Annotated in this window: 47 protein-coding genes (1 of these 47 running past the window's edge); 13 read left to right on the forward strand and 34 right to left on the reverse strand. The window is 38.0% G+C overall.

Going from position 1 to position 57671, the window contains the following annotated elements; genetic code table 11:
* The first annotated feature begins 754 nt into the window (after positions 1-754).
* Positions 755-1669: a carbohydrate kinase family protein gene (locus tag AAKU52_RS09650; RefSeq protein WP_354332767.1), complete on the forward strand. Its 915-nt coding sequence runs from the start codon at positions 755-757 to the stop codon at positions 1667-1669.
* Positions 1670-1819: 150 nt separating this feature from the next.
* Here the strand turns inward: AAKU52_RS09650 and AAKU52_RS09655 are convergent, their stop codons facing one another.
* A complete protein-coding gene (locus AAKU52_RS09655; RefSeq protein WP_354332769.1) occupies positions 1820-3745 on the reverse strand; it encodes an OmpA family protein in 1926 nt (641 codons plus the stop codon).
* Positions 3746-3797: 52 nt separating this feature from the next.
* Positions 3798-5396 carry an ice-binding family protein gene (locus AAKU52_RS09660; protein ID WP_354332771.1) on the reverse strand — a complete coding sequence of 533 codons (1599 nt, stop codon included), beginning with the start codon at positions 5394-5396 and terminating at the stop codon, positions 3798-3800.
* 563 nt (positions 5397-5959) lie between these two features.
* Between AAKU52_RS09660 and AAKU52_RS09665 the strand changes: the two genes are divergently transcribed.
* On the forward strand, positions 5960-7870 hold the full coding sequence (locus AAKU52_RS09665) for a heavy metal translocating P-type ATPase (protein ID WP_354332774.1): 1911 nt from the start codon (positions 5960-5962) through the stop codon (positions 7868-7870).
* Positions 7871-7916: 46 nt separating this feature from the next.
* On the opposite strand, the gene AAKU52_RS09670 is transcribed toward AAKU52_RS09665, so the two are convergent.
* The 4 genes from AAKU52_RS09670 to recJ form a co-directional block, all read right to left on the reverse strand.
* Positions 7917-10874 (reverse strand): TonB-dependent receptor, encoded by a 2958-nt coding sequence (locus AAKU52_RS09670; RefSeq protein WP_354332775.1) that lies wholly within the window; start codon positions 10872-10874, stop codon positions 7917-7919.
* 90 nt (positions 10875-10964) lie between these two features.
* Entirely contained in the window at positions 10965-12497 is a 1533-nt protein-coding gene (locus tag AAKU52_RS09675) for a GH3 auxin-responsive promoter family protein (RefSeq protein ID WP_354332777.1), read from the reverse strand.
* Between the two features lie 17 nt (positions 12498-12514).
* Positions 12515-13249 (reverse strand): LPS export ABC transporter ATP-binding protein, encoded by a 735-nt coding sequence (gene lptB / locus AAKU52_RS09680; protein ID WP_354332779.1) that lies wholly within the window; start codon positions 13247-13249, stop codon positions 12515-12517.
* Positions 13250-13258: 9 nt separating this feature from the next.
* A complete protein-coding gene (gene recJ / locus AAKU52_RS09685; protein ID WP_354332782.1) occupies positions 13259-14962 on the reverse strand; it encodes a single-stranded-DNA-specific exonuclease RecJ in 1704 nt (567 codons plus the stop codon).
* A gap of 59 nt (positions 14963-15021) precedes the next feature.
* On the opposite strand from recJ, the gene AAKU52_RS09690 reads away from it, so the two are divergent.
* Complete coding sequence (locus AAKU52_RS09690; protein ID WP_502931024.1) at positions 15022-15786, forward strand: MBL fold metallo-hydrolase; 765 nt, start codon at positions 15022-15024, stop codon at positions 15784-15786.
* Between the two features lie 2 nt (positions 15787-15788).
* Here the strand turns inward: AAKU52_RS09690 and AAKU52_RS09695 are convergent, their stop codons facing one another.
* The 5 genes from AAKU52_RS09695 to AAKU52_RS09715 all read right to left on the reverse strand — a co-directional run bounded on the left by AAKU52_RS09695 (position 15789) and on the right by AAKU52_RS09715 (position 23074).
* Positions 15789-16187: a response regulator gene (locus tag AAKU52_RS09695; RefSeq protein WP_354332786.1), complete on the reverse strand. Its 399-nt coding sequence runs from the start codon at positions 16185-16187 to the stop codon at positions 15789-15791.
* Positions 16188-16327: 140 nt separating this feature from the next.
* The gene (gene gcvP / locus AAKU52_RS09700; RefSeq protein WP_354332788.1) at positions 16328-19207 is read right to left on the reverse strand and encodes an aminomethyl-transferring glycine dehydrogenase; all 2880 of its coding nucleotides are present in this window, start codon (positions 19205-19207) and stop codon (positions 16328-16330) included.
* 45 nt (positions 19208-19252) lie between these two features.
* Positions 19253-19972, reverse strand: a complete 720-nt coding sequence (locus tag AAKU52_RS09705; RefSeq protein WP_354332790.1) for a pyridoxine 5'-phosphate synthase — start codon at positions 19970-19972, stop codon at positions 19253-19255.
* 267 nt (positions 19973-20239) lie between these two features.
* Entirely contained in the window at positions 20240-21556 is a 1317-nt protein-coding gene (ahcY, locus tag AAKU52_RS09710; protein WP_354332793.1) for an adenosylhomocysteinase, read from the reverse strand.
* A gap of 498 nt (positions 21557-22054) precedes the next feature.
* Complete coding sequence (locus AAKU52_RS09715; protein ID WP_354332795.1) at positions 22055-23074, reverse strand: PDDEXK nuclease domain-containing protein; 1020 nt, start codon at positions 23072-23074, stop codon at positions 22055-22057.
* Between the two features lie 807 nt (positions 23075-23881).
* Here AAKU52_RS09715 and AAKU52_RS09720 point away from each other — a divergent pair.
* The 3 genes from AAKU52_RS09720 (at position 23882) to AAKU52_RS09730 (ending at position 29226) form a co-directional block, all read left to right on the forward strand.
* Positions 23882-27328, forward strand: a complete 3447-nt coding sequence (locus AAKU52_RS09720; protein WP_354332797.1) for a ThuA domain-containing protein — start codon at positions 23882-23884, stop codon at positions 27326-27328.
* Positions 27329-27623: 295 nt separating this feature from the next.
* A complete protein-coding gene (locus AAKU52_RS09725; RefSeq protein ID WP_354332799.1) occupies positions 27624-28679 on the forward strand; it encodes an FG-GAP repeat domain-containing protein in 1056 nt (351 codons plus the stop codon).
* A gap of 136 nt (positions 28680-28815) precedes the next feature.
* Positions 28816-29226: a BrxA/BrxB family bacilliredoxin gene (locus AAKU52_RS09730; protein WP_354332801.1), complete on the forward strand. Its 411-nt coding sequence runs from the start codon at positions 28816-28818 to the stop codon at positions 29224-29226.
* Positions 29227-29326: 100 nt separating this feature from the next.
* Here AAKU52_RS09730 and AAKU52_RS09735 read toward each other — a convergent pair whose 3' ends face one another.
* Complete coding sequence (locus AAKU52_RS09735; RefSeq protein ID WP_354332803.1) at positions 29327-29878, reverse strand: SRPBCC family protein; 552 nt, start codon at positions 29876-29878, stop codon at positions 29327-29329.
* A 209-nt stretch (positions 29879-30087) separates the two neighbouring features.
* Between AAKU52_RS09735 and AAKU52_RS09740 the strand changes: the two genes are divergently transcribed.
* On the forward strand, positions 30088-30297 hold the full coding sequence (locus AAKU52_RS09740; protein ID WP_354332805.1) for a hypothetical protein: 210 nt from the start codon (positions 30088-30090) through the stop codon (positions 30295-30297).
* On the opposite strand, the gene cdaA is transcribed toward AAKU52_RS09740, so the two are convergent.
* Complete coding sequence (gene cdaA, locus AAKU52_RS09745) at positions 30294-31085, reverse strand: diadenylate cyclase CdaA (RefSeq protein WP_354332807.1); 792 nt, start codon at positions 31083-31085, stop codon at positions 30294-30296. The two genes, AAKU52_RS09740 and cdaA, sit on opposite strands and share 4 nt — an antisense overlap.
* Before the next feature lie 28 nt (positions 31086-31113).
* Positions 31114-31971: a dihydropteroate synthase gene (gene folP, locus AAKU52_RS09750; protein ID WP_354332809.1), complete on the reverse strand. Its 858-nt coding sequence runs from the start codon at positions 31969-31971 to the stop codon at positions 31114-31116.
* A 54-nt stretch (positions 31972-32025) separates the two neighbouring features.
* Between folP and AAKU52_RS09755 the strand changes: the two genes are divergently transcribed.
* Genes AAKU52_RS09755 through AAKU52_RS09770 form a run of 4 tightly spaced genes read left to right on the forward strand, consistent with a single transcriptional unit; the run spans position 32026 to position 35287 of the window.
* On the forward strand, positions 32026-32568 hold the full coding sequence (locus tag AAKU52_RS09755) for a DUF1599 domain-containing protein (RefSeq protein WP_354332811.1): 543 nt from the start codon (positions 32026-32028) through the stop codon (positions 32566-32568).
* Between the two features lie 2 nt (positions 32569-32570).
* Entirely contained in the window at positions 32571-33722 is a 1152-nt protein-coding gene (locus tag AAKU52_RS09760) for a BT_3928 family protein (RefSeq protein WP_354332814.1), read from the forward strand.
* A gap of 1 nt (position 33723) precedes the next feature.
* Positions 33724-34779 carry an ABC transporter permease gene (locus tag AAKU52_RS09765; protein WP_354332816.1) on the forward strand — a complete coding sequence of 352 codons (1056 nt, stop codon included), beginning with the start codon at positions 33724-33726 and terminating at the stop codon, positions 34777-34779.
* Between the two features lies 1 nt (position 34780).
* Positions 34781-35287 carry a shikimate kinase gene (locus AAKU52_RS09770; protein ID WP_354332817.1) on the forward strand — a complete coding sequence of 169 codons (507 nt, stop codon included), beginning with the start codon at positions 34781-34783 and terminating at the stop codon, positions 35285-35287.
* On the opposite strand, the gene AAKU52_RS09775 is transcribed toward AAKU52_RS09770, so the two are convergent.
* The 16 genes from AAKU52_RS09775 to AAKU52_RS09850 form a co-directional block, all read right to left on the reverse strand.
* The gene (locus AAKU52_RS09775) at positions 35284-35682 is read right to left on the reverse strand and encodes an acyl-CoA thioesterase (protein WP_354332819.1); all 399 of its coding nucleotides are present in this window, start codon (positions 35680-35682) and stop codon (positions 35284-35286) included. The two genes, AAKU52_RS09770 and AAKU52_RS09775, sit on opposite strands and share 4 nt — an antisense overlap.
* Before the next feature lie 93 nt (positions 35683-35775).
* Entirely contained in the window at positions 35776-36066 is a 291-nt protein-coding gene (locus AAKU52_RS09780) for a DoxX family protein (protein ID WP_354332821.1), read from the reverse strand.
* A 133-nt stretch (positions 36067-36199) separates the two neighbouring features.
* Positions 36200-37009 carry a tRNA pseudouridine synthase A gene (locus AAKU52_RS09785; protein WP_354332823.1) on the reverse strand — a complete coding sequence of 270 codons (810 nt, stop codon included), beginning with the start codon at positions 37007-37009 and terminating at the stop codon, positions 36200-36202.
* Between the two features lie 6 nt (positions 37010-37015).
* Positions 37016-38974 (reverse strand): beta-N-acetylhexosaminidase, encoded by a 1959-nt coding sequence (locus AAKU52_RS09790; protein ID WP_354332826.1) that lies wholly within the window; start codon positions 38972-38974, stop codon positions 37016-37018.
* A 67-nt stretch (positions 38975-39041) separates the two neighbouring features.
* Entirely contained in the window at positions 39042-40454 is a 1413-nt protein-coding gene (dacB, locus tag AAKU52_RS09795; RefSeq protein ID WP_354332828.1) for a D-alanyl-D-alanine carboxypeptidase/D-alanyl-D-alanine endopeptidase, read from the reverse strand.
* An 83-nt stretch (positions 40455-40537) separates the two neighbouring features.
* A complete protein-coding gene (locus tag AAKU52_RS09800) occupies positions 40538-41527 on the reverse strand; it encodes an aspartate-semialdehyde dehydrogenase (RefSeq protein WP_354332831.1) in 990 nt (329 codons plus the stop codon).
* A 70-nt stretch (positions 41528-41597) separates the two neighbouring features.
* Positions 41598-42470, reverse strand: a complete 873-nt coding sequence (locus AAKU52_RS09805) for a sugar phosphate isomerase/epimerase family protein (RefSeq protein WP_354332833.1) — start codon at positions 42468-42470, stop codon at positions 41598-41600.
* 10 nt (positions 42471-42480) lie between these two features.
* On the reverse strand, positions 42481-43368 hold the full coding sequence (locus AAKU52_RS09810; RefSeq protein WP_354332835.1) for a hydroxypyruvate isomerase family protein: 888 nt from the start codon (positions 43366-43368) through the stop codon (positions 42481-42483).
* A gap of 5 nt (positions 43369-43373) precedes the next feature.
* Positions 43374-44609, reverse strand: a complete 1236-nt coding sequence (locus AAKU52_RS09815; RefSeq protein ID WP_354332837.1) for a nucleoside permease — start codon at positions 44607-44609, stop codon at positions 43374-43376.
* Positions 44610-44636: 27 nt separating this feature from the next.
* The gene (locus tag AAKU52_RS09820) at positions 44637-45332 is read right to left on the reverse strand and encodes a 3-keto-disaccharide hydrolase (RefSeq protein ID WP_354332839.1); all 696 of its coding nucleotides are present in this window, start codon (positions 45330-45332) and stop codon (positions 44637-44639) included.
* A 12-nt stretch (positions 45333-45344) separates the two neighbouring features.
* Entirely contained in the window at positions 45345-46802 is a 1458-nt protein-coding gene (locus AAKU52_RS09825; RefSeq protein WP_354332841.1) for a Gfo/Idh/MocA family protein, read from the reverse strand.
* 36 nt (positions 46803-46838) lie between these two features.
* Positions 46839-47237 carry a c-type cytochrome gene (locus tag AAKU52_RS09830; protein ID WP_354332843.1) on the reverse strand — a complete coding sequence of 133 codons (399 nt, stop codon included), beginning with the start codon at positions 47235-47237 and terminating at the stop codon, positions 46839-46841.
* A 97-nt stretch (positions 47238-47334) separates the two neighbouring features.
* A complete protein-coding gene (locus tag AAKU52_RS09835) occupies positions 47335-48387 on the reverse strand; it encodes a sugar phosphate isomerase/epimerase family protein (RefSeq protein ID WP_354332846.1) in 1053 nt (350 codons plus the stop codon).
* Positions 48388-48390: 3 nt separating this feature from the next.
* On the reverse strand, positions 48391-49551 hold the full coding sequence (locus AAKU52_RS09840) for a Gfo/Idh/MocA family protein (RefSeq protein WP_354332848.1): 1161 nt from the start codon (positions 49549-49551) through the stop codon (positions 48391-48393).
* Positions 49551-51254 (reverse strand): GMC oxidoreductase, encoded by a 1704-nt coding sequence (locus AAKU52_RS09845; protein ID WP_354332850.1) that lies wholly within the window; start codon positions 51252-51254, stop codon positions 49551-49553. The genes AAKU52_RS09840 and AAKU52_RS09845 overlap by 1 nt, the downstream gene beginning before the upstream one ends.
* Before the next feature lie 12 nt (positions 51255-51266).
* Complete coding sequence (locus tag AAKU52_RS09850; protein WP_354332852.1) at positions 51267-51938, reverse strand: gluconate 2-dehydrogenase subunit 3 family protein; 672 nt, start codon at positions 51936-51938, stop codon at positions 51267-51269.
* A gap of 168 nt (positions 51939-52106) precedes the next feature.
* Between AAKU52_RS09850 and AAKU52_RS09855 the strand changes: the two genes are divergently transcribed.
* Together AAKU52_RS09855 and AAKU52_RS09860 are read left to right on the forward strand one after the other, a co-directional pair.
* Entirely contained in the window at positions 52107-53057 is a 951-nt protein-coding gene (locus AAKU52_RS09855; RefSeq protein ID WP_354332855.1) for an NAD-dependent epimerase/dehydratase family protein, read from the forward strand.
* Positions 53058-53075: 18 nt separating this feature from the next.
* Complete coding sequence (locus AAKU52_RS09860; RefSeq protein WP_354332857.1) at positions 53076-53801, forward strand: YebC/PmpR family DNA-binding transcriptional regulator; 726 nt, start codon at positions 53076-53078, stop codon at positions 53799-53801.
* Position 53802: 1 nt separating this feature from the next.
* Here AAKU52_RS09860 and AAKU52_RS09865 read toward each other — a convergent pair whose 3' ends face one another.
* From AAKU52_RS09865 to AAKU52_RS09880, 4 genes are all read right to left on the reverse strand, one after another.
* Entirely contained in the window at positions 53803-54588 is a 786-nt protein-coding gene (locus tag AAKU52_RS09865; RefSeq protein ID WP_354332859.1) for a carboxylesterase family protein, read from the reverse strand.
* A gap of 188 nt (positions 54589-54776) precedes the next feature.
* Positions 54777-55409 carry a GDSL-type esterase/lipase family protein gene (locus AAKU52_RS09870; protein ID WP_354332861.1) on the reverse strand — a complete coding sequence of 211 codons (633 nt, stop codon included), beginning with the start codon at positions 55407-55409 and terminating at the stop codon, positions 54777-54779.
* Positions 55410-55574: 165 nt separating this feature from the next.
* Positions 55575-56504, reverse strand: a complete 930-nt coding sequence (trhO, locus tag AAKU52_RS09875; RefSeq protein ID WP_354332921.1) for an oxygen-dependent tRNA uridine(34) hydroxylase TrhO — start codon at positions 56502-56504, stop codon at positions 55575-55577.
* Between the two features lie 293 nt (positions 56505-56797).
* Positions 56798-57671: the final stretch of a DUF5686 and carboxypeptidase regulatory-like domain-containing protein gene (locus AAKU52_RS09880; protein WP_354332864.1), read on the reverse strand. It continues 1577 nt past the right edge of the window; the window shows 874 of its 2451 coding nt (coding positions 1578-2451); its start codon lies off the right edge, out of view; its stop codon occupies positions 56798-56800.

The raw sequence follows: 57671 nt of genomic DNA on the forward strand, positions 1-57671 counted from the left end.
GATAGCGGTGACTGGAAAAAAGATACCATCAACGAAGAGGAGTTCAGGAAACTATTTAGCGAAAAGATCGAAAGTATTAAAATGGACTTTGTGAAGCTGACATCTCTAGATTTATAAAAGATCCAAAAGTACTTGAAATATGGTCCCCAAGTTATTTCCATGATCTAAGTGCAAAACTAAAAATTAATACATCAAGTTAAGGTCTTGGCGCTAACCAAAAGGACGTTCAATGTTGTTTGTATAAATACATGTCATCAAATTATTGTTTTGCCTTCCCAATTTGTCTAGCATTCCTATTGGTTTTGAAAAAATTAAAACCAATAGCCATGCATTAAAAAGAATGTACTAAATTCGTTAATAATTAAAAACCGTTACAACTATTTAACGGAATTTCTTTGAGTGTTTGTAATCAATTGACTAAGATATAGTTAGAGATGGGCGGTGCCTGACTGTTAATCAGAGGGTCACTGGTTCGAGCCCAGTCTCGGGAGCTAAAAAGGCAAGCACGGTAAAACGGTCGCTTGCCTTTTTTTGTGCCAAATAACTTCCGCTCAACACTTATAATTTAAAGAATTTATTATTGACTCCTTTTTTTTATTAAAAATGGTAATATTAAGTAGCCAGTAGTTTAAGTAAACCAGAAACAAAAATCCCTGATGATCAAATAAATAAATTGTATTTATTTACAAATTTGTTTATTTAAATTGTCGTTCTGCTAACTAGACAATTAGACAATGCTTAAGCGTTTAAAATAATGAAGGAGTTATATAATAAGTCAGTAGTTTGTTTTGGGGAAATTCTTTGGGACAATCTTCCAACGGGAAAAAGACCGGGTGGTGCACCAATGAATGTTGCCTACCATTTACATCAACTGGGTATTAACAGCCACTTAATCAGTCGCATTGGCAATGATCAGCCAGGAGAGGAGCTGTTGGGTTTCTTAAAAGAAATTGGATTAGAAACTGATCTTGTTCAGATTGATGTTGAACAGGCGACCAGCCAGGTACAGGCAACAATTAATGAAAGTAACCACGAAGTGAGTTACGAAATTCTTTCTCCGGTAGCCTGGGATTTCATTAGCCTGCAGCCAAATTTTGAAGCCCTGGTAAGGGAGTCGAAGGCTTTTGTTTTTGGTACATTGAGTGCCAGAAACACAGTTACCAGAGCCACGCTCTATCAAATGTTAGCTTACAGTTCTTATCGTGTTTTTGATGTCAATCTTCGTGCACCGCATTATTCACCAGAAGTTATTGATGCCTTGCTTCGCCAGTCAAACCTGGTTAAGCTTAATAGCAGCGAGTTGCTGCTGATTGCCCAATGGTATGATCCTATTTGTGTCAAAGAGGCCGATGGGGTAGAGTTACTTTTTGATCGCTTTAACGTGGAGGAGGTTTTGATTACCAAAGGTAGTCAGGGGGTCAGTTATTATACCATTGCTTTTCGCTATGATTATCCCGCTTATACTATAAACGTGGCAGATACTGTAGGCAGTGGGGACTCGTTTCTGGCTGCTTTTTTAGCGATGAAACTGGCAGATGAGGCTGTAGAAACTACTTTGGATTACGCTGTTGCGATGGGCGCTTTTATAACTTCGCAGGCAGGTGCTTGCCCCAAATACGCCCGGTTTGATTTGGATAGGTTTATCTGGAAAAAGAAATTGAATATTTAATGGCCTAGTTTTATCGCTTCATTAATTTAGAAAAAATAATTATATACCAATAAAAAAACGGCTGTCTCCTTGTGCAATGCCGCCTAAAGTTAGAGACTTTATGGGGGGCATTGCACAAGGAGACAGCCGCTTTTATTTAATAAAACCTGATTATTTTACAGGAATAATATCAATGATTACCGTTCTGTTATAGAAACGTTCTTCTGGAAGGTTATTGTCAAATAAAGATTCCTCTTCACCAAAACCATTGGTTTGAAATTTAACATTACTAATTCCTGCATTGCGTAAAACACGTTCTAAAATAGATTGTGCTTCTTGCGCTCTGCTTTGCGATAACTTAGCATTGTATGCTTCTGAACCAATTATATCAGTATGGCCATGGATAACCACTGTTGATCCATTTGTAATCAAAGGTGCAACAGTTTTAGTCAGGAAGTCTTCATAAGAAGCTATAGTGGTTGCTTTATTAAAGTTAAACAAAATGCTATAACGTGAACCTGTTTGGGTTACTGCCTGTTGACTAACCAACTGTACAGTACTTTCTTTTCTAACTGGTAGTCCGTTTTTAGTTGTTCCCAGCATCACTATTTTATAGTCTCCTGCGGGTTGATCGCCTAATATTGCTTGCGCAGGTATTCTTTCCTCATCTTTTTTGAAAGGACCGTAGATTTTACTTTTTCCGTTAGCGTCCGTGATCTCAATCGTATAAGAGGTGAACATCTTTTCAGCTCCCGGTGTGTTAAATACAACCTGACCAGCTAATGGATCAGTTTGCGTTGCATTCATCTGAACAGGTTTCATCATTCCGCCACCTACTTCCATCAACAATTCAGAAGAATTGCTTTGTATGTCAACCCTGCGGTCTCCAGCACGAAGTAAGTCAAGTTCCTTTGTTCCACCCGGTTGTTCCGATGGTATAAGTGGTTTGGTACGTCCCTGGGTTATAATTCTTGATTCATTTATACCAAATGCGCCAACTATATATTTTTTGATGTTTTCTGCAAAAACTTTACCTTCTTTAGGTCCATTTGCTGAAGCACCACTCAAATTGATTGAAGTGCCTGAATTTGTTCTAAGTCGGTCGCCAAGAATGTTTAATATATTGTGGTATACATTTAGTTGGCTCGCAGAACGGCCAGTAGCACTTGTCGACTCTTCCTTCTGTAATTGTTCTTCTTTAAAGTTGCTTGCGGCTGCCTCAGAAAGCAATACATACCTAGAAGGTATGGCATTAGAACCTTCATCAAAGAAGACGTAATTTAACAATGGCAAAGTTTCACTCAGCTGTAGTTTAACAGGAACGTCCTGTGGTGCCCTCACGAAGAATTGAACTTCATCAACAGGAACTGCAATTGGCAATTCAGCCATTTCTTTTTTCGCTTTACCGAATTTTAATGCTACACCAGTTCTTACGGTAGTCATCGACCAGCTTTCTATGCTACGAGGATCCTGACCGAAATAGGGATGGAAAGACACAAAAGGTGATATTACATATTTTGTTGTGCTGTTTGGCGAAGAAAGTGAGATGTCATAACCAACGCCCACCTGACCAGAAATAACGGTTTTCCGCATTTCGCTTAATTCTGCATCTGTATTAGGTTGTCTGAGCTGGGTATAAGAAAAATCTTTCTGAAGGTTAATCCCAACTCTTGGACCAGCGAAAAGATAAAAATTTCCACCACCCGGGCTAAAGCGTAAGCTTGGTTCAATGGTTAGGTAGCTGGTGTTTGTTTCTAAGTTAGCCGGACAATCACATGGTGCCATCACCTCATCAAATTTACCTCCGCGACCATCATAACCTAGGTTTAATAAACCACCCCATACACGACTTGGGCGATATTCAATTAATAAGGATCCAAATGGACGTATGCCATTTCCTTTATGAAATGCTGCCGGAACAATCAGATCGTTATTTAATCTTTGTGTAGTGCCATCGTAAAAGTTTGTATTTGCCGCTCCAGATAGACCGAACCACCAGGTAGGTTGTTCTGTTTGAGCCTGAACAGTGCTTTGGGCCACTAACAACATTAAGGTGCAGATTGCACCACGTTTTATCATCTTATATTTTGTAATCATCTGAGGTTTTTTTAAATCCGCTCCGAAGAGCGGATATTTTTTGGAATGAAAATTATTGAGGTTGAGTTACAGTACTTGCATTTAGAGTAACCGCTGTTTGAGCCAATAATCTACCGGTAACTTTAGCACCTGTATTTAAGGAGATCAACGTTTTGCTTAAAATGATTCCACTAAAATCTGTGTCTGATCCAAGTGTTGCTTGACCAGATACTACCCAAAATATGTTTTTGGCTTGTGCACCACCTAATAAAGTGATTTTAGCGCTGTTGTTTACGGTCAGGTTTTGTGAAATCTGGAATACCCAAACATCATTTGGTCCACCTGTAAGTGTAACACCTGCATTAGTGATGAGTACACCTGTGCTCCATTTGTATAATCCTGCAGTTAAAGTTCTGCCACTGATATCTCCACTATACAAGCCCACAATTGGTGCAGGAGTTGTCAACCCATTTGCAGTCGTAAATGCAGTTTCCATATCGCTCACTGCGGTTGTCATTTTTGCTGGGGTTGGTGCTGCATAGTTTGCTGCATATACTTTACCTATTACGATTGGGGTATGTGATGATTGACCATTGGTATCCATGATTAATCCAAAGCCTGTAATAGCCGTTGCTGCAGCAGGACTAACACCTATGTTACCGGTGATTAAAGTAGTCCCTGTTGTAGAAATGCCTGATTTAGTTAATGTTACAAAATCAGCTGCACTACCTAAATTAATAGCAATTGGACCTAATCCAATTTCTGCTCCTTTAAAGTTAGCCACCAAATTTCTACTAGCTAAAATTGTAAATTGGAAACTTGTATTTGTGGAGATGATGTTTCCGTTTTCTGTCCAGTTTACAAAAGAATATCCTGAATTCGCCGTTGCACTGATTGTTACAGGTGTTCCTGGTTGGTAAGATCCACTGCCAAGAGTTGTACCGCCTGCTGCAGGACTTGAAGTTAAGTTAAGAGCTACACTACCAAATGGTATAGCAGTGAAATGTGCTACCAGCGCTTTATTTCCTGCCATGGTTAACGAGTAATTGGAGCTTGTCGATACTACAGTTCCGTTATCGGTCCAATTTGTAAAAGTAAAACCTGTATTTGGCACTGCGGTAATTGTATTAACAGAACCTTGTGCAAATTCGCCGCCGCCACTAACGGTTCCACTTAATGCTGGTGTGAATGAAAGAACTACCTGAGGTATTGTTATAAATGTCCAGGTGTAATCACTAACCATTGCTGTTTTCAGGTTGTCTTTTGCGCCTGTCGTTACCACACCAGTATATGTGGTGAATGGTGAAAGTGGCGCATCTGGTGTAAATGTAAATGTTTTAGCAACGGCAGTAGGGGCAATCTTTCCACTAATTGTTTTAGTGCCTTGTTTAACAATAAAGGTAGAATTATTAATCGTTGTTGCATCCATGTCCGTATTGAAGGTTATGGAGATTACCTTGTTAAGTGGTACGTCAACGGCTTTGTCTTTTGGATCAGTTGTTACTACCACGGGGCAGTCGCCTGAAATTTCACCTTCAAAATCATCTTTTCTACAGCCTGTCATGATAACAGCAAAAAGAACAACCGTAGCATAAAGTGTTGTTTTTATTCTGGAAAAGGAAGTGCGTGAGCACGAAGGAGAGTTGTACTTTAAAGTAGGTTTTTTGTTCATATTGTTATTATTGATTATTAATGAGGTAGTTTACTGTTTATGAAATGTTATTTTCACTCTATTTGCAAAAGATGTGCCTGTATTTTAATTTATTTTGAGGTTGTAACAATATTTTCAGTTTTTTAACGGGAGACCGGCGTTTAAATATGCCTTTTTAGCTATTGGTTAGCCTATTAAAATAAAATTACCTTAAATAAATATAAAATATCTTTACTATTAGTTAGGGATTTTAAGGTAGGATAATTATAGCTTTTTGCTCTGTTTAACAGAATTAGTGTACTCCTTGAACTAAATTTCTAAATTTTATATAACTAGAGAGAGGGTGTTAATTCGTCTTTTTCTCCTGGTTGAGCGATTGATGAGGTGTTTTCATATTGCTGCTGTTATGGGTTCTGTTGTAACGCTACTAAAGATTGTTTCTAATTCAGGTTTCAAAAGTGTTTTTATTTGTTAGATAGGAAAGAAAATAAACAGTGCTAATTAAATTTCATAAATTAACACTGTTGAATGTTTTTAACTGCAAGATTACTGTTGCATTAGGAAACAATTTCAGAAAATCAATTATGAAAGTAGAAAAAAAAGATCACGACCACAACCATGAAAATGACGAAAATAGAGACTGGATAAGTCACTGGCCCTTGTTAATGGCTTTATTGATACTCGTTGTCATGCTTACCCTTACGTATGGCTTTAATTTCAAATTAAATTACCTGTTGGAGTTGGTTGTTTTTGTAATCGCTTATTTGCTTGCAGGTTATAATGTGATCAAGCTGGCCGTTAGAAAAGCACTTCATCTTGACTTTTTTAATGAGTTCTTCTTGATGACTGTAGCCACGGTAGGTGCCTTCGCTATTGGATCTTACAGTGAAGGTGTTGCCGTAATGGTATTTTATTCTATCGGAGAATGGTTTCAAGATGCCGCAGTCGCTAATGCCAAACGGAATATTAAAGCATTGCTGGATATCAGGCCAGATATAGTAACTGTTGTAAGGGATGGGAAAACTTTAAGTACCCATCCATCTCAAGTGAAAATAAATGAAATTATACAAATTAAGCCTGGCGAAAAAGTAGCGCTGGATGGCATGTTAATTTCAGCGAAAGGAACTTTTAATACTGCGGCTATTACTGGAGAAAGTATACCCGATACGAAATTAAAAGGTAGTATGATACTGGCAGGGATGATTAACTTGAATTCCTTAACTGAAGTAAAGGTACAATCGCTATTTCAGGATAGTAAGTTGAGTAAAATTCTGGAAATGGTACAGGATGCCACTGCCAGAAAATCTCAAACGCAATTGTTTATCTCCCGCTTTGCTAAAGTTTATACGCCTATTGTTTTCTTGCTGGCCTTAATGCTGGTTATTCTCCCATTTTTCTTTAGTGCTAATTATAGTTTCCAGGATTGGTTTTACCGGTCGCTGGTCTTTTTAGTAATCAGTTGTCCTTGTGCTTTAGTGGTTTCTATCCCGCTGGGTTATTTTGGTGGTATAGGTCTGGCTTCGAATAATGGAATTTTGTTTAAAGGGGCCAACTTTATGGATGTGATGACACAGGTAGATATGGTGGTGATGGATAAAACCGGTACCTTAACAAAAGGAGTTTTTAATGTTCAAAAGGTTGTGCCGCATCTTCTTCCTGAAGAGGAATTTTTGCTTTTGGTTGCTGCGCTGGAAAGTAAATCCACACATCCCATCGCTATTGCAATTACAAAATATGCAGGAAAGTTTCTTCCTGACGTGAAAATATTAGCGGTGGAAGAGGAAGCGGGACATGGATTGAAAGGTATCATTAATGGAAAATCAGTTTTAGTTGGAAATGCCAGCTTGTTTCACAAACTAAACATTGCGTATGATCCTATTGTTGATGATGAGGTGGATACCGTAGTATTGGTTTCTGTAGATCAGCAATATGCCGGTTACCTTACCATTGCTGATGAAGTTAAAACTGATGCAGCGAAAACAATAGCTGCCTTGCACAAAATGAATATATCCACCATGATGCTGAGTGGCGATAAGGAAATTGTGGTAGCAAAAGTGGCCCGGCTATTGGGTATTGGAGAGGCATTTGGTGCTTTGTTGCCAGAAGATAAAGTGCGAAAAGTTACTGATTTGAAAGCAATGGGCAGGCGAATTGCCTTTGTAGGAGATGGTGTAAACGATGCGCCTGTGATTGCGTTGGCCGATGTTGGAATTGCAATGGGCGGTATGGGGAGTGATACTACTATTGAAACGGCTGATGTGGTTATCCAAAATGACCAGCCTTTTAAATTGGTGACCGCTATTAGGGTTGCCCGGCTGACTAAAAAAGTTGTCTGGCAGAATATTGCCCTTGCAATGGGTGTTAAAGTTTTGGTGCTGTTACTTGGTGCTGGGGGTTTGGCAACGCTGTGGGAAGCTGTTATTGCCGATGTTGGCGTTGCCTTATTGGCTATTTTAAATGCAGTGCGGATACAGAAAATGAAGCTGCCTGAATAATTTATAATTAAGCAGCTTCATTTTTGAATGATCATAAATCCCAAGGCTACTTGTTTAGTAAACCTTCAAAAGTAATCGCCGCATAATAAAGGGCACCTAAAGTTGGACCGCCCGCATATTGTAAATATGGGGTATTGAAAATATTCGTTCCACCTATTTTTATGGTTGATTTGGCTTCAGCAATTCTATAAGTCACCTGAGCATCGAATGTATTAATAGCGGCAATTTTACCGCTTACTAAAGGACTTTCCCATAAAAAGGAGTCCTGCCATTTGTAAATCATACTAAAACCAAGGTTCTTAACAATCTCCCTATTGCCAATAGTTAAATTTGTTACCCACTGAGGGGTGTTAAATCCAGTAACGAAAAGATCTGAACTCACATTTGTCTTGATCTTGTTGTAACTTACATTTCCTGCCACAGTGAATTTTTTATAGAAATTATAGGTTAAACCCAATGCAGAGCCATAATTCCGGTATTTATTTTTCGCATTGGTATATACACGATAACGATCTTGCCCCGAATCACGATTGGCATCGAGCATATTTAAAACTGCTCCATCAGTACCAATTGTTGCGCCTTTGGGAACGTCAACTTGTACTTGTCCCAAAAAACCATCATAAGTATTCGTATAAGCATCAATGTCGAATATTAAGCGGTTATCCAGAAACACACTTTTATAGCCTACCTCAAGAGAATTGATCCGTTCTGGTCTTGCTTTGGGGAGGTCTGCTTTTACCAATAAGGTTTTATTGGCCAGCGCAGCAGTGTTCCGGTCTTCCCCTGCGGCTACCGCAGTGTTAACGGCTGCGTTAAACACTACGCCAGAAGCGCGGGTATAGCTATTGTCTAAGTAGCCTAAACCCTCATTGATGTAAGCTAAACTTCCTACACGTTTAACTCTTCCGTTATTGACATAGGACAAGGCTTCAAATAAACCCGGGAAACGATAACCTTGTTGGTAGGTGATCCTGAAATTGTTGTGTGCATCTGGTGAATAAACGGCTGCTACCCTTGGGGTAAGTTTAGGGTCGAATTCAGGATTGTAATCAAGGCGTAAGGAGCTGAAAATCTTAAGTTTCTCTTCAAAGAAGGTTTTTGTAACCTGTGTAAAAGCGCCTATTTTTTTGTAATAGCTATTTTTTCCATAACTGCCATCAGGTAGCTGTTTGCCTCTGTCGGCTATCGAACGACTAAAATCAACAAAGTTGTTTCCATCTGGAATAATTTCATAAGCTCTTGCATCGCCACCTATTAATAGATCGAAATATTTTACTTGTTTAGAAAGATCCCACTGTCCTTCAATGTGGTATAGGTGACTTTGTTGAATTAATGCTGCACCACCGGTAACGGGGGCATCAGGGATATTGGAAGATTTTATGTCCCAGTTGTTTACCGATATGATGGCGTTTTTTAAGTCCTCAAATGCATGTGTACCTGGTTCTACACGACCAGCATCTGCTTGTTGTCTTGCGTATTTTGTTGCTGCGGCAAGGTTCGCATCAGTTAAAGAGCCATTGGCTGTAGCAAATGCATTTAAAGCATTTTTATATTTTGCACTCCATGCCGAGCCACTGCCTCCACTTGCTAAATCCAGGTTATCTGCCAACGGTTTTACATTGTAAGAATCCCCGGAGTTTTCTAAGGATACATAGGTCCTGATTAAGAAATTACTTCCTTTAAGTTCTAATTTATGGTTTTGGATGACCACATTATCCAGTTGGATTTTATTGCCCCGTTGAAAAACACCATCCATTTTTCCTATGCGGTAATCGTATGCCAATTCCAAAAAGTCGTTGAAGCGGTAGTGTAATCCAGCATCAAACTTCAGGTTGTCTACATTAGGGTTAACCAGGTCTTTTTCCCAGTAGCCGGTCCTGGCAACATTTAAAGTCTGATTGTTTTTACTATTGATAGTTAAGCCACTTAGCGAAACCGTGTTACTTCCTGCTAATACATCATCGCCATATTTGTTCCAGCCATCAAAAGCGATGTTATTTTCGCCATCTAAAGCATTGAAGCCTGGGTTTGCACTTTTTAAGTTATTAGGATTTTGATTTGTTCGCGTATCTGAAAGCCAGTCTGTTCCCCTCAAATAGCTGAGGTTAATTTTAAATGCAAGCTTATTGTTGAATGCTTTTGCATAACGAATGGCGGTTTCCGTAAGGTTACTGACCTCCCTACCAGTGCCACCAAGATGATTTAAGCCCGTCTTTTGATAAAAACTAAGTCCTTGATAATAAAAAGGATTTTTGGTAAACAGGTTGCTCATCCCATTGATCGCATTCATGCCATAAAGTGCAGAAGCTGCACCGGGTGTGATCTCTACACTGGCAATATCCAGTTCTGTTGGGCCAATTGCATTTCCTAATGGAACACCTAAGGTTGCTGCCTGCATGTCTATGCCATCTACCAATTGCATAAACCGGTAATTACTTGGGATATTAAAACCACGGGTATTGGGGATTTTAAAAGTCAAGCTGGAGGTAGTCATCTGGACTCCTTTCACATTTTCCAGGGCATCATAAAAACTTGGTGCCGGCGATTCCCGAATAGCCCGGATGTCTAATTTTTCAATCGCTACAGGTGATTTTAAAATGCTTTCCGCTACTCTGGAAGCTGTAATGACAACCTCGTTTCCTAAAATCGTTTGTGTAACTAAATTAATAGTTAGCAAGTCGCCGGCTGATACGACTTTAAATTCTTGTGGTTCAAAACCAATGCTGGTGAAATTAAGTTTTATTGGGAATTTTAATCGGCTCCGAAGTTTAAATTTGCCGTTTTGGTCTGTGGTTGTTCCTGCAATAGTACCATTAATATTCACCCCTACGCCCGCTAGTGGTTCTTTTGTTTCCTGACTATTTACTACTCCACTGATTTCGATTAATTGGTTTTCTTGGGCCTTTAGTGTTTGTTGGGTTAAAAAGAAGATAAAGAATAGAATGAAGTACTGGTACTTTTTAAAAGTAGCTTCAGGGGTAAAATAGGGTAGTTTTCTGGCCATAATACAAAGTCTATAGATTTAGTAGTCAAAACTATATCTTGTAGACGAGATTACCAAATTATTTATATAATATAAATTCGATTTGTATTTTTAGGCTGAATATTTGAGTGGTTCCTTCAGTGTTTTAAGAATTTCTTCCACGTATTTTCTGTCGTTAGCCAAACGTGGAACTTTATGTTGTCCCCCTAATTTGCCTTTTGATTTTAACCAATTATAGAACGTGCTTTTTGGTGCATTATGAACCTTAGGTCTTAATATTGCCATGTCATTGAAACGCTTGGCATCATAATCTGAATTGATATCACGCAGGGTTTGGTCTAATACATCCACAAACAATTCAAAATCATTAGGCTGTTTCTCAAATTCGATGATCCACTCATGTCCCCCTGCGTTGGTGCCTTCGAAATAAATAGGGCAAGCAGTGTAGTCAATAAAAATAGCTCCAGTAGCACAGCAGGCTGCACTGATGGCATGCTCTGCATTTTCAATAATGACTTCTTCGCCAAAAGCATTGATGAAGTGTTTGGTACGTCCTGTAATTTTAATACGGAAAGGAAGGAGGGACGTAAATTGGATGGTATCTCCAATCATATAACGCCATAATCCTCCATTGGTAGAAATAATGATGGCGTAGTTTTTATGTAATTCCACCTGATCCAGTGATAACGTTTGGGGGTTTTCTTCTGCCAGAAGCTCCATTGGGAGAAACTCATAATAAATGCCATAGTCGAGCATTAACAATAACTCTTCTGAATTTTCCTGGTCTTGTATACCAAAAAAACCTTCTGAGGCATTGTAAGTCTCCAGGTAATACATGTCGGCACTAGGAATCAAGGCCTTAAACTGTTCTCTATAAGGCTTAAAATTTACGGCTCCGTGGAAATATAATTCCAGGTTTGGCCAAACTTCCAGCAGGTCGTTTTTGCCGGTCATTTCCAAAACTTTCTTAGCAAGCACAAGCGTCCAGGTGGGTACACCAGAAATGTTGGTGACGTTTTCGTTAATGGTGGCCTCGGCCATTTTTTCCATTTTATGCTCATAATTATCCATTAAGGCAATGGATATATCTGGTGTTCGGTAATATTCGGCCCACATCGGCAGGTTCTTTATCAGTACCGCAGAAAGGTCACCATAATAGGAATCTTCATTTAATTGGTTAATCTGGTGACTTCCGCCAAGTACTAAGCCTTTACCCGTTAATATTTGGTTATCCGGGCGGTTATTGCAATAGATGGAAAGCATATCCTTACCCCCTTTGAAATGGCACTCCTGTAAAGATTCTTCTGATACAGGTATAAATTTACTCCTGTCGCTGGTTGTTCCAGAAGATTTAGCAAACCATTTAATTTCAGAAGGCCAAAGGATATTTTGTTCTCCTTTAAGCATTCGTTCAATGTAAGGTTTAATGGTATCGTAATTTTGTAAGGGTACTCTTTCTTTGAATTCTTTCTGAGAAGCTATTGATTTGTAATCATATTTCTTACCCCACTCGGTGTTTTGGGCACTTGAGATTAAAGTATGAAACCATTCATCTTGTACATCAAGGGGGTATTTCATGAAAAGTTCTATCTGATGAACCCTTTTCTTCATGTACCAGGTAAAAATTGAATTAACAAACGCCATTTTTTTATAGATATGAATTATAAGTTTTTGCTGCGGAGCACAAAATTAGAGCCAAGGTATACTTTTCTCACCATTTCATTTGCTGCCAGTACCTCCGGGGTTCCAGATTCAAGAATTTTACCTTCAAATAAGAGGTAAGCTCTGTCTGTAATAGACAGGGTTTCCTGCACATTATGATCCGTAATTAAAATACCTATGTTCTTGTTTTTAAGTTTGGCTACAATTGTTTGTATTTCTTCCACTGCAATAGGGTCTACACCTGCAAAAGGTTCATCCAAAAGAATGAAATTTGGACTGGCAGCAAGGGCACGGGCAATTTCTGTTCTTCTTCTTTCACCTCCAGAGAGTAAGTCGCCCCTATTTTTACGCACTTTATGCAAACTAAATTCTGTAATCAGTTCTTCAAGTTTCTCGTATCTTTCTTCTTTTCCCATTTTAGTCATTTCCAAAATAGCCAAAATATTATCTTCCACCGTTAGCTTTCTAAATACGGAGGCTTCCTGCGCAAGGTAACCGATACCTTTTTGCGCCCGCCTGTACATGGCATCGCTGGTAATATCCTCGTCATCTAAGAAAATTGTTCCTTCATTGGGCTTAATCAAGCCCACGATCATGTAAAAAGAGGTTGTCTTTCCTGCGCCGTTAGGGCCAAGTAAACCAACAATTTCCCCTTGGCTCACATTAAATGAAACATCATTAACAACGGTGCGTTGTTTATATTTTTTAACTAGATTATCTGCTCTTAAGATCATTTAAGTATATCAATTATCAATTTTGATCGCTTTAATATTTAGTTGTAATCGTTTTTTTTCCCGCCAAACATTTTCTTCTATTGTATAACAAACGGAGAAAGGCTGATTAGGTTTCAAAGCCAATAGAAATTCAGCCTGATTAAAGCCAATACAGTCAAAAGTACTTGAATTTTGTTGCTTTATAGTCAATTTTAGGTGTTTTGTTCCTACAATATAAGGAATTCCTACGCAAACTACCTGGTGTGAAATAAAAACAGGTGCCATGTTACCCGGTCCAAAAGGAGCCATTTGAGCCAGTATTCTTTGAAATTTACCATCAATTTGTTTCAGGTCAATTTCGGCATCAATATTTATTTCCGGACAAAGCATGTCATCAGTAATACTTGCTGCAACGATACTTTCAAAGCGGTCTGAAAAAGAATTGATATTTTCTTCTTTCATGGTTAAGCCTGCAGCAAATTTATGACCGCCAAATTGTTCCAATAAATCTGCGCAACCTAATAGGGCTTCGTAGAGATCGAAACCGGGTACAGAACGTGCAGAGCCAGTAAGCAAGCCATTAGATGCAGTTAATACAACGGTGGGGCGGAAATAAGTTTCTGTAAGTCTGGATGCCACAATGCCAATAACGCCTTTATTCCACTGTTGGTTATAAACTACTGTAGTTTTCTTATTTATAAGTACCTCGCAAGCTGCAATTAAAGCAAGCGCTTCGGCTGTGGTTTGCTGATCAGTTGTTTTACGTTCTGTGTTATGAATGTTAATAAATGAACTTTGTTCTTGTGCCGGGCCATTTTCCATACATAACAACATCTTAACGGCTTCACGTGCATGATCCATCCGGCCGGCGGCATTGATACGTGGGGCAATGGTGAACACGATGTCTGTTAAAGTAAACTCTTTTGCTGGCCCTGAACTTTGCATCAATGCTTTGAGGCCCATGCTTGGGTAGCCATTCAACTTTTTTAAGCCGTAGTAAGCGAGCACCCTATTTTCATCCTGCACCGGAACAATGTCGGCGGCAATGCTCACCATAACCAGGTCCAGGTATTGCTCATATTTTTCTTTTGAGAATTGATGTGAAATGCAAAAAGCCTGGGCAAGCTTAAAGCCAATGCCACAGCCTGCTAACTCTTTAAAAGGATAAGGACAATCTTTACGTTTTGGATCAAGTACTGCTATTGCATCCGGCAATTCTTCACCCGGTAAATGATGGTCACAGATGATGAAATCTACACCTATGCTATTTGCATAACTCACTTTGTCGTTAGATTTTATACCACAATCCAAAGCAATAATTAAAGTAAAACCATGGTCTTTGGCATAATCAATACCCAGGGTAGAGATGCCATAACCTTCTTTATGACGGTCAGGTATATAATATTCAATTTGATTGGTAAACTGCTTGAAAAAGCTGTAAGCCAAAGCAACAGCGGTGGTTCCATCTACATCATAATCACCATAGATCAGTATTTTTTCTTTATTTACTAAAGCGTTGTCAATGCGGGTTATAGCCTTATCCATGTCTTTCATCAAAAAAGGATCATGAATTTCACCCATTGCCGGCCGAAAGAAATGGCGTGCCTCATCAAAAGTGCTAATACCCCTTTGTACCAAAATCTGTGCTAAGCACTTATCAATCTTTAATTCCTCTGCAAGCGCTTCAGTAAGCGCTTTATTTCCCTGTAGCGCCCGCACCCATCTTTTTTCCATATATTTGCCTCGTGATTCGTAAAGATATCATTAATTTTTTCTTACTAATATCTATGTCATTGCAAGTATTCACTTTATACGAAGGTTCTTATTCGGTAGATGCCACTAAAAAATTTCTTCCTTTCAACCCTGCGGTTGATCATGCCAGAGACAGACCTGCTTCCTTATTTATTCATGTGCAACCATTTTTAGTTAAAATGAATAATTTGCTACTATTGTTAGATACCGGTTTAGGGTACAGCAATGAGGCAGGGCAACTGCAATTACATGAGAACATTAAAAAGGCAGGTTTTAATCCCGAAGATGTAGACTATGTATTGATGTCTCATCTTCACTATGACCATTCCGGGGGCATGGTACACCATTATAATGGCAAGATGGAGCTCAGCTTTCCGCATGCTACTTATGTTATACAGGAAGGCGAATGGGAAAGCGCTTTTACCAGTGCATCCACTTCTTACCATACGGAGATATTTGATTTTTTACAAAGAAATGCCACTATGGTTTTTGTAGAAGGATCAGGACAATTTATTGAAGGCATCAGTTATGAATTAACCGGAGCTCATTGTCCTTTTCATCAAACTTTTCTTTTAGATGATGGAACAGATAAAGTATTCTTTGGCGGCGATGTTTTGCCAGAGCCTGAAGAATTGCTGCGTAAGTTTATTGCAAAATATGATTTTGATGGACGTAAAGCAATGGAGCTTCGTGATGAATATGGAAAGAAAGCAGCAGTAGAAAACTGGAATTGTTTATTTTACCATGGAAAGAAAAAGGCCACTGGTTTTGTTACTTATAACGATGGCGTTTTTAAAGTGATATAGTTTTAAGCGCTAGCACTTTTAAATAATTCAACTAAGCGATCAATCGACAATGGTTTTGAAATAAAGCCTTTAACTACATTATAGGTTTTGGCTTTCTCAATGTCATTTTCGTAAACCGAGGAGGAAAGCATATACATGTCTACCACTTTGGTGATATTCATTTTTTCGTATGCTTCAATAAATTCCCATCCGTTAAGGACCGGCATATTGATGTCGATCAACATCAGGTGAGGGAATATTTCCGGACTATCTGCAATTTCATGAAGGTAATCAATCGCTAACTGACCGTTAGTTTTCGCCACCATATTTACGGCGAACCCAGTCTTCTCTACAATCTTTTTAATGATGAAAATATTGATGTCGTCATCATCAATAACTAATAGGTTGATTTTAAAATCCATTTTGGTTTTAGTAAAGAACGCATTAAATTTTATTAAAGATATAAATTAGTTGTTTATTTTTTTAATATAAAAAGATCATTTTAAGTAAAATGATCTTTTTATATTACACTAGTTTTATTAAATGTTTGTAAGCTACTAACTTAACTTGAATATTCTTCCTGGTATGCCTCAATTGGCGGACAGGCGCAGATTAAAGATCTATCACCATAAGAATCGTTTACCCTGCCAACAGAAGGCCAGAATTTGTAAGCTGCCACATAAGGTAGCGGAAAAGCGGCATTTTGCCTGCTGTAACTATGGTTCCAATCATCGCCAGTAACATTAGCTGCTGTATGTGGTGCATTCTTTAAAGCATTATCAACTTTATCGCTCTCTCCATTTTCTACAGCAGCAATCTCTCCTTTAATAGCTATTAAAGCATCACAAAACCTATCTAGCTCATGTTTAGGTTCGCTTTCAGTAGGCTCTATCATTAAGGTGCCAGCCACCGGGAAAGAAACCGTTGGTGCATGAAAACCATAATCCATCAAACGTTTTGCGATATCGACCACTTCGATACCGAAGTTTTTGAAACTTCTGCAATCCAGGATCATTTCATGTGCACAACGCCCTTTGCTGCCCGCATACAATACCGGGTAATGTTCCTCTAAACGTGCCTTCATATAATTAGCGTTCAGGATGGCAGCTTTAGTAGCATTCGTTAACCCTTCTGTGCCCATCATAGCGATATAAGCATGAGAAATGATTAATATGGATGCAGAACCCCATGGTGCCGATGCTACTGCATGGATAGATTTCTCGTGATTGATGTCGACTACCGCATGGCCAGGTAAATATTTAACCAGGTGTTTTGCCACACCAATTGGCCCCATGCCTGGTCCACCACCACCGTGAGGAATACAAAAAGTTTTGTGTAAATTTAAGTGACAAACATCTGCGCCAATATTAGCGGGACTAGTTAGTCCAACTTGTGCATTCATGTTTGCGCCGTCCATATATACTTGTCCGCCATTGGCATGGATTGTTTCACAAATAGCAATGATGCTTTCTTCAAATACCCCATGTGTAGAAGGGTAAGTTACCATCAGGCAGGAAAGCACCTCTTTATGTTGTTCTGCCTTGGCTTTTAAGTCTTCCACATCAATGTTTCCATTAACTAAAGATTTTACCACCACTACTTTCATACCGGCCATAGCCGCAGAAGCAGGGTTTGTGCCATGTGCAGAAGAAGGAATTAAGGCTACATTACGGTGCCCTTCGCCACGATCCTGGTGATAAGCCCTGATCACCATTAATCCAGTATATTCACCCTGAGCTCCAGCATTAGGCTGTAAACTCATGGCTGCAAAACCAGTAATTTCGCTTAACCATTTATTTAATTCGTTAAATACGGTATAATAACCGGCAACTTGATCAGTAGGAGCGAAGGGGTGTATTTTAGCAAATTCAGACCAGGTTACAGGAACCATTTCTGTGGTTGCATTTAGTTTCATGGTACATGAACCCAAAGGAATCATGGAATGACAAAGAGAAAGGTCTTTTGCTTCTAATGATTTAATGTAACGAAGCATTTCATGCTCAGACTGGTGGGCATTGAAAATAGGGTGTGTTAAATAGGTAGAACGGCGTTGTAAGGCCTCAGGAATAACGGTAACGATATTCTCTTCCTCTAGTTCAGCCTGACCTGCTGAGATACCTTTAACTTTAGAAAATATTTTATTTAATAGTTTAATATCAGCAACACTTGTGGTTTCATCAAGAGCGATGGTTACCAGGCTGCCTTTATAATTTAGGTTGATTTCATTGTCAATGCATTCTCTATGGATAGAGTCTACAAGGTCTCCAAGTTCTACCTGTATGGTATCAAAATAAGCGGTGGTCAGTGTTTTATAACCAATTTTCTGTAATGATGTAGCTAAACTTACTGCCAGGCCATGGGTGCGCTCAGCAATTAATTTTAACCCTTTAGGGCCATGGTAAACAGCATAAAAACCAGCCATGATAGCCAATAGTGCTTGTGCTGTACAAATATTAGAGGTCGCTTTATCTCTGCGGATGTGCTGCTCTCTGGTTTGCAGGGCCATGCGTAAAGCATAATTATTATTTACATCTATAGTAACGCCAATGATACGGCCAGGAATATTTCTTTTATATTCTTCTTTTGTAGCAAAGTAAGCTGCGTGAGGGCCACCAAAACCGATTGAAATTCCGAAACGTTGGGTAGTACCTACCACAACATCAGCACCCCATTCTCCAGGAGGCGTTAATAAGGTTAAACTCAATAGATCAGCAACAACAGTAACTTTAACGTTTTTTTGATGTGCATTTGCGGCAAAGTCGGTGTAATCAAAAACCTCACCGTTGCCAGCAGGATATTGAACTATAGCGCCAAAAAACTTATCGTTGAGTTCAATATTTTGGTGGTTGCCAATAACAAGCTCAATACCGAAAGGATTGGCCCTTGTTTTTAGCACATCTATGGTTTGGAGAAACAACAATTCAGAAACAAAGAATTTTGTAGCCGAGGGGTTCTTGCGAAGGCTGAATTGCATAAGCATCGCTTCAGCAGCAGCAGTACCTTCATCTAATAAAGAAGCATTTGCAATTTCCATCCCCGTTAAATCAATAACCATGGTTTGAAAGTTCAATAAAGCCTGTAAACGGCCTTGAGCAATTTCAGCCTGGTAAGGTGTATATTGCGTGTACCATCCTGGATTTTCCATGACGTTACGTAAAATTACGCCAGGGGTGATCGTGTCATAATATCCTTGACCGATATAAGACTTGAACACTTTGTTTAGAGCCGCCGTTTGCTTTATGCTGCTCAGGTATTCAGCCTCCGACTTCGCTTTCGGAAGGTTTAAAGGCTGCTTTAATCTGATTTCTTTTGGAACTGTTTGTTCAATCAATTCATCAATAGAATTTACGCCAATTGTCGATAACATTGCAGCTGTATCAGCTGTATTTGTGGCAATGTGGCGATTTTTAAAGTCTTCTTTGTAATGGATATTTAAGCTCATATATTGTAGCAATAAAAGTTGGCGCAAAGGTAAGAAATTTCCGGGTTAGTTGGTTAGTTGACGCAGATACATTTGGATGGTGTTTTCCAGACCAAGATATAAGGCGTCAGCAATTAAAGCATGACCAATAGAAACCTCTAAAAGGTTGGTAACGTGTTGGTTGAAATACTGTAGGTTGTGCAGGTCGAGGTCATGTCCTGCGTTGATGCCCAGGCCTAATGCTATTGCTTTATTAGCGGCAGTAATATAAGGTGCAATTGCTGCAGCTTTATCCTGATGAAAATGCTGTGCATAAGCCTCCGTATAAAGTTCAATTCTGTCTGTACCGGTCGTAGCTGCGGCTTCAATCATTGCTGTTACCGGATCTACAAATATGGAAACGCGGATTCCTGCATTTTTAAACAAGGTGACCATTTCCCGGAGGTAATCCTGGTTTTTTATGGTGTCCCAACCATGGTTAGAAGTAATTTGGCCTTCGGTATCTGGCACTAAAGTAACCTGCGCAGGTTGATTGGCTAAAACAAGGTCTATAAACTTTTGTTCTCTGCAGTTACCTTCAATGTTTAATTCGGTAGCAATAACTGCTTTTAAGTCAAAAACATCCTGGTAACGAATGTGTCTTTCGTCTGGTCTGGGGTGTACTGTTATTCCTTGAGCACCAAAACGTTCACAGTCTAAGGCTACTTTTACTAAATCGGGATTATTGCCGCCACGACTGTTACGTAATGTGGCTATTTTATTGATGTTTACAGATAGATTTGCCATGCACAAAGGTAAGGAATATTGAAATTATAAATCCAAAATCTTTTAGTGATGAATGGGCCTCAGTTGATAGTGAGTCAAGGGTGAGTCCACAGTGAGTCAAGGGTGAGTCAACCTTTTGTCGAAGAAACCCTTGACTCACCCTTGACTGAATGTGGTCTGTCTATTGATTCAATAGGAGGGGGATAGGGAGTGAGGTTGTGAATACAAAAAAAAAGGCCTTCCTTTCGGAAAGCCCTTTTAAATTACTATTAAATTAAGGTTACTTATTTAGTATCTGTAAGCTTCAGGTTTAAACGGACCTTCTACAGGAACGCCAATATAATCTGCCTGGTGCTGATCTAAAACATCTAATTCTACACCAATTTTAGCTAAGTGTAAACGTGCTACTTTTTCATCTAAGTATTTAGGAAGCACATAAACTTTATTCTCGTAGTTTGCTGTGTTTGTCCACAATTCTAACTGCGCCAATGTTTGGTTAGTGAAAGAGTTAGACATTACGAAACTTGGGTGACCAGTTGCGCAACCTAAGTTTACTAAGCGGCCTTCAGCTAAAAGAATAACATCTTTTCCGTCGATGGTATATTTATCAACCTGAGGTTTGATTTCTACTTTGGTATCGCCATAGTTTGTATTTAACCAGGCTACGTCAATTTCATTATCGAAGTGACCGATGTTACAAACAATAACTTTGTCTTTCATTACTCTGAAGTGTTCTGCACGAACGATGTCGCAGTTACCTGTTGAAGTAACTACAATGTCTGCTTCTTTAACGGCAGTAGCAAATTTCTTTACTTCATAACCTTCCATAGCAGCTTGTAATGCACAGATCGGATCAATTTCTGAAATGATAACACGTACGCCCTGAGAGCTTAAAGATTCTGCAGAACCCTTACCTACATCACCATAACCAACAACAACGGCAACTTTACCAGCCATCATAATATCTGTAGCACGACGGATGGCATCAACTAATGATTCACGGCATCCGTATTTGTTATCGAATTTAGATTTGGTAACGGAGTCGTTTACGTTGATTGCTGGAATATGCAATGTTCCGTTTTTCATGCGCTCGTATAAACGGTGAACGCCGGTAGTGGTTTCTTCAGATAAACCTTTGATTGCTGCAATCAGCTCAGGGTATTTATCGAAAACCATGTTGGTTAAATCACCACCGTCATCAAGAATCATGTTTAATGGCTGGCGATCTGGACCGAAATGTAGGGTTTGTTCGATACACCAGTCAAAATCTTCTTCATTTAAACCTTTCCAGGCATAAACTTGGATTCCTGCAGCAGCCATGGCAGCAGCAGCGTGATCTTGTGTGGAGAAAATGTTACATGATGACCAGGTTACTTCGGCACCTAATTCAACTAAAGTTTCTATTAGAACTGCAGTTTGAATGGTCATGTGCAGGCAACCAGCAATGCGGGCGCCTTTTAAAGGTTTTGAAGGGCCAAATTCTTCACGCAATGACATTAGACCGGGCATTTCTGCCTCTGCTAATCCGATTTCTTTGCGGCCCCATTCTGCCAGTGAAATGTCCTTAACTTTGTAAGGAACGAAAGTTGTCTCTACTGATGACATAAATTTATTATTTAATTGAATGATTATAAATTGCTTATTTGATTTTTTGAAAATGTTTGCACACATATTTGCAAACATTTTCTGATTATCAGGCCACAAAAGTAAGCAATTTTGATGTGAATAATAAGTACTTAGCGGTTTACAATTTTTAGGAATTTAAATTATACATTAGGAATACAATTCTTTATTACATCTACTAATTCCTTGCAATTCCAATCATAAAACGAATATATAATAAGTAGCGGTTGTTACAATAAAATAATATATCCTTATTAAGATATCATTGTAGAGGGTACTGAATTTTAGGACTTGACCATACTTTTTTGCATAATTATCGTTCCTTAAGATTTTCTTTTTATCGTAGTTGTTAGTGAAACTTACAGCTATAATAAAGATAGAAACAAGTCAAGTGTAACGCAAGGCGTACTTTTTTCCATGAAAGCAAATCACAATAATTCCAGAAGAAGTTGGAATCTATAGTTAGATTGACATCACACTTTACTTATTATCAATATTTTCCTTCCCTTCGAAGCTATCCAATTCCTTATTTACCTCTTCCAATAATTGTTGTTCCGTTGGAAGGTAAAGTTTATATTGACTTGCTATAATTTGTCTTTCACCCTCTGGCAGTGTAAACTTAACCACTGCATCGTTTTTACTAGCGCAAAGTAATATTCCGATCGTTGGGCTTTCATTTGGAAGCTTTTCCATGCGGTCATAATAATTAACATACATCTGCAATTGCCCAATATCCTGGTGGGTTAACTTAGTAGTCTTAATTTCGATGATTACAAAACACTGCAACAATCGGTTATAGAATACGAGATCTACAAAAAACTCATCTCCTTCAATATGTATACGCTTCTGTCTTGCTACAAATGAGAAACCGTTTCCCAATTCTAATAAAAATTCCTGAAGATGTGATATAATAGCATTTTCTAAATCTTTCTCGTAGTATGAAGCTTCTCTCTTTAATCCAAGAAATTCTAAAAACATTGGGTCTTTAATAATTTCTTTGGCATCAGAAGGAAGTTTTTCATTCTTTGCAACTGCTAATACACTTTTTTTTTCATTACTTAACAAAAGACGTTCAAACAAATTACTATAGATCTGTCTTTCTAATTGACGAACTGTCCAATTATTCTTGATAGTTTCGGCTATATAAAATGTCCTGTGGTCTTCATTTTCAAGGCTTAACATTAACTTATATTGACTCCAGCTTAATTGTGCATACAGTGTATGCACAATTGGAAACGTGCGGTAAAATTGACGATATAAATTGATTTGCCTTCTAGAGAAACCACTTCCAAATTCAGGTTGTAACTGTTCCGAAAGATATTTAATAAGAAATGATCCATATTCAGCTCTATCTTTTCCTTGCTGTTCTTCTTCGAAAACTCTCTTGCCAATATGCCAATACATTAGCGTGCGCTGATGGTCGATAGCACGGATAGCATTGTCTTTAGATTTAGCAATAATATCAATTATATCGCTGATAATGGATTGATTGATTAGCATTTTTGACAATAATTTTTTTGTTATAAATATACAATTTAAAAAAAAACTTGTTAGACTGATCTATTAAATTGTGTAGCTCTGCAATTGTGTCCTCAGTGCGGCCGTAATTGCAAAAATTCCTGAAAATTGATTGCAGTCTCACCATAAGCCATTAAGTATGGATACAGGGTTGCTAGCCTGATTTTCGGCCTCTAGCTCTTACTGAATTCAATCCGTCTAGAACAAATTGAGGGGTTAGACATTTGGGAATACAAAGAATCGCAAGTCTTACCACTTGCAAAAACAGAAATTAACGAATTAAATAATTATTTACAAAATAAAGATTAATTATAGTGCACAGCACAACAGCAAGCACAAAACTCATCAATCATTGTAAATAGTTGCGCTATATTTATATCAACGTAACTAAGCAAGTCTAATATAAAAATCTTATTACAATAAAAGATGTTCAACAAATCAGAAGAGCCCTTAGCGAAGTGATTGATACCTATCTATCTTCGATTTTACAGTTTAGTGCTGGTCTTAAGATGTTTTCTGGGTTTTTAACTCAACACCAAATTTTTGCTGATAATGGTGGTCTTGAAGCTAGTTGATTCATCTACGAGCTTTCCATACTTTACTTTTGGTTATTCAAAAGAAAAATTTATACATTTATAAAGATTTAAAATAAGGTAAAATAAATTAAGATTTTTTGATCTTTTAATATTAGCTATTTTTAAGTAGTAATAAATCAAGTTTTGTAAACAGGTAAAACAGTTATAAATAGAGCATAAATTAATCAGGTTAATATTAAACTATTAAATAAAAATGAATTCAGATACTTCCCATCAAACATCTTTCCGCAATAAAAACAACGTTCATTTTAAAATTAAATCGTTTATTTACTTAGCCCATATTATCTGTATAGGGCTTTTCATGCTTTTTTCATCTTGTAATAAAAGATCAGGTAAACCAAGAATACTTGTCTTTACTAAAACCGCAGGCTTTTACCACGAATCTATTCCATTGGGTGTAAAAGCAATAGAGAAATTAGGTAATGAAAATAATTTTGAAGTAGATACAACCAGCAATGCTGATTTTTTTATACAGGATTCTCTGAAAAAATATGCAGCTATAGTTTTCTTACATACCACCGGAGATTTGCTTAATCATTATCAGGAAGCTGAATTTGAACGTTATATTCAAGCGGGTGGAGGTTTTATGGGCGTTCATGCTGCTGCTGATGCAGAATACGATTGGGGCTGGTATAACAGATTGGTAGGCGCTTCTTTTGAGAGCCATCCAGAACAGCAGGAAGCTGTTTTAAATGTTATTGATCAAAATGATCCTTCAACGAGCCATTTACCTAAACAATGGAAAAGAAAAGATGAGTGGTATAACTTTAAGAAAATCAGCAAAGATTTAAATATACTCATTACTATAGACGAAAGTAGTTATAAAGGTGGGAAAAACGGGGGTAACCATCCCATGGCCTGGTACCATGATTTTGAGGGTGGGAGATCGTTTTATACCGAACTGGGACATACCGATGAGTCATTTCAGGAACCAATGTATCTCAAACATATTTTAGGTGGGATTAATTATGCGATTGGCGAAAATAAAAAACTTGACTATGATGCTGCTAAAACCCTGCAAGTGCCAGAAGAGGACCGTTTTGTAAAAACAATGTTAAGCGAGGGCAGTTTTTTTGAACCAACAGAAATGGCCATCCTGCCAAACTTTGATATTCTTGTTGCACAGCGACGCGGAGAGCTGATGTTATATGACAATACCACCAAAAAAGTTAAACAAGCGGGTTTTTTGAATGTATATTATAAAACCACAACAGAGGGTGTCAATGCGGAGGAAGGCTTATTGGGAATCACAGCAGACCCCGACTTTAATAAAAACAATTACATTTATTTGTTTTACAGTCCGTCAGATACCTCTGTAAACCGGTTGTCACGATTTGTATTTAAAAATGGCACGCTGGACAATAAATCTGAAAAAGTAATAATTCAATTCTATTCTCAGCGTGAAATTTGCTGCCATACGGGCGGTTCAGTAACTTTTGGCAATGATCGCATGATTTACATTTCAACAGGTGACAACTCAACGCCTTTTGATGAAAAAGGTCAAGCTTATGCAAACCACGGTTTTGCTCCATTGAATGATGATCCTGGGCATTTACAGTATGATTCAAGACGGTCGGCAGGTAATCCAAACGATTTAAGAGGAAAAATACTTCGGATTAAAATTAATGAGGATGGTAGTTATAGTATTCCTGAGGATAATCTCTTTGCAAAAGATAACCCTAAAACCAGGCCGGAAATTTACGTTATGGGCAATAGAAATCCTTACAGAATTTCTATTGATAAAAAAACCGGTTATCTGTATTGGGGAGAAGTTGGTCCGGATGCAAGTGTAGATAGTCTAGACACCAGAGGCCCGAAAGGTTACGATGAGATGAACCAAGCCAGAAAAGCTGGAAATTTTGGTTGGCCATTATTTATCGGTAATAATATTCCTTATCGTCAGTACAATTATACCACAGGGCAAAGCGGAGAGGTATTTGACCCTGCCAAGCCTTTAAATAACTCCAGAAACAATAGCGGACAAACCCAATTGCCACCTGCCCAGTCGGCATTTATATGGTATCCTTACGGACCGTCCAAAGAATTCCCTCAGATGGGGACAGGGGGCCGAACAGCTATGACAGGCCCTGTATATTATACAAAGGATTATCCAAAAGAACACCGTTACCCTGAATATTACAACGGAAAGCTTTTTATTTATGAATGGATAAGGAATTGGATTAAGGTGGTTACTATGCAGCCGAACGGGGATTTTGATAAGATGGAGCCCTTCATGGAACATACGAAGTTTAAGAGTCCGATAGATATGGAAGTGGGACCAGACGGAAGGATTTATATATTGGAATATGGCTCTGGATGGTTTTCTAAAAATCCTGATGCAGGTCTTTCCCGATTAGATTATATTTCAGGAAACCTGCCACCGAAAGTCAGTGAGCTAAAAGTCGATAAGACCAGTGGAAATCTTCCCTTACAAATTAAAGCAAGTGTTACAGCGAATGATCCCGAAAAGGGCAGTCTGACCTATCTTTGGTCCATTGGAACTGTTACCAAAGAAACAAAAGAGCCATTTCTTACCTACACGATAAACAAGCCAGGAGATTATGATATCAGTGTAAACGTTATGGACAAAGAAAAAGCTTCAACAAAAAGCAATACCTTATCTGTTTATGCTGGAAATGAAGAACCGCGGGTAATTATTTCTTTGCAGGGTAATAAAAGTTTTTATTTTCCTTCACTACCCGTGGTCTATGATATCCATGTTGACGACAAAGGCGAGGCGGTTGATTTAAAGAACTTGTATGTTTCAACCGATTATGTACAGGGAACAGATATGTCGGGGTCTTCAATGGGACATCAGGTAATATCAGAAACTATTTTAGGAAAAAACCTGATGTTGTCTATGGATTGCAAATCTTGTCACCAGTTAGATAAAAGTTCAATTGGTCCTGCTTTTATAAAAGTTGCGCAACGTTATTCGAATAAACCTGATGCTTACGCACAGCTTACGCAAAAAGTTATAAAGGGAAGTAGCGGCGTGTGGGGCGAGGCAGCTATGCCAGCACACCCAAGTCTTAAGGTTGATGATGCCAAAAAAATCATACAATGGATCTTGTCTTTATCAAATGAGGCCTCAAAGAAAAAATCATTGCTTCCTAACGGAAAAATACTGGTAAAGGGCGACCCTAAAAAACAAGATGCAGTCTTTGCAATGACCGCAACTTATACTGATAGTGGAAATAACGGATCCAAGCCTCTCTCAGGTACTAGAACGGTTTATTTGAAAAACAGCTTGTTGAAGGGTGGTGATTTCTCCACTGTATCAGGATTTGAGACACTTGATTCTGCAGGAACTAAATACCTCCGCTTTCCAGCTAAAGAAGGGTATTTGAAGCTCTCAAAGGTTGATCTTTCCAAAATTAGTGGGTTGCAAATTACAGGTGAGGGTAAGAATTTTCCTGCTGATTATAAAATAGAGATCAGAACTGGTGAGACTGAAAATAGTCTTATCGGTTCAGGAAGCCTGAAATTTAATGCTAACAGGCAAAAATATTCGGTTACCATTGCTATAAAACCTGTTATTGATGGCAAAGCTCATGATCTTTACCTTTATGTGAAGGCAGCACATCCTTTATCAGCGCAACTGCCGATATTTTTAGCCGTACAATTATTATCCAAATAAAAAAGAGAAGTTAATTAAGGATATTCTAAGCGCTATGTTGTTTGTAAATGGTAGTCAAAATTGAGTTGACCCGCAAATAATAAGCTATCTATTGAAGAAATAGAAGCACTTTAGCTTTTAGTAACCTTTATAGTTGAGGCAGCAGGACGCTCCATGATGGTTGTAAGAGATTCAAGTATTATCTTGCATGATGCGTTTAATTTTCTGTGTACTCCTCAATTTAGTCTATGTATTTCCTGTTTTTAGCCAAAATCTTAAACAAGAACCATCGCGTGCACCTTTGCATTTCACAAAAATGAAAGTCTCTTCAGAAACCTATGAATCGGTAGGAGTATTAGATGTGGACGGTGATGGACACCCTGATATTGTCTCTGGCGCATTTTTTTACCAAGGTCCAGAATTCAGTCAACGTCATTTTATTGCAGAAGTGAAGCGGGTGGAAGAATATTGGGATGACTTTTCAACCATCCCACTGGATGTAAATGGAGATGGAAGAATGGATTTTATAAGTGGGGGTTGGTTTGGAGCAACACTTCGATGGTTCGAAAATCCAGGCAATAACGGGAAATGGAAAGAACACATCATTGATGAAACCGGTAATATAGAAACAGTTCGAGGTTGGGATATCGATGGAGATGGAACAATAGAAATCTTTCCAAACAACCCAGGTCACCCTTTAAAATATTACAAACTGAAAAAAGATGCTGAAGGAAGAGGAACGGGTCAATTTACCAAGGTTGAAATTGCACAAACACAGGGTCATGGACTAGGTTTCGGGGACATCAATGGAGATGGCCAAGGCGATATTATCGGCAATAATGGTTGGCTGGAAGCTCCATTGGATTTAAAAGGGAAATGGCTAGCACACCCAGCGTTTGAATTAGGAGATGCTAGTGTGCCCATTTTGGTAGTCGATGTAAACAAGGATGGATTAAACGATTTTATTGTGGGCCAAGGTCATTCTTATGGACTAGACTGGTATGAACAAAAAATTGATCAACAAGGAAAACGGAGCTGGATAAAACATCCCATAGATCCGTATAATTCACAGTTCCATACGATGGAGTGGGTTGATATTGATGGGGATGGAATTAGTGAACTAGTGACAGGAAAGCGTTATCGGGCTCACAACGGAGGTGATCCAGGCGCTAATGACCCATACGGATTGTATTATTACAAATGGAATGGAGAATCTTTCACTAAAAATATTATCAGTTACGGTGCTGTTGATCAGGGAAAAGGTGCAGGTATTTACTTTTCCATTGCTGACTTAAGAGGTTCCGGTCGGAAAGACATTATCGTAGCAGGCAAGGACGGGTTATATATATTTTTTAATGACGGAAATTTATAGCAATAATGATGGATAGCTTATAAGCTCTTAGTAATTAGAAGGTAAAATCTAAACCACATTAAATGTTACGTTTTGATGCTATGCGCCAGTACTGTACCTTTGTAATATAAAATTTAAAAATCAAAAACATTATCATATGTATCCAGAATATTTAGTAGAACCAATGCGTGCAGAACTTACCAATGTAGGTTTTGAAGAATTGAAGACTGCAGAAGATGTAGACAATGCCATTAAGACTGAAGGTACAGTATTAGTAATTGTTAATTCTGTATGTGGTTGTGCTGCCGCTAACGCACGTCCGGCAGCGAGACTTGCTGCCGCAAATGAAAAACACCCCACTAAACTGGTAACTGTTTTTGCAGGTATGGAAAAGGAAGCGGTAGATAGGGCAAGGGGCTATATGATTCCCTTCTCTCCATCATCACCTTCAATGGCCTTATTTAAAGATGGTAAATTAGTTCATATGATCGAGCGTCATCAAATTGAAGGACGTCCTGCGCAAATGATCGCAGATAGCCTTATTGGTGCTTTTGAACAATATTGCTAATTAAAATAATTGCTCCTGTTCATTTAAAACAGGGTAAAATAAATAAGGGTGTCTTTTTCAAACAGGCGCCCTTGTTTATTTATTAAATCTGCGAACAAATTTAGTTGCTTTTCTTGCTCTCTAAAATAACCTTGAGGTTATCCAAACCCGTTTGAAGATCATCGCCAATCATTTTGTCCATATTCATTAACAAGATCAGGAGGTTGATCGGGTATTTCATTTTACCATTAAAACCCCACTTCACCTTGGTGTAAATTTCCTGGTAAGCTGATGTAGTCATATAGCTGTAAGAAGTTGATTCCATAGGTTTGAGAAACCGGATCTCGGTATCTATTCTTTCCCCATTCTGTAGTTTCTTGATCACCTGTTCTCCCTTACCTACATCACTCTTATTGCTGTCCCATCCAGAAACAAAACCAATAGTACCATCAATACCCCGATAGTATTTTTTCATTGCTGGGTCGATATTTGCCCATTTACTAAAGTTATCTTGGTTTTTAAGGTATTTTAGGTAATCGTAAACGTTCTGCCTGGGTTTTTCAATAACTACTTCCCGCTCTACTGAATATTCTTTTTTGACAAATAATGCCACTACTAGTGCCAGGACAATTATTCCTACAATAAGGATAAGTAAACCTTTTAATATTTTCATGTTGTATACCTGTTTAAACGTAAAAAGTTTATCAATGAACTTATGTGATTGCTATTTTGATGTTTTAAGCTTAGTTGTTTCATAAAGATGAAATTGTTTAACTGTAGATATACAAGATACTGATATAAACATATAATGCACTCAATTGTTAATTATTATTGTGCTTATTGAGCTATTTTTTATTAAATTATATTCTTGAATATTTTAATATGAAACAAGAGCTTACTCAACACAACAACAATAAAACACTTGCAGCATTAAGAGCGCTGGGCAAGAATATTGATTATACCGTGGCAGAATTGGCGGCAGACAAAGGGATGGTGGTTTTTATCAATGGTGTGCCAGTGATTCCATTTATCACGGTCAATAGAAAAGTTACAGCTGAGTCTGTTATCAAACCTGTCGATGGTAATGTTTAGAAATCTTTATTGAGTAGTTTTTCCAATTCACCGAAAGATACATTCATTCTAACCCTGCCTTGTTTGGCATAAGCTATTTCTCCTGTTTCCTCAGAAACGATCACCGCCACGGCGTCTGTATTTTCAGAAATGCCAATTCCTGCTCTATGGCGCAAGCCAAACTGTGGTGGCAACTTATCATTTTCTGTCAATGGTAAAATGCAGCTAGCACTTTTAATTTTATTTTCAGAAATAACTACTGCGCCATCGTGCAAAGGACTGTTCTTCTGGAATATGCTTTCTAGTAAGCGTTTTGATATTTTGGAGTCAATGATCTCGCAACTGTTCGCGAATAGCTGGTCGTCATAAAATTTAACAAAAACTATCAATGCACCTGTCCTGGATTTTTTCATGCTCTTACACGCATCAATCACCGGTTTTATACGTACTAGGTTATCTCTTTCTATGTCTTTATTACCAAATAAATAACCCCACCATGCTTTATTCTTTTGCAGGAAAGTGTTTTTACCAATCAGCAATAAAAAACGCCTGATTTCAGGTTGGAAAATAACAATAAGTGCGATAATACCGACACTCATAAATTTATTGATGATAGTGGATAACAAACTCATGTGTAGCGCATCTACCACATAATAGAGTATCAGAATGATAAACATCCCCAGTAAAAGATTAACGGCGAGGGTGTTTTTAATAAGACTGTAAATGTAATAGATCAAAATGGCGACAAAAATAATGTCTACCACATCGGTAACGGTAATCTTTAAAAAGTCGAAATCAAAGCCTTTCATTGTTGCCAAGTTAATAATTTTAAATAGATTATGCTTGTTGCATCTTCTGAATCAGGCTAACACATTCTTTAGCTTCCCTCACATCATGCACTCTTAATAGGTTTGCTCCCTTGATTAACGCGATGGTGTTTAATATAGAAGTTCCGTTTAGCGCCTGTTCTGCAGTGATGTTTAATGTTTTGTGTACCATTGATTTTCTGGAAAAGCCTACCAATAATGGTAAACCAAAGATGTGAAGATCTTCCAACTCTTGTAAAAGTTTAAAATTGTGCTGCTGCGTTTTTGCAAAGCCAAAACCGGGATCAAGAATGATGTCTTTTACCCCCAACTCTCTTAAACGCGCAACTTTTTTCACGAAGTAATCCACTACTGCTAAGGTGATGTTTTCGTAATATGGGGATTGCTGCATGTTTTGAGGCGTGCCTTTCATGTGCATCAGAATGTAAGGTACATTTAATGTGGCAACGGTTTCAAACATTTGTTCATCTAATTCGCCACCAGAAATGTCGTTGATAACATGTGCACCTGCTTGTATACTTTGCCTGGCTACTTCAGCTCTAAAGGTGTCAATGGAAATTATTGCTTGTGGAAATTTGTGACAAATGGCCTCAACTACAGGGATTACCCTGTCAATTTCTTCTGCAATACTGACTTCTTTGGCTCCGGGACGAGAGGAATAACCACCTATATCTATGAATTTTGCGCCTTCATTCAATAGGGTTTCCGTTTTATTTAATGCCTCCTCAAGAGTAGAATTACGACTTGCACTAAAAAAGGAATCGGGTGTAATGTTTACAATTCCCATGATACATGGCGTACTCAAATCAAGCAATTCGCCTTTTAGGTTAAGTGTTGTCTTTCGGTTTAAAAATGTATCTTTATCCATTGTTTAAGACAAAAATACACTATTAAACAGCTTTAAATTAAATATTAAATAGTTTTGGCAACAAATACCCTCAAAGAATACGATGCAGTAATAGCGGTTTGTAAATCGCTTTTTTTGAAGAAAACAAAAGATTATGGTACCGCATGGCGTATACTCCGACCGCAATCAATTACCGATCAGCTTTTTATAAAAGCGCAGCGTATCCGTACCCTGGAAGAAAAAAAAATTGCTAAGGTCGATGAAAGTATTACCTCTGAATATATTGGCATTGTAAATTATTGCGTAATCGCAATGACTCAGCTCCATCTTTCTGCCCAGGATCCTTATGAACTTGAAGTGGAGCTTGTAGAATCTTTATTCGACAACCAGGTTAGGGCTACTAAAGAGCTGATGCTAGCTAAAAACCATGATTATGGTGAAGCCTGGAGAGCAATGAGAATCTCTTCGCTAACAGACCTTATCCTAATGAAAATTTTAAGGGTTAAACAGATTGAAGATAATGCTGGTACCACACTTGCCTCTGAAGGGGTTTATGCCAATTACCAGGACATGTTAAACTATGCAGTTTTTGCTTTAATAAAATTAGATTTAAAATAGTTATGAAAAAAGGGCTGCTGAATTTTTCGAGAATTTTTGTTGGCGTGCTGTTTATTTTTTCCGGCTTAATTAAAGCTAACGATCCACTGGGCTTTGGTTATAAACTTCAAGAGTATTTTGAAGTTTTCCATCTTCCTTTTTTAAGTGGTATAGCTACCGGAATCGCCATATTTTTATGTGTGCTAGAAATTGTATTGGGTATCTTGTTGTTGTTAGGCTTATGGAGCAGGAAAGTCATTTCGGGCTTATTGGCCATTATCATCTTTTTTACTTTTCTTACCTTCGTTTCTGCAGTATTTAAGGTAGTAACTTCTTGTGGCTGTTTTGGTGATGCCATTCCCCTAACCCCTTGGCAGTCTTTTGGTAAAGATGTTATTCTGTTCCTTTTAATTGTTTACTTGTTTATCTTTCGAGATACAATTTTACCTGTCATCAAAAAACAGCGTGATCAAGTACTCATCCTGTTCATTACCTTAACTGCTTCCATCTCTTTTTCTTTGGTTACTTATAGCCGACTGCCATTTCTGGATTTCCTGCCCTATAAAGTTGGTGCAAATCTTCCTGCATTGATGAAAACTCCTGAATGGGCAATTCCTGATGAATACCTGATCATGTATAACCTAGAAAATGAAAAAACAGGGGAGAAGAAGGTGATGTCTGATAAAGATTACCTTAAAACAGAAATCTGGAAAGATACTAACTGGGTCATTGTGGGGAATCCTGATAAAAAATTAATTAAAAAAGGTTTTGAGCCTAAGATTAAAGATTTGATGATTAGTGATGCCTCAGGAACCAATTATACTAACGAACTGATTGAAAACCCTTATTATAACTTGATTATTGTAGCTTATAACCTGGAGGATACAGACGAAAGGGCTATTGCCGAATTGAATGGAATTGCTTTAAAGGCTACCGAACAATTTAATATCAGAACAGTATTGCTCACTTCAAATTCTGCACAAGATGCAAATGCTTTTAGTAATAGAATGAAGCTGTTTACCGAAATATTTTATGCAGATGCTGTACCTTTAAAAAGTATGGTGAGAGCAAATCCAGGATTAATGTTATTGAAAAATGGAGTAGTCATTCAAAAATGGCACTACAATACGGTTCCTTCTTTTGAGGTTCTAGCCGAAAAATACTTTAGTAAGTAATATGTTTCAATATGTATTAAGGAAGTTTTTGTATGGTTTAGCTGTTATTGCCGGTGTGGTAGTGGTGGTGTTTGTTCTGTTTAATATTTTACCTGGTGATCCTGCAAGAATGACCATGGGACAACGATCTGATGTTCAATCGCTGGAAGCCGTTCGTAAAGAGTTCGGATTAGACAAATCTAAGCCGGTACAGTTTTTCTTATACATAAATGATCTTTCTCCAATTGGTTTGCATGAAAATACAATAACAGCACAAAGAAAATATGGTTATATCAGACTGCTGGTTGTCGGTACTGATGTTATTGTTTTAAAAAAACCTTATCTGCGCCGTTCTTATCAAACCAAACGTAATGTAACCACTATTTTATCTGAAACAGTTCCAAATACCTTCGTTTTAGCTGTTACAGCCATGATTTTTGCAACCCTTATTGGTGTTTTTCTGGGCGTGGTTTCTGCTGTCCATCGTGATACCTGGATTGATAAAGCCGCAAATGCCTTCGCTATTCTTGGTATCTCAGCACCATCTTTTTTTGCTGGTATTATAATTGCCTGGTTTTTTGGCTTCGTTTTGAGTGATTATACCGGTTTGAATATGTCGGGCAGCTTATATAGTTATGATCCTTTTGAAGGAGAAGTGACGACCTGGAAAAACTTGTGGCTGCCTATGGTAACTTTGGGTTTAAGACCCTTAGCTATTATTGTTCAATTGACCCGTAGTGCCATGTTGGACGTATTGGGGCAGGATTATATTCGTACGGCAAAGGCAAAGGGCTTGGGCAGAAAAGCTATAATCTATAAGCATGCGCTAAAAAATGCACTTAATCCAGTTATTACAGCTATTTCAGGTTGGTTTGCTTCCCTGCTTGCTGGATCTTTCTTTGTTGAGTATGTTTTTGGCTATAACGGCCTTGGTCGCACAACCGTTACCGCACTGGAAATGTCGGATTTCCCTGTTGTGATGGGTTCTATATTGTTTATTGCTTTTATATTTGTTGTGGTCAATATTTTAGTGGATATTTTATATGCCTTTGTTGATCCAAGGGTTAAACTTGCTTAATATGAAAATATTTCTAATTGGTTTTATGGGTTGTGGAAAAACAACTTTGGCAAAAAGACTTTCCATCAGGTTGGGCTATGACCTGGTAGACCTTGATCAGGAAATTGAGCAAAAAATTGGACAGTCAATAACATCTTATTTTGAAGCGCATGGGGAAGATGCTTTTAGGAAACTGGAAAGTGAAACGCTAAAAACATTTGATTATGCCAAGAACACCATAATTGCCACTGGTGGTGGTGCACCTTGCTTTTTCGATAACATGCACTGGATGAATGTAAATGGATATACCATCTATATTGAACTTTCAGCATCTGCTTTAGCTATGCGGTTGAAAAATAGTAAAACTAAACGCCCCCTTTTAAAAGACCTTGATTATGAGGGCTTACAAAGCTATGTTGAACAAAAACTTTCAGAAAGAGAGCCGCAATACCTAAAAGCAAAAACTACGGTTTGTGGTTTAAACATTAGTGCCGATGATCTTAGAGTGCTAATTCTTTCTGTTGCCTAAATATTTTCTTCTTTAAACTGCTGTTCTATAAATTTAATCTGTGTTTTGCCGTGAGAGAGTGGGTTTCCGTTTTCATCAACATTCACGAAAACCATTTTATCAATCGTCAAAATACTTTTTCTCGTAATCTTGTTACGTACTTCGCAGCGCATCGTTAATGATGTGTTTCCAAAACTTGTTGCTGTAATTCCCAATTCAATAATGTCTCCCTGCTTGGCAGAGCTTACAAAGTTAATTTCTGATATGTATTTAGTTACTACATTAGCGTTATCTAATTGAACAATACCATAAATAGCTGCTTCTTCATCTATCCATTTTAATAGACTACCACCAAATAAAGTTCCATTGGGGTTTAAGTCTTCTGGTTTTATCCATTTTCTTGTGTGAAAATTCATACTTGCTTTTTAGCAAATTTATAAATTTTACACTTGTCTATTCTCATCTTACTTTCCTTTTCATAGATTCATCTACTGATAATGGACCGGAACCTATAACCCAAAAAAAAGTACTAGCAGAAACAGTACAATTACGGAAAGCCATAGTTCGGAGTTTAATGTGCTGAAACCCTTTGAAAGGTTCACAAAAAAGATTGCACTTAACAGAATAGGAATTTGTATAACAACCGCAAAGCGGGTTAAAAGGCCAATAGTAATTAGTATTCCACCTACAAGGTGTGCGAATGCAATAATGTGTATGGCCAGACTAGCCATCATTTGATAAGGGCTATCCCCTTTGAAAAGATAAGTATACCTAATGCAATTCGAACGATATCGAACCATTTAGCCCGATGTAAATCACCCCAGTGTTCAACTTTATTTATAACATTCATGGAAACTCTTCTTTTTAGCGAAGCCCTCTCTTAAAAAGTTATACAAAATAAAGAAAACAATCAAGTGGTTAATAACAAGTTGGTTATACAGTTTTCCACAGTTGATCATCTTGATTTTGCATGATGGCAGAGAAACCGTTACGTGGTGGTAAATTTAAATAGGGGTAAACAACCTTCGATAGGTATAGTCCTTGTGGATGTGCAGGGGTGATGAGTGCTGGAGTTTGTTTGGTAATCAAATGGCCTTCAAATTCATCAACGCTTAATATCCCACGACCAATTTTTAAAAGCTGACCCATAATAATGCGGATCATCTTACCTAAAAAACGGTTGGAGGTTATTTGAAATCTAATTCTATCTGCATTGCCATCAACCAGCAACCTCGCCGACTTGATGTAGCATAAGGTGTGCTCGTATTTGTCCGGACTGGTACAAAAAGCGCGATAATCATTATATGCTGGCAGTAATGCCACTGCTTGTTTCATTTTATCCAGATCCAGGTCTTTTAACAAATAAAAAGAACTCAGGCCATTTAGGAAGGGGTTTTTATAGGTGTGGATGAAATAGTCGTAAGAACGCAATACGGCATCAAATCGGGCATGCGGTAATCCTTCCATTCCAATGATGTCGTACACCGCAATACTTTCTGGCAACAATTTGTTGAGCCGGAAAAGCAAGTCAAAATCCCATTCCTTTTCTATATCCATGTGGAAAAAGAACTGACTGGCGTGAACTTGAGCATCTGTACGACCACAACCATTGATAAACACAGGAGTTTTAAGTACTTGTGACAGTGCTTTTTCAAGCACGCCCTGTATGTTTAAAACTCCTGGTTGTTTTTGCCAGCCAGCGTAACGTAAACCATGATAACTGATATGAACAAAGTATCTCATTTTATCTTATCTCTTTCCAGCTCTTTTATTCAATTCTTCAATGGGCATATTAAGCATTCTGCCTACTGGCTTGTTGTCTTTATAAGTAATTACCTTTAGTAAGGTCGCATCTTTTGGTGGTAATAATGGCTCTGTATATTTAGGGTAAAAATGGTCAGGATAAGAATTGTCAAAACTATAATAGATAGCTAAACCCTCCACTTCTGTACTCAATTCTACTATTAGACTCTTGTCTGCTGTTCTGCTGGCTTTAAAGATAGGGTCGTACACACTTGGTGCATATTTTGTTTCTGATGCATCCAGCCTTTTGAAATGCTGCTCCACTTTGGCGAAGAAACTATTCCAGTTTTTCTTTTCTTTAGGTGACCAAACAGATTCTGCAATTGCCAAGCCCCTTGGCCATGTCATGTATTCTGCTTGTCTGATATTGTAAACCTGCTCTGTCCATAAATTTGCTTGCCCGCCTTTGATAAATGCTGGATTTACTCCCTCAGGAATAGGATCAAACTCATAGGCTGTGCTCAGTCGCAGGGATGCATATACTTTAGGCTCGAAAAGGACATCGCTTTGCATGTAATCAAGATAAGCGTAAGTAGTTGGACTCATTACTACCTCATGTTTCTTTTTGGCTGCCTCTATTCCATATTTTGTACCTCTCCAACTCATAATAGCTGCACTAGATGACAATTTCCCTTCCAGAATTTCATCCCAGCCCATGAATTTCTTGCCCTTTGATTCTACGATTTTTTGTACTCTTTTTTCAAAATAACCCTGTACCTGATCCATGTTCTTCAAGCCTTCTCGTTTCATCAAGTCAAGTATAGCAGGGTTTTTTACCCAGAAATTTCTTGGTGCCTCATCACCACCCATATGAATATATTCAAATGGAAATAAAGCGGCTACTTGCGTGATGACGGTATCTAAAAATTGGTACACTTTCTCATTTGCCGGACATAGTGTGTTGTCTATTAGTGCTATGGGTGGTGCACCTCTCGACCAGTCCATAATTTTTTCACCCGATCGTACCCGGTATTGATCTGCACCTGGAGTACAGGAAAGTTCTGGATAAGATGCGATAACAGCAAGGCTATGTCCGGGTACATCTATTTCGGGTAAGATGTTCACAAATCTTTCCTGCGCATATTTAATGATTTCTTTAAGATCTTCCTGTGTGTAAAAACCGCCGTAAGTTCTGGGTTCATCTGGTGTTGGTGGTATGAAATCACCAAAGGTGCCTGTTTTCTTAACGTTCCATGCTCCAATTTCTGTTAGCTTTGGTAAGCCTTTTATCTCAATTCTCCAACCTTCATCATCTGTTAAATGCAAGTGTAAAACATTGAATTTATAGCGTGCCATGGCATCAATATATTGTTTTACTTCTTGCTTGGTAAAAAAGTGACGTGCCACATCAAACATCAATCCCCTCCAACCAACACGTGGATAATCAATGATGTCTACGCATGGAATTTCCCATTTAATATTTTTTACCAGTTCCTTTGCCTCAATTTCTTTAGGAAATAATTGCAATAGGGTTTGTACTCCATAAAATAATCCCGCTGCAGTATTTGCTTTAATGGTAATTAATCCACTAATAACCGATAGCTCGTAACCCTCTTTTCCCAACAGTTTGTTCGTTTTGCTATTTAATGTAAGTTTTATGGTTGGCTTTGGTGTGTTAGTGCTGCTGGAAACAAAGCTGCCAGTTGAAGTGGAAAGTCTTTGCTGCAGGTGGTCGACTACGGGTTTCATATCTGGAGTTGATATGGCCTGGATCATCACATTTTCCGGTAACACAAAGTGTCCGGTGTTTTTTATTACGGATACAGGCTCAGGAATAATGGCTATTTCTGGTGGCGCAACAGCCATAGCTTCAGTTGTTGTTAAACTGTTTATGGCAATGACCTCTTGGCCAACTACCTTGTTAAAAAGGACTAGGAACAATATAAAGGGAAGGATTCTTTTCATGGGGGTTTCAATAAATTGAATAGGAAATGATGTAAGGTATTAATAAATTATTAAACGGTTGTTTGTCTTATTTTAAGGCATCCAATGCTTTAAATAATTTTTTGTTAATTCCAGAGCCTGAATAATTGTTGATATTGATCACTACAATGTATTTCATCCCTGCTGAATTTGTGTAGTAACCCGCAAAAGAAGAAACGTTATTGATGCTACCGCTTTTTAGCTGCATGCCGTTGTTTTCTGGTAATGATTTTTTGAAATCGTCAAACCATGGTTCCCTTTGTGATTGAAATAAAATGTTTGCCATCGCGGAGGTGGTTACCCGGGTAGCTGGAGATAGTCCGCTACCATCAATCATGTTTAGTGCATTTTTATCTATGCCTTTTTCTTTCCAATAATTGATGGCTACAACAATACCGTTAGCTGTAGTTGCAGGTTTACCAGCTTTCCAGGCTAATGTTCTTATTAAGTTTTCTCCATAAAGATTGATGCTTTTTTTGTTGAACCAATAAATAATCTGACTAACCGTAGGAGAATTGATGGTTGCAATTTGATGTGTGGGGCTTGGCAATAATTGATTTTCTGATTTTAATTTTCTGGCTGTGGTTACTTCTTTTGTACTTGCGATGCCCAAACGTTTTAAAGTATCCTGCAAACGGTATGCGACTTCATAAGCGGGGTCTGGTAGTGCTACTGCTATTCCATTTTTTCGAATGCCCAAACCCCAGCTGCCTCTTAAATAAGCGATGGAAGATAAAGGAGGTAAGAAAGCATAGGCGTTGTCGCCACTACCTACCGGACCTGTTTTTAATTCATTAACAATTTTTAGATAGGGCATTTCTGGTTGTACCTTTAAAATGGACACAGGTTGATCTACTTTAGCATTTGCTTTTAAATAGATGTCAAATTGGTTCTCGCGCCAGGTCAATACGGAAGGAGCAGCGCCATAATAATTACCTATGTCTTGCCAAGTCCATCCATCTGGAATATTGCTTGTGCCCCATGCACTATCATCGCCAATAATGCGACCATCAATTTTATTAATACCAGCAGCTTTTATTGCTTTTACCCAAATACTGAGTACTTCATTTTCTTTACTTTGAGCATAGCGAGAGGACCCTAAAGTAGGATCTCCTCCGCCTACGATGATTAGATCTCCTTTAAGAACGCCATTGCTTATTGTACCACTGTAACCCAGGATTGTTTGATACTGGAAGTTTTTACCTAACAAACTAAAAGCTGTAGCAGCAGTAATCGTTTTTAATGTTGAAGCTGTTGCCATGCCTATGTTCTCATTGCGGGCAAATATAACCTGACCCGTATTCGCATCTAACACGCAGAGAGAGGTTAGCGCATATTTAGCCTGCGGATCTGCAGATAACACTTTGTATGCTTGTTCCAGCTTTTGAGCCTGATTTTGAGCAATGGCCAATGTATGTAGCAATATTAGCGAGGCTAAAAGGATTTGGCATTTCAACTTCATAATGAAAAATGTTTGTTCATAAAAAAATGTGATGCATTAACAGTACAAAAACTGTTAATGCATCACATTCCGGTATAATTTAATTAAATAAGTTCTGATCTTAACAAATATTCCGCAATTTGTACCGCATTTGTTGCCGCACCTTTACGTAAATTATCTGCAACGATCCACATGTTGATTGTGTTTGGCATTGATTCGTCACGTCTGATGCGACCTACAAATACCTCATCTTTTCCATGAGCATCTATAGGCATTGGGTATTTCAGGTTAGCAATGTCATCAACTAAAATTATTCCTTCTGTTTTTCCTAAAAGAGACCTTAATTCATTAATATCAAAATCATTTTCAAACTCGACATTTACAGATTCCGAATGCCCACCCATTACTGGTATACGAACAGTAGTTGCGGTGATACGAATGTTTTCATCACCCAAGATTTTACGTGTTTCCAAAATCATCTTCATCTCTTCTTTCGTGTAACCATTGTCTTGAAAGACATCAATTTGAGGTATGACATTTAAATCAATTGGATAAGCATAAGCCATTGGTCCATCAATACCTTTGCGCTCATTCATCATTTGTTCCACTGCTTTTACACCAGTACCGGTTACAGACTGGTAAGTAGAAACGACAACTCGTTTGATTTGATACTTATCATGCAAAGGCTTTAAAGCCACTACCATTTGAATAGTAGAGCAATTTGGGTTAGCAATAATCTTATCATCAATAGATAATTCCTGTGCATTAACTTCAGGTACGATTAATTTTTTAGCGGGATCCATACGCCATGCAGATGAATTATCAATCACTATTGTTCCTGCTTCTGCAAAACGTGGTGCATGTTGTAATGAGGTTTCGCCACCGGCAGAGAATAAAGCAATATCTGGTTTCATTCCAATAGCAGTATCAATATTTACCACAGCGTACTTCTTACCTTTAAAAGTGATTTCTTTACCTACACTTTTTTCTGATGCAACGGGAATTAACTCAGTTACTGGGAAATTACGTTCTTCTAACACTTTTAACATAACAGTGCCCACTAAACCTGTGGCACCTACAACTGCGACTTTCATTGATATTTCTATTCTTGGGTTTAAATAATTTAAAAATTGTATCACCAAATATGGTGAAAAATCTCTATTCTTAACGTACTAATTCTGTGTTGATATAATTATAACTTTTTTTAATGCTCTCAAAAGGGTCTAATGAAAAGTTTTCCTGTTCTAAAAATGGGTATTCTAATCCGGCTATTTTGGCGTTATCAAAAATTCTCTTAAAATCTATACTTCCACTTCCTATTTCTGTATTGATTGTGGGCTTAGCTTTATCCATATCTTTAACATGCCACAATGGGAAACGACCTGGATTTTCTTTAAACATTGCTATCGGATCATGACCAGCTCTGACTACCCAGTAAAGATCAATTTCAAAATGAACCAGTTTTGGATCAGTTTCTTTTAACATTACTTGATAACCAGTGGTATCTCCATGTGGTTGGAATTCAAAATCATGGTTATGATAAGTCAATTTCAAACCAGATGCTTTACATAGTTCTGCTGCCTTGTTTAATCCAGCTGCTACTCTTTTGTAACCATCCACGTCTTTTCTTAATCCCTCTCCTAAATAAGGAACTGAAATATATTCTCCACCTACAATTTTAGTAGCTTCAATATATGATTTTAATTCCTCCGTACTGCCATCGGTAAAGAACTTATCCATGCCATAATGCCCGCTTGGAGCTTTTAAGCCATTCTCTTCCAAAAGGCTTTTAAAAGCTTTAGGGTCTAATCCCCAGAATTTATTTTGCAACGAATAGCCATATGTTTCTACTTCCTTATAGCCAGCATCGGCTACTTTTCTAATGACACCTTTTACGTCCTTAGGCAAGGTTTCTCTTAACGTATACAACTGTATGCCAATTCTTTTTTTAGGAGAACTACAGGCAAATGTTGGTATTAATAGCGCACCAGCAGCTGCAAAGCTGGTGTTTTTGATAAATGCTCTTCTCGAATTCATAGTTAAGGTTTTAAATGTCGCAGATTTTTACTGCAGTTTTTAAGGATTGAATTTTATCTTGTTTTTTTGGAATGAATTCCTGCGCCACAAAACCTTTAAAACCAGTTTCATAGATTGCTTTCATGATTGCAGGATAGTATAATTCCTGCATGTCTTCGATTTCATTCCTCCCTGGAACACCTGCAGTATGATAATGTCCTATATATTGATGGTTATTTTTGATGGTATCGATCACATTACCTTCATCTATTTGCATGTGGTAGATGTCGTAAAGTAATTTGAAATTTTCTGAACCTAATCTTTTAGCAAGTTCTACGCCCCAGGAAGTAAGGTCACACTGGTAATCTTTATGATCCACTTTACTGTTTAACAATTCCATTATCAGCACAACGTTGTGTTTCTCCGCAATGCTAATTATTTGTTTTAAACCCGCTACACAATTATTCCATCCGGTTTCATCATCTTTCCCTCTTCGATTGCCACTAAAACAGATCAAATTCTTATAACCCGCTGCCGCAACTTTAGGGATCATTTCTGAATAGTTTTTAATTAGTGTCTCATGAAATTTTGTGTCATTCCATCCATCCACCAAATTGATTTCTGCACCATTGCACATGGTAGATGTTAGTCCATATTTCTTTAAGGTAGGCCATTCTTTAGGGCCTACCAAATCAATACCTTTAATGCCAATATTCTTGGCCTCTTTACATAAAGTATCCAAATCCAGGCTGCTAAAGCACCACCTGCACACAGCATGATTAATGTTGCCTTTTAAAGGTGCAGATGTGGACACTTCAATAGCTGCAAAGCCTGGTAAAGCACTTGAAGCCCCTAAAGCGATTGTTCCAACTACTATGTTTTTTAATGCAGTTCTTCTGCTGTTTTCAGGTTTCATCATATACTTTAAAGTAGTGGTTTTTGTACTTTATCCTTATCATTAAAAACTAATGCAAATAACACAAATACAACTGCGGCAATACCTGCAGGAATAATCCAAATCATCTTCCAGTCAAATATTCCGTCTGCAGTTTTATAACTGTCTGTAATTAAACCAGCTACTTCAAAACCAATAAGCATACCCACGCCGTATGTGGCCAGTGTTATTAATCCTTGAGCTGCACTTTTGTATTTTTCTCCGGCTTTTGAATTGGTGTAAATTTGTCCAGCTACAAAGAAGAAATCATAACACACGCCATGTAATGCAATTCCAATGATCAGCATAAAACTTAAATCAGAGGCATTGCCATAAGCAAAAAGAGTATAGCGTACTGCCCAGGCTAACATACCAACTAAAATCGTGCGTTTAAACCCAAATTTTGTGAAAAATACAGGTAGTAACAGTAAGAAAAGGACCTCCGAAATCTGGCCTATAGTCATCTTTCCTGTAGGATTATCTACGCCAACATTTGACAAGAACGGATGTGCATTCTGGTAATAGAATGCCAAAGGGATGCAGATAAGAATAGAAGCGATAAAGAAAATAGCGAAGTTTTTATCTTTTAGTAATTTAAGTGCATCCAATCCCAAAATCTCAGACAATTTTACTTTCTCATTAGAAGATACTTTTGGTGGCGTCTTTGGTAAAGCGAAACTAAAAATACCCAATATTAGGGAAGCTATGCCAGCCATAAGGAAAGTGTTTTTTAACAATCCTGCTGACGTTCCTTCTGCAGTATCCCAATGGAATATGAAGCTAATCAGTAATCCTGCGAAAATCCATCCGATAGTACCCCAAACTCTGATTGTAGAGAACTCTTTCTCAGGATCTTTCATTTGATTAAAAGAAACTGAATTGACTAGGGCCAAAGTAGGCATAAACAAAATCATGTAAGAAAACACATAAGGATAGAATACTGAAATATCGGGAGCTGAATACATTTGGTACATCAAAACTGCGCCAATTAAATGTAAAACACCAAGAATTTTTTCTGCATTAAAAAACCTGTCCGCAATCAACCCAATGATAAACGGGGCAATAATAGCTCCCCATGATTGAGTTGAAAACACAGATGCACTTTGCGCACCTGAAGCATTTAGGTTGTTACCCAAAAAAGTGCCTAAGGTAACAAACCAGGATCCCCAGATAAAGAACTCCAGGAACATCATGCTGGATAGTTTAATGCGGTTGTTTAAATTCATATATAGTTAAATTTGTTTTATTAGATTTTAAAGCTCTTTAATGGAAATATTTCTGTACCACACTTCATTACCATGATCCTGCAGAGCAATTTTACCTGATTTAAAAGTTCCAAAATTTTCCCATTTAGCAAACTTACTTCCGGCAATTAGGTTTTTCCAATTCTCATCCCACATATTGGTAGAAACGATTTTAACCCCATTGAGTGTAAAGTCCAGTTTGCCATTATTGCTGATCACCTCTACTTTATTCCATTCTCCAACAGCTTTTACAGGCTCTGAGCTACTTTTAATAAGGTCATATAAATCACCAGATCTGTGTTTAGTGATTTTTCCATCCGGATGATTGTCATCGTCAAGCACCTGCATTTCAATTCCTGTACTATAAGTTTGATGGTATTTTGCTGGATCCTCATGAATAAACATTATAATACCACTATTGCTTTTAGGAGCTACTTTCCATTCTAGCTTTAAATGAAAATTGCCGTATTCCTTGTCTGTAACAAGATCACCGCCTTCATTTTTTGCGGCTTTTGGATCAAAATGTAAAGTGCCATCCTCAACTTTCCAACTATTACCCACTGTTGTCTTTCCATAGTTATGCCAACCCATTGTCGTTTTACCATCAAAAAGTTTTACCCATCCACTTTGACCTTGTTGACGAGAAGCACAGCCACTGCCAAGCAGGGCTGTTAATATGATTGCAGAGAAAATTTGTTTTTTCATTTTTTTTTATAATTAAACACCTAAAGTCCATCCTTTACGGTATTCGCGTTTTACAAACTGATTGACATCATCAAGATTAGTAACCCTCATGTTGTTGTTGTCCCATAATAATTTGATGTTTCTACCAGGGTAAATAATCTTACCAGCCTCATTTTTGCGCTGAACATCAACGCCTCTGATTGCAAGGTTTGCCATCAATAAAGCTTCCGTTAGCGGACCAGCAATTTCAAATGGTGAGCTGAGTTGTTGTTTCCCATACCCAGCGATACTTGCCTCTACCCATTGCGCATAATGACCATCCGCTGCTCCCTTCACGCGGGCAAATTTTTCTGGAACTTTAATGTCTTTATTACGGCTAAGTGGTAACAACCGTGGGTTAGCACTATAAGTGCTGGCCATCATTTTGCCCTTCGTTCCAATAAATAATGTTCCGTTTCCGCCATCACCAAAAGTTTCATTTGCGGCTAGTTCTTCAGGTCTCTCTGGCTGTATGCCACCATCCATCCAATGTACAACAACATCCCCTTTAGTTTTATCCGTTTTAGGGAATTTCAAAGTAACATGGCTTGAAGGAGGGCAACTGTCAGGGAAATACCCACGTTTAAACTCATCTACATACACGGAACCTACACTTGCCTGCACTTCACTTGCATATTTTAAATTAAGTACACTGAATGGAGCTTCCAACAAATGGCATCCCATATCACCCAATGCACCTGTTCCATAATCCCACCAGCCGCGCCAGTTAAAAGGAACTAATTTATCTACAAAGTCCTTATAAGGAGCTGTACCCAACCATAAATCCCAGTCTAATTCCTTTGGTATTTCAGCTTTGTTTGCCGACCATGGAATTCCCTGGGGCCAAACAGGCCTGTCGGTCCAGGCATAAACAGTATGCACATCGCCAATTAATCCTGCATCATACCATTCTCTCATTTGTCTGGGACCGTCATTAGAGGCACCCTGATTACCCATTTGGGTTACTACCTTGTATTTTTTAGCCGCTTCAGTTAACGCACGTGCTTCATAAATGTCGTGCGTTAGAGGCTTTTGAACATAGACATGTTTGCCCATCTGCATGGCGGCAAGCGTAATGATGGCATGGTTATGATCAGGAGTGGATACAGACACTGCATCAAAGTTTTTTCCTTCTTTATCGAACATTTCCCGCCAATCTTTATAAAACTTAGCTTTTGGAAATGCTTTAACCGTTTTTGCTGCCCTGCGGGTATCTACATCGCAGAGGTAACCAATATCGGCTTTCCCGCTTTCATAAAATTTAGCAATGTCTGATTGCCCCTTACCTCCTACACCTACACCGGCAATTATAAGTCGGTCGCTGGGAGCTAAAAAGCCTTTGCCCCCTAATACATGCCTTGGTACAATCATAAAAGCAGCAGATGCTATAGCTGCTGATTTAATAAATGAACGTCTGTTTGCTCCAGTTTTATCAACAATTGGTTCTTTCATAGTTTTTTGATTTAAGGTGAGTTAATTTAGGCAGTTTTATTCTTTTATAGCTAAAATATATTTAACCATTTCTTTAGCATCATCTGGAGCAATCGTAGGGTGTGGGGTCATCGCAATTTCACCCCATACACCTTTACCGCCAGAAATAATTTTATTTGCCAGGTTAGTTACATTCTCATCATTAAGCGGATATTTTTTAGCGATTTCTAAAAAAGAAGGGCCAATAATTTTTTGAGTTTTATTATGACAGGTTAAACAGTCTGATTTGGCTATCAATTTCTCACCTGGAAGTTCCGCTTCCGTAGCAGGAGCCGTTGCACTTTCTGTTGTCGTAGTGGTTGTAGTAGTACCTTGTTCTGTGGATTTAGAAGCATCATTTCCACAAGATGCCATTGCTAAGGTAAAGCAACTTAAAATTAAAAGTGTCTTTTTCATTTGTATATAATTTGTTTTTCAAATTTGATGAACCTATCATGAGCAATATTAATTGCTTTGTAAGTGTTTGCTCATGATGGTTGCATTTCTGTGTTAATTAAATTCCTAATATTTTTTTGTTAAAATCTTCATTTCCACCTGTTGAGGCAAAATCATCGAATGCACGTGCTGTAACTGGAATAATATGGTTTTTTATGAATTCTGCGCCTTCCCTCGCACCGGTATTGGAATCTTTTATGCAACATTCCCATTCCATCACAGCCCAGCCCTGAAAATCGTATTGCGCTAGTTTACTGAAGATTGTTTTAAAATCTACCTGACCATCACCTGGAGAACGGTAACGTCCCGCACGATTTGCCCAGCTTTGGTAACCGCCAAAAGTACCTTGCTTTCCTGTAGCATTAAATTCCGCATCTTTCACGTGAAAGGCTTTAATCCTTTCATGGTAAAAATCTATATACTGAATATAATCCAACTGCTGTAACACAAAATGTGATGGGTCATACAATAAACAAGCTCGGGGATGGTTGTTCACTTTTTCTAAAAACATTTCGTAAGTAATGCCATCAAAAAGGTCTTCACCGGGGTGAATTTCATAACAAACATCTACACCGTTTTCATCAAACTCATTTAAAATAGGCAACCAACGTTTGGCAAGTTCAGTAAAACTGGCATCAACTAAACCTTCGGGTCTTTGTGGCCAGGGGTGAAACATGTGCCACAATAATGATCCACTAAAAGTAGCATGAGCTTTTAAGCCCAAGTTTTGAGAAGCTTTGGCTGCATATTTCAACTGTTGTACTGCCCATTCTGTCCTTGCTTTTGGATTGTTTTTATAGGCTTCCGGCGCAAATGCATCAAAAGCAAGGTCGTATGCTGGATTTACGGCAACCAATTGTCCTTGTAAATGGGTAGATAATTCTGTAATCTCTAATCCATAAGAAGCAATTTTACCTTTTAATTCATCAGCATAAGTTTTACTTTCTGCTGCTAGCTGCAAATCAATAAATCTATTATCCTGGGTAGGCATTTGTATGCCTATAAAACCCAAGTCGGCCGCCCATTGACAAATCCCTTCTAAGGAATTAAATGGGGCCTCATCTCCAATAAATTGGGCTAAAAAAACTGCTGGTCCTTTAATTGTCGTCATTTGTTAAATTTTAAAATCATACCACTTCTGGTCTGATTGTCCTGAAGCTACAACATTCTCAATAAATGCCATGCCCCTTACGCCATCTGTTGCATTTGGAAAGTCTAACATTTCCTTTGTCGGCAGGTCGCCTTCCAAAACTGCACTTAATGTTAATGCGAAGTTTCTATAGATATTTGCAAAAGCTTCAAGGTATCCTTCTGGATGCCCTGATGGGGTTCTGCTATTATGTTGAGCAAAGGAAGATAAGTAACCATTCCCTGTACGGTATAATTGCGCTGGGGCATCCAGCCATTTTACTTTTAAGGTGTTTGGTTCTTCCTGGTGCCATTCTAGACTGCCTATTTCACCATATACTTTTATAGTTAATGCATTTTCTTCTCCTGCAGCAATTTGCGAAGCCATTAATATGCCGTTTGCACCATTGTTAAACTTTAATAACAAGTTGCCATCATCATCCAATAGCCTTCCATCTACTACACGGTTAAGATCGGCACATATTTTAGTGATTTCTAATCCGGAAATATACTCTGCAAGTTGAGCAGCATGAGTACCAATATCACCCATGCAACCGCTTTTGCCGCTTTTTGAAGGATCCGTACGCCATGCAGCTTGTTGGTTACCTTCTCTTTCAGTGGGCAGGCTTAGCCAGCCTTGAGGGTATTCGACACAAACTTTTCTAATTTCGCCAAACTTACCTTCTTTTACCATTTGTCGGGCTTGTTTTACCATTGGATAACCCGAATAAGTATGTGTTAAACATAATAATAACCCCGTTTCCTTCACTTTAGTATTTAGCTTTTTCGCTTCTTCTAAAGTTAGCGTCATTGGTTTATCAATAACAACATGGAATCCATGTTCCAATGCCATCATTGCAGGTTCAAAATGTGCAAAATTAGGGGTTACAATACTCACAAAGTGCATGCGCCGATCTGCAGGAAGTTTATATTCTGCTTCGATCATTTCTTTGTAAGTACCGTAATTTCTATCTTCCGGTATAAATAAATCTTTACCAGAAGCTCTGGCCGTTTCAGGATTAGAACTTAAAGCGCCACAACTTAGTTCTATTAATCCATCCATGTTTGCTGCGATGCGGTGGATTGCGCCAATAAAAGCATTCTTTCCACCGCCAATCATACCCATTCTTAATTTTCTTACAGCCATTAAATATTTTGTTTTTTTAGTTCACTTACAGCAAAATCACATGCTCTTGCTGTTAATGCCATATAAGTAAGGGAAGGGTTTTGACATGCTGCTGAAGGCATGCAAGATCCATCTGTTACAAATACATTTTTAACTTCATGCATTTGATTCCATTTATTTAGAACAGAGTTTTTAGGATCATTACCCATTCTTGCAGTACCCATCTCATGAATCGCCATACCTGGAGTAGAGCCATTATCGTAAGTATTTACATCCTTAATACCTGCAGCTTCCAGCATTTCTGCTGCATCATTCATCATGTCTACGCGCATTTTTTGCTCGTTATCTTTAAATTCACAATCAATGGCTAAAACGGGCTGACCCCATTTATCTTTTTTAGTTTTATCAATATAAACACGGTTTTCATAATAAGGTAGTGACTCTCCAAAACCGCCTAGTCCCATATTCCATGCTCCTGGCGTAGTCATGGTGTCTTTAAATTCACCACCAAATGCCATTTCAGCAACATCGGTATGCCAGTTTCCTCTGTTGGCACCACCCTGGTAGCCAAATCCCCTAACGTAATCACGTTTATCATTACCAATATTTCTATACCTTGGAATATAAATGCCGTTTGCACGTCTGCCATAAGTATATTTATCATCAAAGCCTTCTGCACGGCCTGATGCACCACAACGGAAATGGTGGTCCATTAAGTTATGTCCTAATTGACCACTGCCATTACCTAAACCATCAGGGAATTCATCAGAAGTCGAGTTTAATAACAAAAAGGTAGAACCTAAAGTCGATCCATTTACAAAAACAATTTTCGCAAAATATTCTATCGTTTCTTTAGTCTCTGAATCAATAACCAAAACACCTGTGGCTTTTTGAGTTTCCTTATCATATAAGATTTGGTTTACCAGTGAAAAAGGACGAACGGTTAAGTTGCCAGTTGCCACTGCTGCGGGTAAGGTAGAGGATTGAGTACTGAAATAAGCACCAAATGGACAACCCCTGCTGCATAAGTTACGGTATTGACATTTACCTCTTCCACCATGCTCCACTGTTAAGTTTGCTACACGGCCAATGGTAATGATCCTTGCTTTATTATAATGATCTTCTACACGCTTCTTAACCGATTTTTCTACACAATTCAATTCCATTGGTGGTAAAAACTCTCCATCTGGAAAGTGAGGATAGTTTTCTGCCTGTCCACTGATGCCTGCAAATTTCTCTACATAATCATACCATGGGGCAATATCTTTATACCTGATAGGCCAATCATTTCCATGACCATCTTTAGCATTGTCCTCAAAATTCAGGTCACTTAAGCGATAACTTTGACGGCCCCACATAAGAGATTTACCACCTACATGAAACCCCCTGTACCAGTCAAAACGTTTTACCTCTGTATAAGGACATTCCAAATCATCCACCCAAAAGCTTTCATTGAACTCCTGATAGGGGTAATCTCTTTTTTGAACGGGATGAGTTCTTTTTTGTTCCTCTGTTAGACGACCCCGGTGTTCAAATTCCCAAGGCTTTTTCGTTGCAGTGGTGTAGTCTTTTATATGTTCAACGTTTCTGCCTCTTTCCAGCATTAAAACTTTTAATCCTTTTTCTGTCAGCTCTTTTGCTGCCCAGCCGCCACTTATTCCAGATCCAATGACAATGGCATCATAGGTATTTTGCGCTGTTGCTTTTGTATTTAAATTACTCATGGTTTTTTTTTTTTAGGTTGCCCAAACTTTCTGACCTGGTTTAAGATCTACGCAGCCATCATAACGGCCGGGAATATCTAAATAAGCGTAAGCTTTAGTTGCCCCGATCTCAGAAGTGAAATAACCTAATAAGGTCAAGTCGCGCATAATTACAAAAAAATAAGGCGTTTCTGGTTTTTTTTCTTTAGCATTCATCGGTTTCCCTGCTTCTTCTTTTTCAGATTTTTTAACAACTGTATTTTCTGATGCTATTCTTTCGGCTTCAGTTTTGTCTCTTTCTGTTTTTTGATTTGCAACGGTTTCATCTCTCACCTTACCTAATAACTGCTCGCGTTCTTTAACAGTTATTTTTAAAAATGAATTGTTAAATTCTTTTTTAGACCTACTTTCCAGATCCTCTAATCCTTTAACAAATGCTTTTTGTGCCTCCTCTGGATAACAGTCCTTCAGCATCATTGAAATAAATGGTCCTACACCTGCGGCTTTAGCACCTGGTGAGGAAGTGGTTGGAATGATAATGTCTGCAATTTCAGCAATTAGTTTTTCCTGGTCTGCAGAAAATAAGGTGGCATTATTTTTGTTTCCAGTCGGGCTGCAACCTTCTAGAAATACCCCTATTGTGGTGGCAGAAAGTGCTCCTCCCAGTAAAAAAGCAACACTTTTGACTGCATCTCTTCTATCCATAATGTTTTATTTTGGGTTTTTTAGGTTCTTTATAATTTTGAATCTTCTAAAATAATAAAAATCAGAACTTAAAGTGTATTTATTTATAAAATCATTTCTTTTTATATTGATTTTGTTACCTGATTAAAATATCCTTCCTTTTTTTACCTTTGCCAAAACGTAATTTCAATGAGTGAAAAAATACTGGTATTAGGCTCAAACGGACAAATTGGTGTTGAATTAGTCAGTGCTTTGAGAAACACCTATGGCGAAAACAATGTTATCGCTTGTGATATACGCAGACCTGATTATGATGTTAAGAATTCTGGACCTTTTGAATTTGTCAATGTTTTAGATAAAGTTACTTTAAATAGTGTTTTTCTTAAATATAAACCTAGCCAAGTTTACTTGCTTGCCGCTTTACTGTCTGCAACAGGTGAACAAAATCCTAAGTTGGCTTGGGATTTAAATATGAATGGTTTACTGAATATTTTGGATTTAGCCCTGATTTACAAAACAGCCAAGGTTTATTGGCCAAGTTCAATTGCAGTGTTCGGGCCAAGTTCTACAAAAGTAGATACACCGCAGTCTTGCGTAATGGATCCCAATACTGTTTATGGCATTAGTAAACTGGCTGGCGAAAGATGGTGTGAATATTATTATCAAAAATTCGGGTTGGATGTAAGAAGTATTCGTTATCCAGGATTAATAAGCTATAAAGCTGCCCCTGGTGGGGGTACTACAGATTATGCCATCCATATTTTTCATGAGGCCTTAAGAAAAGGTAGCTATGCTTCCTTTTTATCTGCAGAAACAGAATTACCAATGATGTATATGGATGATGCAATCCGCGGTACTATTGCACTTATGGATTCCTCAGCAAGTCAAATTACCATTCGTTCCAGTTATAATTTTGCCGGAGTTAGTTTTACTCCTGAAGATTTGGCTGCAGAAATCAGGAAATATATTCCTGAATTTAAATTAACTTACCTGGAAAATGATCCACGTCAGCAAATTGCCGATAGCTGGCCAAGATCTATTAACGACAGCTTTGCAAAGACAGATTGGGGATGGAAGCCCGAATTTGATCTCGCAAAACTGACAAATGAAATGTTGCAAAACTTAAAAAATAATAAGTAAATAAAATTGATCACCACTATGGGAAGAGCATTCGAGTTTAGAAAAGAAAGAAAATTTAAGCGTTGGGCTAAAATGGCCGTTCAATTTACCCGTATCGGTAAAGAGATTGTAATGGCTGTGAAAGATAATGGCCCTAATCCAGATACCAACTCTCGCTTACGTACAGCAATTCAAAATGCTAAAGCTGTGAATATGCCAAAAGATAGGGTCGATGCTGCTATTAAAAGAGCCTCAAATAAAGATGAAAATGGCTATGAAGAATATGTTTATGAAGGTTATGCACATCATGGGATTGCCATTTTAATTGAAACCGCAACAGACAATACCAATAGAACAGTAGCCAATATTCGTAGTTATTTTAATAAAACTGGGGGTACATTAGGTAAAACAGGTTCTCTTGATTTTATTTTTAACCGTAAATCTATCTTTAGATTTTTCCCGGGAGATAAAGACCTGGAAGAATTGGAGTTTGAATTAATTGACTCAGGCCTCGAAGAGTTGTATCTAGAGGCAGATGAAGAAGGTAATGACATCGCTGTAGTGCAAACTGCTTTTGAGGATTTTGGTAAAATGCAAAAAGCATTGGAAGAATTAGGCGTTGAATTGAAAAGCGCAAAATTAGAGCGTATCTCTTTATCTACTTCTGCCGTAACCGAAGAAGAAGCAGTAGACGTTTTTAAGCTTATTGATAAATTAGAAGAAGATGATGATGTGCAAGCTGTATATCATAATATGGAAGAATAAATTATTTCTTGTGAGCGAATAACCAGGGTAACAGTTGAGGTTCGGCAAATGCTGCGTCCCAACTGTTATGATTGGCTTCTGCATACAGCGTAAATTTCACTTCCTTTCCAATTATTTTTAAATGATCTGAAATCTCTTTGGAAAACTCATAACTAACAACGTCATCCTTTCCTCCATGAAAAATCCATAATGGAATACTTTTGTATTTTTTTACATTAGCAATATTATCTCCTCCACAAATAGCAAAAGCCGCAGCAAAAGTTTTACGCTTACGTCTCAACAATTCATAAGTGCCCATTGCACCCATAGATAAGCCACCAACATAAACTTGTTTCTTATCAATATAGGGCTTTTTTAAAATATCATCAATCATTCCTATTAAAGCATGCATCGCTGCAGTAGTTTTTCCTCTTTTTTTGAATTCAAATCTATTTTTCCCCGTCTGCCCTGCGTTTATTTGAACGTTCGACCAGTAGTCGTTTTTTGGGCACTGTGGAAATACCACAATGGCTGGCAATTGCTTCCGTATATTTGTCCTTAAAAACAATTCTCCACCATGAACTAATTGCGACTCGTTGTCTGAACCACGTTCACCACTTCCATGCAGAAAAAAGACAACAGGATATTTCTGTGCCGGATTGTAATTTTCTGGATAAAGTATGCGGTATGAAATGCTGTCTTTTCCTTTTATAAAGCTTCCTTTATCATATTTACTTAGATCCTGGGCTTTAACCTGAGATCCGCAGAGTATTATTATTAATAAAAGTAGGAATTGCTGCTTTCTCATTGGACTATTTATGTTTTAAAAGTTGATGAAGCGATCAGGAGTAAATGTCGCATATTTATTTCATAGTATATAGGTAGATGTTCAAACATCCCTTAAGATTGACCCAATAAAAATTTTAAATTCTCCAAGCTCTGCCCCAAATTTTAAATTAGCATTGTAGAACTTTAGGTCACTCCATAGTGGGATGGTTACTGTTTAATTAAATATGGCGTAATTTCTTTTATCCAGATGGCATATCCATCTGCATTTAAGTGTAGCATATCTTCCAAAAATAATTCTGGACGGAGCTGTTTGTTTTTAAGCATTTTGCTGTTTACATCAACAAAATTGGTGTTGCTGTAATTTGCGAGGTAGTTTTTTATAAGGGTATTGGTATGCGTTATCGTTTCTGCATATTTAGTCCTCGACGGGCTGTTTTTTATCGAAACATAAAGTATAGCCACTTGAGGTAATTTATTTCTAATATTAGTGAAAAAGGTGGCAAACCTATTTAAAGTCTCCAATGAACTGATGTTATCTGATGCGATATCATTTTCACCGCTATAAATTACTATTTGACGTGGCTGATATGGAAAAACTAAGTCTGAGATGTAATAATTCGCCTGACTAAGAGTAGAGCCTCCAAAACCTCTATTGATTGCCTTATAATCTTTGAACACACTTTCTAAGTCTTTCCAATTGGTAAATGAAGAGCTTCCTACAAATAGAATTCCAGCCTTTGTTGGCATAGCCAAACTGTCTTTATGTTTAAATTTTTGAATGTCATTCCAAAATATTGGTTTTTCCTGTGCAATAGATTTCCCGCTGATTACGACAGACATAAAAAAAAGGTAATAAAAAAAACGTTTCATATATTTATTATGAGTTAACCTTAATTACTTTAGTTTTCTTAAATATGCTATTTATATCGATAGCTTTAATGCTAAAATAAATAAGCAGTTTGATAAAGGTTGCCCAATTCAGCCACACTGATTAAATATTTTTGATTATGCCTTTACCTGTTGTGGAACCTTCACATAATAGCCCGTTCCATCATAGGTGCGTTTGCGTGGATTTGTAACACAATTGGCAGAACAGCAACCCAATAGTTCTTCGCCACAGTCATCACATTGGGTAATATGTTCATTACATTCAGGATTAGCACAATTGATCATTTTGGGCGTTGTTTTGCCACAATTGTAGCACTTGGAAACAATAGTTGGATTAACCGTATTTACATCTACTGCAATCCGGTTATCGAAAACATAACATTTACCTTCAAAATCCTGACCGCCCGCTTCCTTTCCATATTTAATAATACCGCCATGTAACTGGTAAACATCATTAAAACCATGATGCAACAGCAATGCAGACGCTTTTTCGCATTTTATACCTCCTGTACAATACGTCAATACTTTCTTGTTTTTATATTTTGCCAATTCATTGATTTTGTCAGGGAAATCCCTGAAATTTTCAATGTCTAACGTCACCGCATTTTTAAATCGGCCCAGGTTATGTTCGTAATTAGAACGTACATCAAGGATAACCACATCCTCTTCATCAATCATTTTCTGGAATTCTGCGGGTTCTAAATGCTTACCTGTTTGCTTATTTGGATCAATAAGGGTTGGATCTCTTAAGCCCGAATGTACAATCTCCGACTTATAGCGGCAGTGCATTTTAATGAAAGAGGGTTCTGAAACGTCATCAATTTTAAAATCTGTTTTAGCGAAACGCTCGTCTGCTTTAATGAAAGCCATATAGGCCTCGCAAGCTTCCTTAGTTCCAGAAACGGTACCATTTAAGCCTTCTTCAGCTACAATAATACGGCCTACAAGGCCAAGGGATTTACAAAAAAAAAGATGATCTGCCGCAAATTGTTCTGCGTTTGCTATCGTACTGTAGCAATAGTAAAGGAGGGTCTGGAATTTTTTCATCATAATTGATACCGTTGCATACGGCGTTTAATATTGCAAAAATACATATTTTTTTTATCCTCAGTTTAGCTTTTCTTAAAGGTGTTGTTCTGGATGCCTGCTTTAGAAACATGATGTGTTCTCAACTCAACACGCTAAGTATGCGTTATAACTTGTTTTCACCAATGGCTAAGCTCCTTCCCACCTCATGCGCACCTAGTGGCGGATATCCCGAACGAGGTCCCTATTAGCTCCCCGCCAAGTCGCTATAAGGTCACAACTGTGTATAACTGTCATCAGTCGATAATGTAACCTTAAAACCCGTAAGATATTCTGAATCCCTGTTGAACTTTCTTGTTGCCATCGTAGGCAAAACCGTAAGTAGCCCTGAAAATTAACCGCTGTAAGCCAAAATAAAACTCCTTGTAATTCTTTTTTAGAGGCTGAGTAAGGTAGCTGCCGCCAATTACTTCTTCTAGTTTTAGTTTTCGTATTAAAGGAACCTTGTTCATGATCAGGCCCGCAAAGTTGTACTCCAGGTGCGCTTCTACATAATGACGGTCAGTGCTGTACTGGTAAAAATCAAGGAATGAAAACTTCCTGATGTCTGGTAAGGATGTTAAGGAATTATTACCCCTGAAGTGTTTACTATCGGGGTAAAAAACCACGTTATTGTTTAAGAATTTTCCTGCACCAACAACGAAAGAAAAATAACCCCATAAGCCGGTACTGATTCTATCTTTATACACCTCTAAACTAATCAGGTCGTAATCTACATCGCTGTTAAATACTTTGTTAATACCTTTTCGGTAGCTCAACTCTAATCTTGGCGACTTAGATTCCTGGTAAATTTTTCCGTCGGGCCGGGTAATGTATTTTTGTCCAAAGGTATAAGCTAATGTTGCAGTAGCAGTTAGCGCTTTATAATCAGGAAATAACGGTGTTTCTATTATAGGCGAGAAGGGATTATTAGTTGTAAACTCCAGTTCTTTCTTATCGAAAAACTTGAAATCTGAATGGTTTACCAGGTGTTTGTTCCTGCTGTATTCTAAGGCTATAGTACCCTGTAAACCGCGGGCCAGTTCTCTAGATGTTCCGCCGTTAAGGAATGTTTTTTGATAAAACTTGGGGAAATTCTTTTCAAACAGCAGTGAGTTTAAGGTGTTTGATAATAAATTCATCGTCACA

It is taken from the genome of Pedobacter sp. CG_S7, assembly GCF_040544395.1.
Taxonomy (GTDB): Bacteria; Bacteroidota; Bacteroidia; order Sphingobacteriales; family Sphingobacteriaceae; genus Pedobacter.

Coding starts and splice junctions, on each gene's coding strand:
- AAKU52_RS09760 (WP_354332814.1), top strand. CDS start 32,571: ATGAAAAAAGGGCTGCTGAATTTTTCGAGAATTTTTGTTGGCGTGCTG.
- AAKU52_RS09800 (WP_354332831.1), bottom strand. CDS start 41,527: ATGAAAGTCGCAGTTGTAGGTGCCACAGGTTTAGTGGGCACTGTTATG.
- gcvP (WP_354332788.1), bottom strand. CDS start 19,207: ATGAGCTTAAATATCCATTACAAAGAAGACTTTAAAAATCGCCACATT.
- AAKU52_RS09660 (WP_354332771.1), bottom strand. CDS start 5,396: ATGAACAAAAAACCTACTTTAAAGTACAACTCTCCTTCGTGCTCACGC.
- AAKU52_RS09825 (WP_354332841.1), bottom strand. CDS start 46,802: ATGAAAGAACCAATTGTTGATAAAACTGGAGCAAACAGACGTTCATTT.
- ahcY (WP_354332793.1), bottom strand. CDS start 21,556: ATGTCATCAGTAGAGACAACTTTCGTTCCTTACAAAGTTAAGGACATT.
- folP (WP_354332809.1), bottom strand. CDS start 31,971: ATGGATAAAGATACATTTTTAAACCGAAAGACAACACTTAACCTAAAA.
- AAKU52_RS09715 (WP_354332795.1), bottom strand. CDS start 23,074: ATGCTAATCAATCAATCCATTATCAGCGATATAATTGATATTATTGCT.
- AAKU52_RS09720 (WP_354332797.1), top strand. CDS start 23,882: ATGAATTCAGATACTTCCCATCAAACATCTTTCCGCAATAAAAACAAC.
- cdaA (WP_354332807.1), bottom strand. CDS start 31,085: ATGAAAGGCTTTGATTTCGACTTTTTAAAGATTACCGTTACCGATGTG.
- AAKU52_RS09670 (WP_354332775.1), bottom strand. CDS start 10,874: ATGGCCAGAAAACTACCCTATTTTACCCCTGAAGCTACTTTTAAAAAG.
- AAKU52_RS09790 (WP_354332826.1), bottom strand. CDS start 38,974: ATGAAAAGAATCCTTCCCTTTATATTGTTCCTAGTCCTTTTTAACAAG.
- AAKU52_RS09865 (WP_354332859.1), bottom strand. CDS start 54,588: ATGAGAAAGCAGCAATTCCTACTTTTATTAATAATAATACTCTGCGGA.
- AAKU52_RS09725 (WP_354332799.1), top strand. CDS start 27,624: ATGAAAGTCTCTTCAGAAACCTATGAATCGGTAGGAGTATTAGATGTG.
- AAKU52_RS09695 (WP_354332786.1), bottom strand. CDS start 16,187: ATGGATTTTAAAATCAACCTATTAGTTATTGATGATGACGACATCAAT.
- AAKU52_RS09785 (WP_354332823.1), bottom strand. CDS start 37,009: ATGAGATACTTTGTTCATATCAGTTATCATGGTTTACGTTACGCTGGC.
- AAKU52_RS09805 (WP_354332833.1), bottom strand. CDS start 42,470: ATGAATTCGAGAAGAGCATTTATCAAAAACACCAGCTTTGCAGCTGCT.
- AAKU52_RS09650 (WP_354332767.1), top strand. CDS start 755: ATGAAGGAGTTATATAATAAGTCAGTAGTTTGTTTTGGGGAAATTCTT.
- AAKU52_RS09830 (WP_354332843.1), bottom strand. CDS start 47,237: ATGAAAAAGACACTTTTAATTTTAAGTTGCTTTACCTTAGCAATGGCA.
- lptB (WP_354332779.1), bottom strand. CDS start 13,249: ATGATCTTAAGAGCAGATAATCTAGTTAAAAAATATAAACAACGCACC.
- AAKU52_RS09675 (WP_354332777.1), bottom strand. CDS start 12,497: ATGGCGTTTGTTAATTCAATTTTTACCTGGTACATGAAGAAAAGGGTT.
- recJ (WP_354332782.1), bottom strand. CDS start 14,962: ATGGAAAAAAGATGGGTGCGGGCGCTACAGGGAAATAAAGCGCTTACT.
- AAKU52_RS09845 (WP_354332850.1), bottom strand. CDS start 51,254: ATGAGTAATTTAAATACAAAAGCAACAGCGCAAAATACCTATGATGCC.
- AAKU52_RS09705 (WP_354332790.1), bottom strand. CDS start 19,972: ATGGCAAATCTATCTGTAAACATCAATAAAATAGCCACATTACGTAAC.
- AAKU52_RS09770 (WP_354332817.1), top strand. CDS start 34,781: ATGAAAATATTTCTAATTGGTTTTATGGGTTGTGGAAAAACAACTTTG.
- AAKU52_RS09860 (WP_354332857.1), top strand. CDS start 53,076: ATGGGAAGAGCATTCGAGTTTAGAAAAGAAAGAAAATTTAAGCGTTGG.
- AAKU52_RS09850 (WP_354332852.1), bottom strand. CDS start 51,938: ATGGATAGAAGAGATGCAGTCAAAAGTGTTGCTTTTTTACTGGGAGGA.
- AAKU52_RS09780 (WP_354332821.1), bottom strand. CDS start 36,066: ATGGTTCGATATCGTTCGAATTGCATTAGGTATACTTATCTTTTCAAA.
- AAKU52_RS09730 (WP_354332801.1), top strand. CDS start 28,816: ATGTATCCAGAATATTTAGTAGAACCAATGCGTGCAGAACTTACCAAT.
- AAKU52_RS09665 (WP_354332774.1), top strand. CDS start 5,960: ATGAAAGTAGAAAAAAAAGATCACGACCACAACCATGAAAATGACGAA.
- AAKU52_RS09765 (WP_354332816.1), top strand. CDS start 33,724: ATGTTTCAATATGTATTAAGGAAGTTTTTGTATGGTTTAGCTGTTATT.
- AAKU52_RS09855 (WP_354332855.1), top strand. CDS start 52,107: ATGAGTGAAAAAATACTGGTATTAGGCTCAAACGGACAAATTGGTGTT.
- AAKU52_RS09655 (WP_354332769.1), bottom strand. CDS start 3,745: ATGATTACAAAATATAAGATGATAAAACGTGGTGCAATCTGCACCTTA.
- dacB (WP_354332828.1), bottom strand. CDS start 40,454: ATGAAGTTGAAATGCCAAATCCTTTTAGCCTCGCTAATATTGCTACAT.
- AAKU52_RS09815 (WP_354332837.1), bottom strand. CDS start 44,609: ATGAATTTAAACAACCGCATTAAACTATCCAGCATGATGTTCCTGGAG.
- trhO (WP_354332921.1), bottom strand. CDS start 56,504: ATGAAAAAATTCCAGACCCTCCTTTACTATTGCTACAGTACGATAGCA.
- AAKU52_RS09835 (WP_354332846.1), bottom strand. CDS start 48,387: ATGACGACAATTAAAGGACCAGCAGTTTTTTTAGCCCAATTTATTGGA.
- AAKU52_RS09820 (WP_354332839.1), bottom strand. CDS start 45,332: ATGAAAAAACAAATTTTCTCTGCAATCATATTAACAGCCCTGCTTGGC.
- AAKU52_RS09740 (WP_354332805.1), top strand. CDS start 30,088: ATGAAACAAGAGCTTACTCAACACAACAACAATAAAACACTTGCAGCA.
- AAKU52_RS09840 (WP_354332848.1), bottom strand. CDS start 49,551: ATGGCTGTAAGAAAATTAAGAATGGGTATGATTGGCGGTGGAAAGAAT.
- AAKU52_RS09810 (WP_354332835.1), bottom strand. CDS start 43,368: ATGATGAAACCTGAAAACAGCAGAAGAACTGCATTAAAAAACATAGTA.
- AAKU52_RS09735 (WP_354332803.1), bottom strand. CDS start 29,878: ATGAAAATATTAAAAGGTTTACTTATCCTTATTGTAGGAATAATTGTC.
- AAKU52_RS09870 (WP_354332861.1), bottom strand. CDS start 55,409: ATGTCTGTCGTAATCAGCGGGAAATCTATTGCACAGGAAAAACCAATA.
- AAKU52_RS09775 (WP_354332819.1), bottom strand. CDS start 35,682: ATGAATTTTCACACAAGAAAATGGATAAAACCAGAAGACTTAAACCCC.